Source organism: Kitasatospora sp. NPDC088391 (genome assembly GCF_044753345.1).
Classification (GTDB): Bacteria; Actinomycetota; Actinomycetes; order Streptomycetales; family Streptomycetaceae; genus Kitasatospora.
Genome location: NZ_JBIVNB010000012.1, coordinates 220,723 through 272,784, shown reverse-complemented (window position 1 = coordinate 272,784; position 52,062 = coordinate 220,723). Strand labels below are relative to the sequence as shown.

The following is a 52,062-nucleotide window of genomic DNA, read 5'->3' as shown; positions in this document are numbered from 1 at the left end:
ACCAGCAAGACCATCGTCGCCGTCAACAAGGACCCCGAAGCCCCCATCTTCGACCTCGTCGACTACGGCATCGTCGGCGACCTCTTCCAGGTCCTCCCCCAACTCACCGAGCAGGTCAAGACCGGCTGACACCCCGTCACCGCAGCCGAAGGGCGCGACCGGCTCCGGTCGCGCCCTTCGCGCGTGCTCCCGAACGGCTTGCTCCGGGCCGGGCAGGGCCTGGCAGGGCCGGTCACCAGTCGCGCGGGGCGATCAGGTCCTCCGAGTCGGCGTCGGGGAAGCCGTAGGCGCGGGCGATCTCCCGGAAGTCCGCGCCGATCTGTTCGCGGGCCACGGTCTCGATCTCGCTGTCGGCGTCCTGGAGTTCGGCGTCGAGGTCGTTGAAGCGCTCGGTGGCGGCGTGCGTCAGCACGTACAACTCGTCGAGCGTGCGCGGCCGTTCGGCCTCGATCCGCTCGCAGAGGGCGCGCAGGATGCCGCAGCCCTTCTCCACCAGGTGGGCGGGGTAGTACCCGTCGCCCGCCATCGCCCGCAGGAAGGCGTACTGCGCCATCCGCTCATCGGTGACCGCCACCGGGCCGCTCCGTCCGTTCGGGGATGTGTCCGGACCGATCATCCCCCGGGGCACCGACAGCGGCCGCCCGGTCAGACGACCGGGCCACCCAGCAGGTCCTCGACGTCCCGGCGCGGGGTGGCCGCTCCGGGCGGGCCGTAGCCGACCCGCAGCACCACCTGGATCGATCCGGTGCCGGGGCCGCCGTCGGGATCGCGCAACGCGCCGCGGGTGTCGGGCAGTTCGACGGCCTGGTGCAGGACCGACACCCGCAGGCCGCGGGCGGTCGCCAGCAGCCAGACCCGTTCCATCGCCTGCCCGGCCCGCAGCCAGTCGGCGGGGGTGTCGCCCGCGGTGGCGACCGTCGCCACCTGCGGCAGCGCCTCGAAGCGCTCGGGGTGGTCGGGGCCGTGCCCGGCGAAGTCCCGGACGGGAACCCGGGATTCGGGGTCCTGCGGGCCGAGCGCCCGCTCCGGGATGCCGTCGGCGGCGGGCTCCTCGCGCAGCCAACTCCCGGTCTCCGCGCGGCGGGCCGCGTCCCCGGCGATCCGCGCCTCCGCCTCCGCGGTCAGCGCCAGCACCCGGCGGGCCCCGGCCTCCTCCAGGAACTCCAGCACCGCGCCCTCCGCGGCGGCCGCGGCGATCAGCTCGCCGACCACCGCCTCCGGCACGTCCCGGTTCCCGAACGGCTCCCTACTGGAGTGCCGCCGCCCGATCGCGTCCGCCAACTCGGCCGGCGGGTACGGCACTCCGCGCGGACCGAAGCGCAGCACCGCGACGGGCCGCTCCTCCGCGCCCGCCCCGTCCGTCCCGTCTGCCCGGTCCGCCAGGTCCGCCCGGTCCGGCAGCAGTTCCGTCCCGACGGGCAGGCCGTTGCGGGCCGCGGCGGCCCGCAGGTTGAACAGCGCCGCGCCCACCGACACCAGCAGCGCGCGCCCGTCCGGGTCGGCCAGCGGCACCGCCCGCGTCCGGTCGGCGAACACCAGCACGCCGGAGCCGTCCTCGGCCGAACGGAACCGCCAGGGCTGGCTGTTGTGCAGCGAGGGCGCCGCGCCCGCCGCCGCGACCAGCTCCCGCAGCTCGCCCGCGTCCAGTACCTTCCCCGCCCCTGCTGTCGCCCCGGTCATCGCGGATCACTCCTCGGGCCCGTCCTGCCTGGTCTTCCTGCTCCGAGCCTCCGCCCGGGCCCGCGCCGCCGGTAGGGCCCAAAGGCCCGCCCCCGGACGACCACCGGCCCCTGTCCGCGCCCACTCCCACCGGCGGCACCCGCCCGCCCGGCAAACCCGTTGACAGCGGGCTGCTACGGGTACGTAACGTGACCCGCATGAGCACCCGCATAGCCCTGCTGACCGGCCGCACCATGCCCCTCGACGTGCCGGAGGACGAACTCCTGCTCCGGGCCCTGACCGACCGCGGCCTGAGCGCCGACCTCGTACCCTGGGACGAGCCCGCCGACTGGTCCGGGTACGGCCTGGCCCTGGTCCGCACCACCTGGGACTACTCGCAGCGCCACGAGGAGTTCCTGGCCACGCTGCGGGAGATCGGCGGGCGGACGAAGCTCCGCAACCCGGTCGGCCTGGTCGCCTGGAACAGCCACAAGGGCTACCTGCTGGAACTCGCCGCCGCCGGCGTGCCCGTGCTGCCCACCCGCCTGGTCCCGGCTGGCGCCGACCGGGATCAACAGGCCGACGCGCTGGCCGCGTTCGGCACCGGCGCCGCCCTGGTGGTCAAGCCCGCCGTCTCGGTCGGCGCCCGCGACACCATCCGCACCACGGCCGACGCCCCGGCCGCGGCCGCCCACCTGGCGGAGCTGACCGGGTCGGGGCGCGACGCCCTGGTCCAGCCGCTCGCCGAGTCGGTCCTCACCCGTGGCGAGACCTCGCTGGTCTTCCTCGGCGGCGAGTTCAGCCACGCCGTCCGCAAGGCCGCCGCGCCCGGCGACTACCGCATCCACCAGTACCTCGGCGGCACCGTCCACCCGCACGACCCGTCCGGGGCCGAACTCGCCGCCGCCGAGGCCGCGTTGGCGGCCGCGCCGCACGCCGGTCAGATCGAGTACGCCCGGGTCGACCTGGTCCTCGACGCGGCGGGCGAGCCGTGCCTGATGGAGCTCGAACTGATCGAACCCGAGCTGTTCCTGTTCCAGCAGGACGCCGCGCCCGCCGGCCGCTACGCCGCCCGGATCGAGGCCCTGCTGACCGACTGACCGACCGGCCCCACGACGCTCCCGGCCCTACGACGCTCCCGGCCCGGCGGCGCGGCTCAGGGACCGGCGGTCCGGCGGACGAACACCTCCAGCCGGGCCGCCTCCAGCGCCGTCGCCACCGCGCCCAACAGCACCGCGTCCTCGCCCAGTTCGCTCGCCACCAGCCGGGGCCGCAGCACGCAGACCCGCCGCAGCGCGTCCTCCAGCGGCGGCAGCAGCAGGTCCGCGCTGCGGCCCAGGCCGCCGCCCAGCACCACCAGCTCCGGATCGGCGACCGCCGCCACCACCGCCACGGCGAAGGCGAGTTGCTCCGCCTCGCGGGCGACCGCCGCCAGCGCCGCGGGCTCCCCGGCCCGGGCCGCCGCGAACACCTGCGCGGCCGTCGACGCCCCCGCCAGCCCGCGCCGCCGCGCGTCCCGGACCACCGCCCCGGCGGCCACCAGCCCCTCCAGCTCCGCGCCCTGACCTTCCGTCACTCCTTCTCCTAGCCAGGGGAGTTGCAGCATGCCGATCTCCCCGGCCGCACCGCGCGCCCCCGTCCACAGCTCGCCGCCCCGGACCAGACCGACACCGAGGCCGGTACCGACCAGCAGGTACGCGAAGACCGAACTCCCCCGCCCCGCACCGTAGGTGTACTCGCCCAGGGCCGCCAGGTTCGCGTCGTTGCCGACCTCCACCGGCACGCCCAGGCCGTCCCCGATCCGGTCGAACAGACCGGGCCGGGCCCAGCCCGGCAGGTGCGCGGCGTGCCGCACCACCCGGCTGCGCGCGTCCCACACCCCCGGGCTGCCGATCACCGCCCGGACCACCGCCCCGTCCGCCAACCCGGCGTCCGCGACCGCCTCGCGCGCGGTGGCGACCAGCGCGTCGGCGACCGCCGCACCCGTCCGGCCCCGGTTCGGCACGTCCCGGCGTGCCACCACCCGGCCCGCCAGGTCCGCGACCGCGACCCGCAGCCGGGCCCGGCCCACGTCCACCCCGAGCACGTGCCCGGCCGCCGCGTCCGCCCGGTACAGCACCGCCGTCCGGCCCCGCTCGGGCGCGAACGTGCCCGCCTCCCGGACCAGTCCGGCCGCCGCCAGCGAACCCAGCGCCGCCGACACCGTCGGCTTCGACAGGCCGGTGTCCCGGGCCAGTTGGGCCCGCGAGGACGGGCCGCCGGTGCGCAGCAGCTCCAGCAGCAGCCACTCGTTGTTGCTGCGCAGCCGCTGCCGGCTCCACCGGGCGGGCTCCGGCGGCACCCCGCCGATCCGCCGGGGCTCCGGTTCCTGCGGGTGGTCCACGGCCTCATCCTCCGCTCCGGCGACCCCGCCCGCCCCTCCGGCGGCGCCGCCACTGAACGTCCACGACCGGGCCGCGCACCAGGCACGCGCCCCGCACCGCCCGGCATCGGCCCGCACCCGGCACCCGCGGCACGGCGATGGTATCCGCCGACCGGGCCCGCCTGACGTACCGTACGGACCATGGAATTCCGCCACCTGGGCCGCAGCGGCCTGATCGTCAGCGAGATCGCCTACGGCAACTGGCTCACCCACGGCTCGCAGGTCGAGGAGGACACCGCGGCCGCGTGCATCCGCGCCGCCCTCGACGCGGGCATCACCACCTTCGACACCGCCGACGTGTACGCCGAGACCCGCGCCGAATCGGTGCTCGGCCGCGCCCTCAAGGGCGAGCGCCGCGAGGGCCTGGAGATCCTCACCAAGGTGTTCTGGCCCACCGGCCCCGGCCGCAACGACCGCGGCCTGGGCCGCAAGCACGTCATGGAGTCCATCGACGGCTCGCTGCGCCGCCTGCAGACCGACTACGTCGACGTCTACCAGGCGCACCGCTACGACCCCTCCACCCCGCTGGAGGAGACCATGGAGGCGTTCGCCGACGTGGTCCGCTCCGGCAAGGCGCTCTACATCGGCGTCTCCGAGTGGACGGCCGGGCAGATCCGGGCCGGGCACGCGCTGGCCCGCGAACTGCGGGTGCCGTTCGTCTCCAGCCAGCCCCAGTACAGCGCGCTGTGGCGCGTCATCGAGGGCGAAGTCGTGCCCACCTGCGAGGAGTTGGGCATCGGCCAGGTGGTCTGGTCGCCGATCGCACAGGGTGTGCTCACCGGCAAGTACCGGCCGGGCGCCGAACCGCCGGCCGGCTCCCGGGCCACCGATGACAAGGGCGGCGCCAACTTCGTCGCCCGCTGGCTGCGTCCCGAAGTCCTGGAGCGCGTCCAGCTGTTGGGCCCGCTCGCCGAGGAGGCCGGGCTCTCGCTCGCCCAGCTCGCCGTCGCCTGGGTGCTGCAGAACCCGAACGTGTCGGCCGCGATCATCGGCGCCTCCCGGCCCGAACAGGTCACCGAGAACGTCAAGGCCGCCGGGGTGAAGCTGGAGCCCGCACTGCTCGCCCGGATGGACGAGATCCTCTCCCCCGTCGCCGAGTTCGACCCGGCGAAGACCGCCGAGAACGCCCCGAAGGCCCGCCCCTGACGGACCCCGCCCCGGGGCTCTGACCCCTCTGCCCCGCTCCTGCTCCTGCTCCTGCTCCTGCTCCTGCTCCTGCTCCTGCTCCTGCTCCGCTGCCTGTCCGGTCGGCGTTCACCGCGGCCGGGCAGGCGGCGGGTCGGGGCGGAAGGCGACGACGGCGATGTCGTCGCGGACGTCGGCGACCCGGCCGACCAGGTGGTCGCAGAGGTCGGCGAGCGGGCGGTGGCGGGCTTCGGCGGCGGCCGCGCAGAGTCGGGCGATGCCGTCGCCGAGGTCCTCGCCGGGGACTTCGACCAGGCCGTCGGTGTAGAGCAGCAGGGTCTCGCCGGGGGCGACGGGGTGGCGGTGCGTCACCCGGGGGCGGCGCGGGTCGACGCACAGCGGGACATCGGCGTCCTCGGCGGCCAGCAGCCGGGGCGGCCCGTCGACGGGGACCAGGACGGGCGGCGGGTGGCCGGCGTTGGCCCACTGGAGTTCCCAGCCGCCGTCCGCGCCGCGCCGCACCAGCCGGGCGTGCACCGCGGTGGCGAAACTGCCGACGCCCAACCCCTCGGCGGCGGTGTCGAGTTCGCGCAGGGTGTCGGCGGGCGTGTGGGCGTGGGTGCGGGTGTAGGCGATGGAGCGCAGCATCGCGCGCAGCTGGCCCATGGTGGTGGCGGCGGCCAGGTCGTGGCCGGCCACGTCGCCGATGGTCATCGCGAGCGAGCCGTCGGGCAGCGCGAAGGCGTCGTACCAGTCGCCGCCGACCTCGGCGTTGCGGCTGCCGGGCTGGTAGCGGGCGGCGAACGCGGCGCCGCCGATCTCGGGCGGGGTGGTGAGCATGGCGCGCTGCAGGACGACGACGGCGTGCCGGGCGCGCTGCAGGGCGAGGGCCTGGCGCAGCGGGGCCTGGGCGCGTTGCAGGACTTCGTGCTGGAGGTCGATGTCGGCGGGTCCGGGCGGCGGGGCGTCCTCGCAGCACGCGGTGGCGGCGAGGGCGACGACGGCGCCGTCGACGACGATCGGCAGCAGGGTGAGGGCGGTGGCGCGGGTGGCGCGCAGCCACCGGGCGGAGATGTCGGGGACGGTGCCGTCGGGCAGTTTTCCGGCGGTGAACCGGAACTGTGCGGGGCGGCGGTCGGAAACCGCTTTCCGGGCGTGCTCGCCGAGGGTGAAGGTCTGCCGTCCGAGTGGGGGCAGCGGGGGCAGTCCGGGGCGGGCGACGGCGGCGATCCGGGTGGCGACGACCCGGCCGGCGGCGGCGTCGGGTTCGGGCAGCAGGTAGACGGCGCAGACGTCGGTGAGGTCGGGGACGAGGGTGGCGGCGAGGGCGGCGAAGGCGTCCTCGGCGCGGTCGGCCTCGGTGACGGCGCCGGCCCGGGCGAGCAGGCGTTCGCGCAGGCGGTTGCGCCACTGGTCCTCGATGTCGGCGGTGGTGCCGATCCATTCGGTGCCTTCGCCGTCGCGGACCACGGGGACGGCGCGGGAGCGGACGTGCCGGTAGCCGCCGTCGGCGGAGCGGACCCGGAAGGTGTGCTCGAAGACGGCGGGCAGTTCCAGGGCGGCGACCCAGCGGGCGGCGACGCCCGCGCGGTCCCGGGGGTGGACGGCGTCCAGCCAGTCGGCGTCGACGGTGGCGGGGAAGGGGCGGCCGGTGAGGTCCTGCCAGCCGGGCACGAGTTCGCTGGTGCTGCCGTCGGCGCCGACGACCCAGACCATCCGGGCGGCGGCGGCCGTCAGGGCCTCGTAGCGCTGCAGGGCGTGCAGGCGCTCGGCGGAGAGGCGTTCCGCCTCCAGGGCGGAGTGCAGTTCGGCGGTGGTGTCGATGGCGGCGGCGAGGACGCCGGGGCCGTGCCGGGTCGCGGCGGGCGAGCAGGAGTACACGAAGTGCCGGTGGGTGGCGCGGCCGGCCCGGCAGCCGAGGGTGCGGTGCGCGGTGACCTGCCGGGCGGTGCCGTCGGCCAGGACGGCGTCCAGGGTGGCGAGGAGGCGGTCCGCGCCGGGTTCGGTGAACACCTGGTGCGCGGGCCGGTCGAGCGGGCGGTCGCCGAACAGGTCGCGGAAGGCGTCGTTGTAGTAGACCAGCCGGTGGTCGGGGCCGGCGGTGAGGGCGATCGCGACGATGGCGCGGTCGAACACCTCGGGTGTCAGGTGCGGTGGCAACACCCGGTGGTCCTCCTCCCGCCCGCCCGGGGGCGGGGCGTCGGTGTCGCTCCGATGCCTGCGGCCCGGGCCGGTGCGGGGGTTCCGCACGGGTCCGGGCCGTCGGGGCCGGTGTCGGTGCCTCTGCGGTCAGGCGAGCAGCTTCTGCTTGGCCTGCCGGAACTCCTCCTCGGAGATCGCGCCGCTGTTCTTGAGGTCGGCGAGTCGGGCGAGTTCGTCGACGTGCCGGGGGCCGGCGTTCCGGTCCTCGGTGCCGGCGGCTTTTCGGATGTAGTCCTGGAAATCGCTTTCCGCCTGCACGGCGAGTGCCCGGTCGCGCTGGCCCATCTCCTTGCCGCGGGCGATCAGGTAGACCAGGACGCCGAGGTACGGGAGGAGGATCACGAAGATCGTCCAGCCGGCCTTGCCCCATCCGCCCATGTCGTGGCTGCGGAAGATGTCGGTCAGCACCTTGAAGAGCAGGAAGAACCAGAGGATCCAGAGGAACAGCCAGAGCATCGTCCAGAACAGGTTGAGCAGCGGATAGTCGTCCATCGCCCGGCTCCCTTCCACAGGTCGTTGCACAGGTCATACGAGTGGTATCACCGCCGTTCGGGCGTCGCACTTCGGCGGGCGGCCCGGTCCGGGTCGGGCGACGATGGGACGGACGAGGTGGCCTGGTGCGGCCAGGTGTCAGGTTCGGCGGCCCGGGAGGCACGGATGGACGGCGCGCGAACGGTCCGGGCGTCCGGGGCGGGCGAGGTGACGCCGGACCGGCTGACGGCGCTGCTGGCCGAACTGACCCGGATGCTGCTGGCCGCGAGCGGCGAGGGCGCGTCGGAGTTGGAGCACGCGGTGGCGGGGGTCGCGGCGGGCTTCGGCGCCCGCACCTCGATGGTGCTGGTGCCGGACGGCGCGACCCTGACGGTGCTGGTCGGCGGCGAGACCCGGACCGTCGCGGTAAGGGCTTTCCCGGACGTCGCGCGGCTCGACAAGGTGGCCGCGCTGAAGCCCTGGACCCGGGACGTCGGGCGGGGCCGGTACACCCTCGCCGAGGCCGAGCGGACCCTCGCCGCGATCGACGGCTCGCCCGCGCCGTACCCGTGGTGGCTGAAGGGCCTGGGCATCGTGCTGTTCTCGGTCGGGTTCGCGCCGCTGATGCAGCCCACCTGGTACGAGGTCGGCAGCACCGCCGCCCTGGCCCTGGTCACGGCCGCGCTGGCGCTCGCGGCGGGCCGGTGGCCCCGGCTGGCGAAGGTGCTGCCGCTGGTCGCCGCGACGGCCGTGTCGGTGCTGGTGCTGGAGGTGTTCGCCCGGACGCCCGCGCACGGCGGCGCGGTGCTGCTGATGCTGCCCGCACTGTTCTACTTCGTGCCCGGCGACCTGCTGTCCGCCGCCGCCACCGAACTCGCCGCCGGGTTCGTCACCACCGGCGCGATCCGCCTGGTGTACGCGGCGTTCCTGCTGCTCCAGCTGTACCTGGGCGTGATGCTGGGCGTCTACGCGACCGGCGGCGACACCTCGGCGCTGTTCGACCTCGCCGCGCACGCCGACCTGCCGCGCTGGGCGACGTTCCTGTCCTGGGTGGTGTTCACGGTCGGCACGGTGCTGGCGTTCGCGGTCCCGTGGCGGCTGCTGCTGCCGCTGCTGGCGACGGTCTACCTGACGGTGGGGGTGCAGTCCGCGGCGACGAAGCTGGTCGGCGAGGTCGGCGGCACCTTCGTCGCGGCGGCCTTCCTCGGGGCCCTCGCCACCGTGCTCGCCCGGCGGCCGGCCGCGCCGCCGCGGCTGCTGCTCGCCCTGCCCGGCTTCTTCACCCTCACCGTGGGCTCGCTCGGCATGCGCGGCCTGACCAGCCTGGCCGGCGGCCATCCCGTGCGGGGCTTCCACGACCTGCTGTCCATGGTCACCACGGTGGTCGCGATCGCCGTCGGCCTGCTGTTGGGCGCCGTCCTCGCCCAGCGCCCCCGCCCGCTGCCCTGACGGGCCGCCCGCCGCCGGGCCCGCCCGGGCACCCGTCCGGGTTCCGGGGGGGGCGGCCCGGCGTGGCCCGCTACCGCGCCGTGGCCCCGTAGCAGGGCAGGTCCAGGGCGGCCGGGTCCATCGCGGGCAGCCACTGGCCGTTCCTGGGGAGCACCGGCGTCAGCACGATCCCGGGCGGGTCGGCGCGCAGGGCGGCCCGGTAGCGCAGCGGCCGGTGCGGGGCCGGTCCCCCGTCCGGCGTGCCGTCCCGCCGCTGCCGGGCCTGCTCGTTCAACGCGAGGTAGGCGCGGCCCAGTCGGGGTTCCCAGGCGGCGAGGTCGTACGGGTCGGCGGGGACCAGGTAGCGGGCGCCGGCGTCGATCAGCAGGACGACCAGGCGGGCGATCGCCGCGGGACGGTCCAGGCCGGCCGGGACGCGGTCGAGGGCGTCGGCGAGGGCCCCGGTGACGCGGAGCAGGGCCTCGTTGAAGTCGAGGCTGTGCTCGCCCTCGGCCTGGATCAGCACGGCCCGGGACTCGCCGGTGACGGCGAGGAAGCAGGGGTGCCGGCTGCCTTCGGCCGGGCGGTCCGTGTGGTCGTCCCAGACCACGGGGGTGTCGCCGAGCCGGGCCCGGGCGGGCCAGTCGATCCGGCCGTCGGGGCCCACCGCGGCGGTGCCGAGCGGGTGTTCGGCGACGGTGAGGATCTCGATCCGGGCCGCGACCACGGTGTCCGGCCGCGGGTGGAGGACCAGCCTCCCGGCCGCGCCGTCCCAGTGCAGGCCGCCGGTGGAAACCTCGGCCGGGGTGGTGGTGGCGAGCGGCAGCGGCCCGACGGGGTGGGCGGCGTCCATCCGCCCGAGCGCCACCGGCACCAGGGCGGCGGCCCGCAGGACGGCCTGCCGGTCGGGGAACGGCCGGTGCTGGACGGGGTCGGCGACCGCCGCCCTCGGCGGGGCGGCCTGCTCCGGCAGGACCACCTGACCCGGCCGGACGGCCGCGTCCGGCAGGGCAGTTGTGGCCCAGGGGACGGCGACGGTCCCGTCCGGACCCGGGGTGATGGTGGGCCCGCCCGGTCCCGGGGCGGTGCCGATCCGTCCGATCACGCCGATGTGCTCGCTCATGCGCTGTGCCCTTCCCGCGCCCCGCACGGCGCGTTCCCCCGCGCGGCACGGACCGGGTCCGGTCGGTGCCGCGCTCTGTCCCGGCGCTCGCCTCGGGCGGCCGGGGGACAGCGTACGGGGCGTCGGCCGCTCCCGGCGAGGGGTGCGCAAGGGGCGGCCAACGGCACCCGGTTCAGCGGTCGTTGGGCGAGATCCGCCAGGCCAGCAGGACGACCAGGAAGGACGCGGCGCTGAATCCGGTGCACCACCAGGCGGTGGCGACGTGGCCGCGCATCCAGGCGTCGGTGGCGACCGTCAGGGCCCACAGCTGGCCGATCACGATGGTGATGACCAGGGCGAGCCGGGCGGACAGGATCGCGGAGCGCTCCGGCTGCTGGTCGGTGCCCGCGCCGGGGCCGGGGCCGGTCGCGGTGACGCGGGGGTCGGCGTAGCCGGAGGTCGACCGGATCTGCGGATACCGTTCGTGGACGGGCCGGTTGAGCCGGGGCTCGTCGCTGCCCGGGTGGTAGTCCTCGGGGTAGTGGCCCTCGGGAACGCTCATCGCCCACCTCCGCAGCTTTCTTGACGGCACGTCAATTCACTTTCGGGGATGGTCATTTGCCGCTCTTCCGGCTCGCGCAGCCCGCCCGGTCGGCGAGTTGCGGGTCGCGTTGGCGCAGACCCCGGCACAGGCCCTCCTGCTCGTCCTCGCCGGAGCGGGCGGTGCCGACCGCCCAGACCGCGCCCTGGGCATCCTCGACCATCACCACCTTGGGCAGCGGGCGGGGCGGCGGGCCGCCGGTGACCTCGCCGGTCCGGGAGTCGAACTTCCCTTCGTGGCAGGGGCAGTAGAGGTCGCCGTCGGTGCCCTCGTCGCGCCGCCAGAGCACCCCGCAGGCGAGGTGGGTGCAGACCGTGGAGTAGCCGACCAGGGTGCCGTCGGGCAGCCGGATCGCCATCGCCCGGTCGTCCTCGCCGGGGTAGTCGAAGCTGATCGCCTGGCCGGGCTCCAGCCGGTCGGCGACCTTCACCGCGCCCGCCTCGCCGTCGCCGTGGCGGTGCAGCACCCCGGCGGAGACGACGGTGGAGCCGACCACCAGGCCGCCGGAGACGGTGGCGACGATCCGCAGGTAGTCGCGGCGGGTGGTCAGCGGGTCGGCGCTGATCCGTTCGCGCAGCGCGGCCCGTTCGGCCCGGCGGCCGTCCTCGGCGCCGTCCGGCTCGGGCGGGTTGACGGGGCCGCTCACGCCGGTACTCCGTTCCCGGGCGTGGGCCGCCCGTTGACCTCGATCAGGTTCAGCATCCCGCCGGGGACGGGGGTGCGGCGCTCGGCCGGCACCACCATGGCGACGCCGGTGGAGACCGTGGTGTCGCCGAACGCGAACAGCGTGGAGACGTCCACGCCGGGGCGCTCGGCCTGCAACTCCTCGACGGTGCCGTAGAACAGCGCGCCGGTCGGGCAGACCGTGGCGCACATCGGCGCCAGCCCGTAGGAGGTGCGGTCGTAGCAGAGGTTGCACTTCATCTGGAGCTTGGCCTCCAGATCGATCTTGGGGACGCCGAACGGGCAGGCGCTGACACAGTTCGCGCAGCCGATGCAGCGGGTCGGGTCGGCCTCCTGGACGACGCCGTCCGCAGTGATCAGGATCGCCTCGGCCGGGCAGACCTCGGCGCACGGCGCGACCGGGTCCTGGCAGTGCATGCAGACGGTCGGCAGCGAGGCCACCGAGCGGCCCTCGTCCGGGTAGTCGAGGTGGATCATCGACTTGCCGCGGTGCGAGTCGCATTCGCGGCACGCCGACACGCAGGCCTGGCAGCCGATGCAGCGGCCGGGGTCGATGAAGATGGTGCGTCCCAGCATCGGCGGTCAGCCCCTCTCGGCGGTGCCGCGGCCCTGCGGCGAGGTCGGCGGCAGCGGGTCGGTGCGCGAGACCTGGGCCTCCGGGTAGGCCTCCCGGCCCGGCGGCACCGGTGGCGCGGGCACCGGGTCGATCGTCTCGGCGCGCTCGATCCGGACCGCGCACACCTTGTACTCGGGGATCTTCGAGCGCGGGTCCAGGGCGTCGATCGTCAACTCGTTGGCCGCGACGGGGTACGGCCAGTGGTAGGGCACGAAGACGTGGTCGGGGCGGATCGCCTCGGTCACCAGCGCGGGCAGCACCGAGGTGCCGCGCCGGGTCGTCACCCGCACCGGGTCGCCGTTGGCGAAGCCGTGCGACGGGTGGACCTCGACCCAGGGGCGCGGCGTCTGCTCGACCAGGCCGCCCAGCCGCCGGGTCTGGTTGCCGGACAGGAAGTGCGCGACGGTGCGCCCGGTGGTCAGCGTCATCGGGAAGTCGTCGCTGTACGGGTCGGCCGGCGGGTGCCACTCCACCACCTGCAGGTGGACCTTCCCGTCCGGGTGGTACGTCCGGCCGCCCTCGAACAGCCTCGGCGTTCCCGGGTGTTCGAGGCTCGGGCAGGGCCAGGCGATGCCGCCGGTCCGCTCCAGCCGCTCGTAGGTGATGCCGTAGTAGTCGATGACGGTGCCGGCCGAGGCGCGGCGCAGCTCGTCGAAGACCTCGCGGGAGCCCTCGAAGGCGAACTTGCTGCCCTGGCCGAGGCGTCGGGCGAGTTCGCACAGCACCCAGGTGTCGGTGCGCACGCCCTCGGGCGGCTCCTGCGCCTTGTTGTGCTTGACCACGCGGGCCTCGGCGTTGGCCATCACGCCCTCGTCCTCGGCCCAGGTCGTGACGGGGAAGACCACGTGCGCGTTGGCGGCAGTCTCGGAGAGGAAGAAGTCGAACTGGGCGTGGAACTCCAACTGGTCGTAACCGTCCTTCACCACCGCGTAGTTGGGCAGCGAGACGAAGGGGTTGTTGCAGACGCCGATCAGGCCGCGGATCTCGCCGCGCTGCATCTGCCAGACCATTTCCATCATCGACGTTCCGGCCTGCGGGAGTTCGGACTCCTCGATGCCCCAGATCGCGGCGACCTGGCGGCGGTGCGCCGGGTCGTTGATGGAGCGGCCGCCGGGCAGCAGGTCGGACTTCTGGCCGTGCTCGCGGCCGCCCTGGCCGTTGCCCTGGCCGGTGATGGTGCCGTAACCGGCGCCCGGGCGGCCGAGGTTGCCGGTGGCGGTGCACAGGTTGATGACGGTCAGGCAGTTCTCGACGCCCTGGGTGTGGTGCTCGATGCCGCGCGCGTGCCAGGCCATCGCCCGCCGCGCCCGGCCGAACACCCTGGCCACCTGGACGACTTGCTCCTCCGGGATGCCGCAGATCTCGGCGGCGCGGCTGGGCGGGTACGCCTTGACGGTGGCCCTGACCTCGTCCCAGCCGGTGGTGTGCGCGGCGAGGAACGCCTCGTCGGTGAGGCCCTCCTCGACGATGACGTGCAGCACCGCGTTGAAGAACGCCGCGTCCGTACCGGACTTGAGGGCGACGTGGATGTCGGCGGTCCGGGCGACGGCGGTCTCCCGCGGGTCGACGACGATCAGGGTGGCGCCGCGGTCGCGGGCGCCCCACACGTACTGGGTCATCACCGGGAAGCACTCGCCGACGTTGGAGCCGGCGATCAGCAGGCAGTCGGTCTGCAGGATGTCGGAGAACGGGTTGGCGGCCCGGTCGATGCCGAAGGCCAGCTTGTTGGCGCCCGCCGCGCTGACCATGCAGAGCCGGCCGTTGTAGTCGACGTGCCGGGTCTTCAGCGCGACCCGGGCGAACTTGCCGACCAGGTACGTCTTCTCGGAGAACAGGCTGGCGCCGCCGAGCATCCCGAAGGCGTCCCGGCCGCTCTCCTGCTGGATGCGCCGGACCTCGGCGACCGTGTGGTCCAGCGCCTCCTCCCAGCTCACCTCGCGGAACGGCTCGTCGCGGCTGCGGCGCAGCAGCGGCGCGGTCAGCCGGTCCGGGTGGTTGACCTGCTGGTAGGCGTTGATGCCCTTGGGGCACAGGCGCATCCGGTTGATGTCGTGGTTGCGCGGCTCGACCCCGAACACCTTGCCGTGGCCGTCCACCCGCAGGTACATGCCGCACTGCACGCCGCAGAAGCAGCAGTGGGTGGGGACCAGGGTCTGCTCGGTCTGGTCGGCCCGCCAGGCGGCGGCGGGCAGACCGCCCGCGTCGCGGAAGCCGCGGGTGCCGAGCGGGGCGACGCTCGGGTCCAACGGGACGTGTTCGGCGGTCACTTGAAGCCTCGCTTGACGTCGGAGAGGTAGGCGGTGCCGCGCAGCACCCGCTTGCAGCGCGGGCAGTACTCGGCCCACCCGTCGAAGGCGAGGTCGAGGTCGCGCATGGTGGCGCGCAGGTTCTGCACGGCGGCGACGGTGTCGATCGGCTGCCCGCAGCGCCGGCACGCCTGGAGTTCCTGCTCGTCCGTTCCCCGGCGCCTGGCCGTGTACTTGAACAGCTGCATGCCGACGGCGGCGGGGCGCTGCACGATGTGGAAGAACTTCCCGAACGGCAGGTAGACCAGGGTCAGCACCACCGACACCATGTGCAGGATCGCCAGGAACTCGTAGCCGCCGCCGTGCAGGAACATCTCGGAGAAGGTCAGCAGCAGGCCGGTCACCGAGATGGTGAGCAGTGCGAGCAGTGGCACGAAGTCGTAGCCGAAGCGCTGGCCGGTGGTCGCGGCGCGGTCCCGCATCCGGCGCCACAGGAAGTAGCCGGCGCCGCCGATCACCATCACGGCCGCCAGGTCGAGGCCGTGGTAGAGCGCCCAGCCGAGCAGGCTGCCGGAGTCGAAGCCGAACAGCTTGAAGCCCCACAGCCGCATCTCGTAGCCCGGGCCGTTCGCGCTGGAGGAGGTGAAGGTGAACCAGCCCCAGGTCAGCGGGAAGGTGATCGCGGCCGCCAGCAGGCAGCCCCAGAAGATCAGTTGGTGGGCGGCCCAGCGGGCGTGCGAGCGGGCGCCGAGGAACTTCTGGAAACCCAGGTAGGTGGCGATCATCTTCGGCAGCGCGGCGGGCGAGCGCTTCAGGTTCTCCCAGGACAGCGCCGCCTTCCAGCCCTCCGTGAACAGTCGGCGGGCGGCGGGCGCGGACACCCACACCATGTACCGGTAGACCACGCCGAAGGTCAGGAAGACCGTCGCCACCGCGTACGGCACCAGCGCCGAGTCGAAGTCCCGCAGGCCCCGGCTGCCGAGCACGATCGCCACCACCAGCAGCACGCTCGCCCCGGCGGCCACCCCCGAGGCGCGCAGCGCGGTCGAGGTGCCGCCCGGCAGGGCGGACGGTTCCGCCGGGTCCGGTCCGGCTGGTCCGTCCCCGGGGGGCGGCGGTGTCCCGGCCACGCGCACTCTCCTAGCTAGCGTCCGACGAGCTGATCGGACTGACGCCCCGTCAGCGACGTCCCTCCGCCCCGGACCTTAGGTGATCACCCTCCGTGTCCGCTCGACCACTGGTCCGACTGCGGCGCGCCACTGGGCCGTCCGGGCGAGCCGACGGCGCGCCGCCCGGCGCGGGGGGGGCGGGTGACCCGGCGACCGGGTGACCGGGTGGCCGGGTGGGCGACTGCGGGGGCGCGGGGCAGCTGCGCGAGGGCCTGGACGGGGACTGTGGGGGCGGAGACGGGGGCTGCGGGGGCTGCCCGCTCGGCACTGGCCCGACGAGGTGCCAGCAGTTAGGGTAGGGCTTCATGATGAAGGACGTACATAATTCCGGCACGGCCGAGGACCCGAACGGCCACCTCTACGACCCCGCGCTGCGCACCTCGCTGCACGCGTTCGCCCGGGGCGGCGACATCCTCCCGCTGGAGGCCGCCGCCGCCGTCCGCTCCGCCGCCCAGGCCCTCGACCGGCTCCGCTCCCACGGCGCGGGCGGCCGCGGCCTCAGCGCCGGCGCCCTCGACATCCTCACCCGCCTCGCCACCGCCGAGGACCGCGACCGCGGCCTCAGCGTCGGCGAACTCGCCCGGGCCGCCGGCGTCAGCTCCCGCAACGTCACCGGCCTGGTCGACACCCTCGAACGCGACCACCTGGTCCGCCGCGCCCAGGACCCGGACGACCGGCGCTCGGTCCGCGTCCTGCTCACCGTCGAGGGCGAAGCCTGGCTCGACGCCTTCCGGCAGCCCACCCAACGCGCCATGTCCGCCGTCTTCCGCGGCTTCACGCCCGAGGAACTCGCCGCTTTCCGCCATCTCTGCCTGCGCCTGGTCGCCAACCAGCACCTGATCGAACAGCACTTGAACGCCGGACGCTGAGCACCTGCCCGTCGCCCCCCGCCACCACATCCCGCCCGCCACCACACCCCGCCGCCCCGGCCCACGGAGGCCCGCCATGACCGGCACCGACCGACCGAACACCGCTCCCGACCGACCCGTCCGCCCCGCAGCCGACCACCCCGTCCGCGTCTACCACGAGGCCCGCTTCCGCGGCGACGTCGACACCGCCGCCGCTCAGACCGGCCCCGGGTTCGCCTTCCGCAGTCCCTTCGTCCGCTCCGACAGCCCGACCGGCCACCTCGACGGGCTCGACGGCCTGTTGCGCATCGTCACCTCGGTCGACCTGATCAGCGAGTTCTACGCTGAGGACCGGGCCACCCTGGTGTACGACGTCCACACCGCCTCGCCCGTCGGCACCCAGCACACCGCCGAACACTTCCGGCTCCGGGACGGACGGATCACCGGCATCGACCTGATCTTCGACGCCACCCCCTGGCACGCCCTGATGGCCGCCGCCGGACCGGCCGCCACCCGCCGCCCCGCCGAACCGGAGCCGCGCCCGGCGTAGCCGCCCGCCCCCGGCACCGCCTCACTCGGCACCACCAGCATCACCGCCGCCATCACTGTCGGCAGGCAGCAGCCGCGCCGTCGCGCAGTTGATCCACATGCCGCACGGCACCCGGCCGTCCGCCCCCGCCAACCGGCCGCACTCCCACTCGAACTCGGCCCGCAACGCGGACAGTTGGCCGCCGTCCAGGGCCACCAGGTCGTAGAAGCCCGCGGTGACGACCCGCCGGACCCGGTCCGGGCCACCGGCCCCGAGGTCGACCGCCACCGGTCCAGGACAGCGGGCCGAACCCGGCCGGCCCCAGCAGCCCTTCCAGGCCCTCCCGGCGGCGGGTCCGCCGGTCTCCGATCCGCGGCATCCGGCGCCCGGCCGGGGCCACGTCGGGGTACGGGCCGGCCAACTCCAGGAACAGCTCCACCGCGCCGCCGCCCACCGCGACCGCGAACGTGCCACCCGGCCGCAGCACCCGCGCCGCCTCCCGCACCACCTGCTCCACGTCCGCCATCAGCCTCAACGCCAGGTACGACACCACCGCGTCGAACGCGCCGTCCGCGAAAGGCCGTTGCTGTGCCCGCCCGACCCGCAGACCCGAGCCCGCGAGCGCCGGGCGGTGGCGGGCCGACCCGATCTCCGCCGCCGACAAATCGATCCCCGCCAGCATCTGCGCACCCCGGCCGCCCAGTTCCTCCAGCAGCGGCCCGTCCGCACACCCCAGGTCCAGCACGCCGCGCGCACCGGCCACCCGCACCGCCAGCACCTGGCGACCGGTCGAACCGCCCGGCGCCCGCACCCGCGGCCCTCTCCTCACTCATCCAGCCGACGTTCCAACTCCCCACCCGGGAAAGCCCGTCGGACCGACCGCGCCCGCGCACGGCGGACCGAAAACCGGGTGCGGGGACGGCGCCGGTCGGCCACCCTGGCGGCATGAGACGGAAGACCCCGCAGGAGAAGAAGCGGCTCAGCTACCTCAAGGACCGCCGCAACGCGTACGGCGAGAACGACAAGAGCTCCCGCCGGAACATCGCCCGCTCCCGCCGGGCCGACCACCACACGGTGCGCAACCGCGCACGTCTCGCCCTGGTCCGGGTACGCGCCTCCGAGGGCCAACTCGACGACTCCGAGGTCCTGTTCACCCGCCGCTCGACCGGCCGGTGGCGCAAAGCGCCCGACACCCCGCTCGCCGAAGTGGTCGCCGCCCGGCTGGAACGGCGCGTCGCCCTCGGCATCGACGCCCCGGAACGCAACGCCGCCCGCCTCGCCCGCGTCCGCCGCCACCTGGCCCGGCACCCCGACCGATAACCGCACCACCCGGCAACCGGGCCGCAATCCCCCGAATAGCCCGCCCCGAAGGGAGTTGGGGAACGTCGACCGGCAGTAGGGCCCGACCGACCGTCAGTCCACCCTCGGGGCGGCCGTGCTGTCGCGCAGCACCACCTCCGCGAAAGCCTCGCTGACGTCCCGCCGGGCGCCCGGCTCGCGGAGCGCCAGGCGCACCGCGGACTCCCCCATCGCGACCAGCGGCAGCCGGACGGTGCTGAGCGCCGGAGCCAGGTCCGTCGCCAACGGGATGTCGTCGAAGCCCGCCACCGAGATCTCGCCCGGCACCGCGATCCCGCGCGCCCGCAGTTCGGCCAGCGCACCGGCCGCGCAGATGTCGGACAGCGCGATCACCGCCGTGGGCAAGGGAGTTCCACTCTCCCGGGCGACGTCCAGGATGCGCGCCATCGCGGCCTGACCGCCCTCCCGGGTGAACTCGGCCCGCTGGAGCATCCCTTCCGCCAGCTCCAGACCGGTCTGGCGCAGCCCCGTCAGGACGCCGTCGAGCCGGTCCACGGCCACCTGCATCCGCTCCGGGCCGGTGATCACCGCGAACCTGCGGTGGCCGAGCTGCTGCAGGGCATAGGTGAGGGAGGTCGCGCCGCTCTCGTTGTGGACGTCCACGGTGTCGTACTCGACGCCGTGCTCGGTGATCGCCACCACCCGGCCGCCCTGCTCCTGATAGACCGCCAGCGCCTCGTCCAGCTGCCGCCGCGCGGCGAAATCGGTGTACGCCGAGCCGGCCAGCACGATCGCCCGGGCCCGGTGCGCGTGCAGCGTCCGGATCGCCTCCAACTCCCGCCGGGGATCGCCGTCCGTGCTGACCACCAGCGACAGCAGGCCCGCCCGCGCGGCAGCGTCGCCCACCCCCCGGGCGATCCCGCCGAAGTACGGGTCCGCGACGTCGTGCAGCAGCACTCCGATCGTCGAACCCGTGGAGCGGGCCAGCGCCTGGGCCGGGGCGTTGGGCAGGTAGCCCAGCGCCTCCGCGCTGGCCCGGACCTTCGCGGACAGCTCCTCCGTCACCGACCGGGCCGAGCCGTTCAGCGCCCGCGAGGCAGTGGCCAGCGAGACCCCGGCGTGCCGGGCTACGTCCCCGAGAGTGACAGCCACCGATGCTCCTCGTTCCCTCGCGCTGCGCCCCGACGATCGAGGCCCCTTGATCGAGGCATCAGATTACCGCCCGGCCGGACTGCCTTGACCGCAGCGATCCGGCGGCCTAGCCTCGGCGATGGAAAGCGCTTTCCGAGGGCTCTTCGCGGCCACCTTGGAAAGCGCTTTCCATCAAGTCTCGCAACACCTCCGCCGGGTCGGTCGACCGCCCGGGCGAGCCGATCGGAAAGCGATTTCCGACCGGCTCGTCCGGGCTTCTTCGGGCCAGTGCGGAAAGCGCTTTCCAAACCTGCCCGTCCGGCGTCGATCGTCCGAGGCCGACCTGTCAGGTGCGGGGGCGAGCGGCCAGCGGGCCGCGCCCCGGCACCGTCCACGAAAGGACCTCCCTCATGTCCCGCAGGGTCATCGGCATCGTCATGAACGGCGTCACCGGCCGGATGGGCTACCGCCAGCACCTGGTGCGCTCGATCCTGGCCATCCGCGAGCAGGGCGGGCTGCCGCTCGGCGACGGCGAGGTGCTGTGGCCGGAGCCGATCCTGGTCGGCCGCAGCGCCGCCAAGTTGGCGGAGCTGGCGGCCCGGCACGGCCTGGAGCACTGGACCACCTCGCTGGACGAGGCGCTGGCCCACCCGCTGGCGGAGATCTACTTCGACGCCCAGGTCACCCCCGCCCGGGAGGGGGCGATCAAGGCCGCGATCGCCGCCGGGAAGCACGTCTACACCGAGAAGCCGACCGCCGAGTCCCTGGACGCCGCACTGGAGTTGGCGCGGCTCGCCCGGGATGCCGGGGTCCGCAACGGAGCGGTCCAGGACAAGCTGTTCCTGCCCGGCCTGCTGAAGCTCAAGCGGCTGGTGGACGGCGGGTTCTTCGGCCGCATCCTCTCCGTGCGCGGCGAGTTCGGCTACTGGGTGTTCGAGGGCGACTGGCAGGAGGCGCAGCGCCCGTCGTGGAACTACCGGGCCGAGGACGGCGGCGGCATGATCCTGGACATGTTCCCGCACTGGCGCTACGTGCTGGACGGGATCGTCGCCCCGGTCCGTTCGGTGTACGCGCACGCGGCGACGCACGTCCCGGAGCGGGTCGACGAGCGGGGCCGTCCGTACCGGGCGACGGCCGACGACGCCGCGTACGGGGTGTTCGAGCTGGAGGGCGGGATCGTCGCGCAGGTCAACTCCTCCTGGGCGGTGCGGGTGGACCGGGACGAGCTGGTGGAGTTCCAGGTGGACGGCACCGAGGGCAGCGCGGTGGCCGGGCTGCGCAACTGCCGGGTGCAGCACCGTGCGACGACCCCGAAGCCGGTCTGGAACCCGGACCTGCCGGCGACCGAGCCGTTCCGTTCGCAGTGGCAGCAGGTGCCGGACAACGGCGAGTTCGACAACGGGTTCAAGGTGCAGTGGGAGCTGTTCCTGCGGCACGTGGTGACGGACTCGCCGTACCAGTGGGACCTGCTGGAGGGCGCCAAGGGCGTGCAGTTGGCCGAGCTGGGCCTGCGCTCGGCCCGTGAGGGCCGCCGCCTGGACGTCCCCGAACTCACCCTCTGAGCCGTCCCTTCCCCCTTCTCGACCTCTACTCCCTCCCGACCCCTGCTCCCCTCCCCCGACCGCGATCCGTGCGATCGGCCGACCTCCGAGGTCTGACACCATGACGCATCTCGACCTTCCCGGCATCGGCCGGTACCGGCTGCGCGACCCGCAGCAGTTCCCCGTCCCGCCGGGGCCGTCCTCCTCCCGGGTGGCGTTCGCGGCCGCCCACGTGGTGGCCGATCCGCTGGGCGGCAACGCCCCGGGGGCGCCGGCGGCCGTGGACTGGGAGGCGACGATGGCGTTCCGCCACCGCCTGTGGTCGCTGGGCCTCGGGGTCGCCGACGCGATGGACACCGCGCAGCGCGGCATGGGCCTGGACTGGGCGGCGACCCGGGAGCTGATCGCCCGGGCGGGGGCGGAGGCGCGGGCTGTCGGCGGGCGGCTGGCCTGTGGCGCGGGAACCGACCAACTCGTCTCTGCGGAGGTGTCGTTGGCGGAGGTGGTGGCCGCGTACGAGGAGCAGTTGGCGGTGGTGGAGGCGGCCGGGGCGCAGCCGATCCTGATGGCGAGCCGGGCGCTGGCCGCGACGGCGCGCGGCCCGGAGGACTACCTCTCGGTGTACGGGCGGCTGGTCGAGCAGTCCGAACGGCCGGTGATCCTGCACTGGTTGGGCGAGATGTTCGATCCGGCGCTGGCGGGCTACTGGGGTTCGGCGGACCTCGACGCGGCCGCGGCGACGGTATTGGAGTTGATCCGGAGCCGTCCGGGGCGGATCGACGGCATCAAGGTGTCGCTGCTGGACGCGGGTCGGGAGGTCGCGCTGCGGCGTGAACTCCCGGACGGGGTGCGGCTGTACACGGGTGACGACTTCAACTATCCGGAGCTGATCCGGGGCGACGCGGCCGGGCACAGCGATGCCCTGCTGGGGGTGTTCGATCCGATCGCGCCGGTCGCGGCGGCGGCCCTGCAGGCGCTGGACGCCGGTGACACGGACCGCTACGAGGCGCTGTTCGGCCCGACGGTGCCGCTGGCGCGGCACCTGTTCGCGGCGCCCACGTTCCACTACAAGACGGGCATCGTGTTCCTGGCCTGGCTGTGCGGACACCAGGACCACTTCACGATGGTGGCGGGCGCGCAGAGCGGCCGATCGGTGAGCCACCTGGTGGAGCTGTTCCGACTGGCGGACGCCGCAGGGGTGTTGGCCGATCCGGAGTTGGCCGCCGGTCGGATGCGGGAGTTCCTGGCGCTGGCGGGAGTGCGGGCATGAGCGGGAGTACGGGTATGAGCGGGAGTGCGGGCATGGGAGCCGGGCGGGTCGCCGAGGGGTGCGAGCGGCTGTCGCTGAACCAGATCACCACCAAGGGGTGGAGCCTGGAGGAGGCGGTGCGCGGGTGCGTGGACGCCGGCATTCCGGCGATCGGGCTGTGGCGGGACAAGGTCGCGGAGGTGGGCCCGGCGCGGGCGGCCCGGCTGTGCCGGGACGCGGGGCTGGTGGTGAGCAGCCTGTGCCGGGGCGGTTTCCTGACGGCCGGGGACGAGTCGGCGCGGCGGGCGGCTTTCGCGGACAACCTGGCGGCGATCGAGGAGGCGGCCGAGCTCGGCACCGACACGCTGGTGCTGGTGGTCGGCGGGCTTCCGGCCAGCAGCCGGGACCTGGCCGGCGCGCGCCGTCAGGTCGCCGACATGATCGGTGAACTCGCCCCGCACGCGGGTGACTTCGGCGTCCGGTTGGCGATCGAGCCGTTGCACCCGATGTTCTGTGCCGACCGTGCGGTGGTGTCCACGCTGGGCCAGGCGCTCGATCTGGCCGAGCCGCACCCGGCCGACCGGGTCGGTGTCGTGGTGGACAGCTACCACGTCTGGTGGGACCCGGAGTTGGAGTCCCAGTTGGCCCGGGCGGGGGCGGGTGGGCGGATCGCCGCGTACCAGGTCTGCGACTGGACGCTCCCGCTCCCGGCGGACGCGCTGCTGGGCCGGGGGCACGTCGGTGACGGCTGCATCGACTTCGGCTGGCTGACCGACCGGGTCGCGGCGGCGGGCTACCGGGGCTGGGTGGAGGTGGAGCTGTTCAACGAGGAGGTCTGGAACACGCCGGGCGACCGGACCCTGGCCGTCCTGAAGGAACGCCACCGGGCGCACATCGTGCGGTCCTGACCGTAGGACGCCCGGACCGGGCGCACGACGGGCTCGGAGCGTCCGACGGGTTCGGGCACGGGGCGGCTTCGGGCGGACGACGGGTTCGGGCGCGGGGCGGCCGGGCGGGGCAGTCGGGCGGAGCGGCGGCGGGGCCGGATGATGGTCGGGTGCCGGGAGCGGATGAGTATCGAGTGAGTGGAGGTGGGCGGGTGCGGGTCGTGGTGGCGCCGGATTCGTTCAAGGGGACGATCGAGGCGGCGGACGCGGCGGCGGCGCTGGCTGCCGGGTGGCGGTCGGTGCGGGCGGCGGACGAGGTGTGCTGCCTGCCGATGGCGGACGGCGGCGAGGGCACCCTGGCGGCGGTCGTCTCGGCGAGTCCGGGGGCCGAGCTGGTCGAGGTGCCGGACGTGACCGGTCCGGACGGCCGTCCGGTGCCGGGGCGGTTCGCCCTGCTGCCAGACGGGACGGCGGTGGTGGAGCTGGCGGTGGCCAGTGGACTCCCGCTGCTGGGAGGCGAGTTGTGTCCGCTGACGGCCACCACCCGGGGCACCGGCGAGACTGTCGCCGCTGCACTGGCCGCCCGGCCGGTCCGGCTGCTGATCGGGTTGGGCGGCTCGGCGTCGACCGACGGCGGCTTCGGCCTGCTGTCCGCGCTGGGTGCCCGGCTGCTGGACGAGGACGGGAACCGGCTCTCCGACGTACCGTCAGATCTTGACCTCTCGCTGGGTGTTGCCGCTTCGGTCGACCTCTCCGCTCTTCCCCCGGCTCCGCCCGGCGGGGTGTTCCTGCTGACCGATGTGACCAATCCGCTGCTCGGGGAGCGCGGCGCGGCGGCGGTCTACGGGCCGCAGAAGGGTGCGGGAGCGCGCGAACTCCCACTGCTGGAAGAAAGGTTGACGCGGCTTGCGGCGCTGCTCGGCGGCGATCCGGCCGTGCCGGGCTCGGGGGCGGCCGGCGGCACCGGGTACGGGCTGATCGCGGCGTGGGGCGCGGTGGTCGAGCCCGGCGCGGTGGCGGTGGCCGAACTGCTGGGCCTGCTCGGCGCGTTGGCTCCGGCGGATCTGCTGATCACGGGCGAGGGACGGTTCGACGCCACCAGCCTGCAGGGCAAGGCGGTCGGCGAGGTGGTGCGGATCGCGGCGGCGGTCGGGGTGCGGTCGGCGGTGGTGGCGGGCGAGTCCGCCGTTTCCGGACCGGAGGTGCTGACGCTGTCGGCGCTGGCGGGTTCTTCCGCCGCCGCCCGGGCCGAGCCGGGCCGCTGGCTGTTCCGGGCGGGCGCCGAACTGGCGGAGCGGCAAAAGGTCGACGGCCCGACCGGCTGACTTCCCGATCGACCGGCCGGCTCCCGACCCCGGCCACCGGTCCCATCGGTCCCGTCGGACCCGCCGGTGCCGCCGGTGCCGCGCGGGCTCAGCCGACGGTCGCGGGGGCGGGTCGCCGGCGGTCCGGGTCGGTGTCCGGGCCCGGGTCGGCATTCACGCCCACCATCACGTCCCGGCCGCTGTGCTCCGCGGACTCCGCGGCGCTCTCGAACTCCCCCGGCCCGTCGGCTCCTTCGGGCTGCCGCCGGATCGGCATGGCGACCAGCAGGGCGACGGTGACCAGCACGTAGACGCTGCCGCCGAGCAGGGTGCCGAGGTCGCGGCCGTCCGACCGCCACAGCCACACCATGCCGCTGCTGATCACGAGTTGGAGCAGCCAGCCGAGGGTGAGCAGGGCACGGCGGCGGCCGGTGCGGGGGCGGCGCAGGGTCGCGTCGGCGAGGACGACGAGGGCGGGGAGCATCCAGACCAGGTGGTGGACCCAGGTGATGGGGCTGACCAGGCAGCAGGCGATGCCGGTGAGGCTGTACGCGGCGAGGGTGTCGCGGGCCTTGGTGGCGCGGCGCAGGCGGTGGGCCCAGATCGCCAGGACGACGAGGGAGGACGCCACCCACAGGGAGCGGCCGGGGAGTTCGGGTCCGAGGCGGGCGATCAGGCCCTGCAGGGACTGGTTGGACATGTTGGCGAAGCCGCCGACCCGGTTGGTGTCCCAGAGGGTGACGGTCCAGAACTGCCGGGAGACTTCGGGGGCGATCAGGAAGCCGAGGCCGGTGGCGCCGAGCGCGGTGACGGTGGCGGTGAGGGCGGCGCGCCACTGGCGGGTGATCAGCAGGTGGACGATGAACAGGGCCGGGGTGAGTTTGATCGCGGCGGCCAGTCCGGTGCCGGTTCCGATGAGGAACTTCCAGCGGCCGTGGGCGAGGCGGCTGTCCGCGAGGCGGCGGTCGGCGAAGACCAGGGCGACCAGCAGCAGGTTGACCTGGCCGAAGCTGAAGGTGTCGCGGACGGGGTTGGTGAGCGCGCACAGGCAGGCGGCGAGTCCGAACGCGTACCAGCGGCACCAGCCGTGGCGGCGGGCGATCGGGTCGACCAGCCAGTACAGCAGCAGGGCGGTGGCGACGGCGGAGAGGGCGACGCCGACGGCGATCGCCGGGTGCCAGCCGAACAGGCGCATCGGCAGCATGCAGACCGCGGCGAACGGCGGGTAGGTGAACCCGTAGACGGTGCCGGGCCGGACGTAGTCGTAGAGCTGCCCGGTGTCGGTCCAGTGCCGCACGGTGCCGTAGTAGACGCCGATGTCGAACCAGCCCCGGTGGCCGGGGATGACGGCGAGGACGACGGTGGTGACGAGCACCGCGAGGGCGAGGACCGTGGTCCTGGCGATGGTGCTTCCCCGCTTCAGCAAGCCGGCTGCCTTTCCTGGAAAGTCATCTGACGTTCGGTCAGAAGAATGGTGGCGGCTCCGGCGGCCAGGCCGCCCGCGGCGAGCACCAGCTCGGCGGAGTCGGGTCCGAATCCGTCCGGCATCACGGTGAACGCCAGGACGGCGCAGGCGAGTTCGACGATTCCGCGGGTGCGGGCGGTCCGGGCGGCGAGGGCGGCCGGGACGAGGCACCACAGGGCGTACCAGGGTCGGAAGGCCGGGCCGAGGGCGACCAGGGCGCCGAATCCGAGCGCGAGGGCGGCCACGGTCTCGTGCCGGCCGTCGGCGACCCGCCGGGCAAGCAGCAGGATCGTCGCGGCGGCCAGTGCCAGGCCGAGCAGGCGGACGGCGGTGACCGGGACTTCGGGGGTGCTGTCGGCGAGGTGCGCGATCATCCGGCCGGTGGTGCTGGTGAGCGACCAACTGGTGGCGGTGGCCGGGGTGGTGAGCGCGCCGATCCACCCGTAGCCGGTGCCGGCGGCGGCGGTGACGGCGGCCGTGGTGACGGCGGCGGCGGCCGCCACCTGGGCGGCGGTGCGCAGTCGGCGCGGCCCGAGCGCTCCGAACGGCCGGGGCGCCCCGGTCGGCCCCCCGGGCGGCTCCCCGGGCGGCCGCGACTGCGGCAGATCGTGGTCGGCCAGCCACCAGACGGCGGGCAGGGCCAGCAGGGCGGGTGCCTTGACCAGGGCGGCGGCGGTGACCAGGACGGCGGCGAGCAGCGGGCGGCGGCGGGTGGCGGCGAGCAGGCCGCCGAGCATCAGGGCGAGCGGCAGGGCGTCGTTGTGGGCGCCGGCCACCAGGTGCAGCAGGAGCAGCGGGTTGAGGGCGCCGATGCGCAGTGCGGCGGCCGGGTCGGTGCCGAGGGCGCGGGCCAGCCGGACCAGCAGGGCGGCCAGCGCGGCGACCGCGAGGGCGGCGGTCAGGCGCAGCAACAGTGTTCCGGCGTAGGGGTGTTCGGCCAGCGGGGCGGTGGCGCGGGCGAGCAGCATGAAGCCGGGGCCGTAGGGCGCGGGGGTGTCCTGCCAGACGTGCGGCACCTGCTGGGCGACGGGGCCGCCGAGGGCGGCGGGGCCGACGGTGTAGACGTCGAAGCCGTGCCGGAGCAGGGCGCCCTGGGCGAGGTAGCTGTAGACGTCGCGGCTGAACAGTGGCGGCAGGAGCAGCAGTGGGGCCGCCCACCAGGCCAGGGTGGCGGCCAACCAGCGCGGTCGGGGCGGTGGTTGGCCGTCGGCGGGGCGGCCGAGGAGCAACCAGGCGGCGGTCAGGACGGTCAGGCCGGCGAAGACCAGGGCGGTGCCGGCGCCGCCGGAGGCGCGCAGGGCGGGGCCGGTGCTGGCGGCGGGCAGCGCACCGGCGGTGAGTCCGCCGGCGGCGAGCGCGAGCGAGCCCAGGAGTCCGAGCCACCGGTACCGGCTCGGGTAGGCGTTCGCGCCCGTGTTCGGCATGTCGGGAACGCTGGCAGAGCGCGGTGGCCCGTGGGCGAAGAACCCGCGTCCGACGGGTGGCCGGGGGGCGTCCGGATCGGGCCGCGACCCGGCTGAGCTCGGCGGCCACCGTGCTTGCGGCGCGCGGGGGTTCAGGGGGTGTCCGGAGGGCCGAACCGGCCATTCAGCATGTGCACATCTGATCTCCCTCGGGCGTCCACCTGGGGGCCAGTCGCACAGGGGAGACATACGGGTGCCGCCCGTGGCCGGGCCGCCCGACCGGCGGACCGACCCGAGTGTTCGTGTCGTTGCGTGTCGTCCCGTGCCGTCTGTCGCCACCGTATCGCGCCCCGAGATCCCGGAGAGTCCGCCATGACCACCGCCCCCGCCCGCCCCGCCAAGTCGTCCTCCGCGTCCTCCGTGTCGTCCGTGCCGTCGTCCGCGTCGCCCTCCGCTTCGTCTTCGGCCCGGGGCCGCTCCGGCGCGCCCGCGGTCGACCAACAGCCTTCGTACCAGCTCTCGTTCGCCCGCTCGGCGGAGGACGTGCGGGCCGCGCAGCGGCTGCGCCACCAGGTGTTCGCGGACGAGATGGGCGCGGTGCTGGATTCGCCGGTGCCCGGCCTGGACGTCGACCCGTTCGACGAGTTCTGCGACCACCTGCTGGTGCGCGAGCAGCCGGGCGGCGAGGTGGTCGGCACCTACCGGCTGCTCCGCCCCGAACAGGCGCGCCGCGCGGGCCGGTTGTACTCGGACACCGAGTTCGACCTGGCCCGGCTGGGCGGGCTGCGGGACGGCATGGTCGAGGTCGGCCGGTCCTGCGTCTCCGAGGCGCACCGCGGCAACGGCGCGGTCATCAACCTGATGTGGGGCGGCATCGCCCGCTACATGACGGCGACCGGCAACGCCTGGCTGGCGGGCTGCTGCTCGGTGCCGCTGGCGGACGGCGGGGCGACGGCCGCCGGGGTGTGGGACGCGGTGTCGGCGAAGCACCTCGCGCCGCAGGAGTACCGGGTCGCGCCGCTGCGCCCGTGGTCGTCGGAGGGCGTGGCCCGGCAGGGCCGCACGCCCGTCCCGGCGCTGCTGCGCGGCTATCTGCGGCTGGGCGCGTGGGTGTGCGGCGAGCCCGCGTACGACCCGGACTTCAACGTCGCGGACCTGTACGTGCTGCTGTCGCTGGAGCGCACCGACCCGCGCTACCTGCGGCACTTCCTGGCCGCCGCGGCCGACCTGCCGGTCTCCGCGATCATCGGCGGCCCGGCCTCCGTCGGCTCCGCCGCCGAGGGCGGGATGCCGGTCGGGCGCCAGGTCGGAACGGCGACGGCGGCATGAGTGCCTGGTTGCCGGCCGCGCCGTGCACGCCCGGTGACTGCGTGACGGTCGCCGGGCCGCGGGTGGGGCTGCCGCAGCGGGTGCTGCGGCTGGCCGGGTGCCTGCTGGTGCTGGCCGCCGGGATCGCGGCGGTGCCGCTGGTCCGCGTACTGGCCTGGCTGCCGGGCGAGCGCCTGGTCCGCGGGTGGGCGCGGCTGCTGCTGGCCACGCTCGGCGTCCGGGTGCGGGCGCTCGCCGCGCCGCCCGGGCCGGAGGCGGGCCCGCAGTCCCGTACCGGGTCCGGGCGGAGCGCTCGGGGTGCCCGGGCCGCCCGGGACATCCGGGGTGTCCGGGCTGCCCGGGGTGCTCAGGGCGACCGGGGCACCGGCTCGCTGGTGGTGGCCAACCACATCTCCTGGCTGGACATCCTGCTGGTCGCCGCCGTCCGGCCGGGGCGGATGCTCGCCAAGACCGAGGTGGGGCGCTGGCCGGTGCTCGGCCCGGTGACGTCCTGGGGCGGCACCATCTTCATCGACCGGGACCGCCTGCGGGCCCTGCCCGACACCGTCGAGGAGATCGCCGCGGCGCTGCGCCGGGGCGAACGCGTGGTGGTCTTCCCCGAGGGCAGCACCTGGTGCGGCCGCGGCGGCGGGCGGTTCCGGCCCGCCCTGTTCGAGGCGGCGGTCCGCGCGGACGTCCCCGTCCAGCCGCTGACGCTCCGTTACCGCACCGCGGACGGGCCGAGCACGGCACCGGCGTTCGTCGGCGAGGACGGCCTGCTGGCCTCGCTGTGGCGGGTGGTGTCGGTGCGCGGGCTGACCGCCGAGGTCGAGCTGCTGCCGCAGTTGCCGCCCGCGCTCTTCCCGGGACGCCGCCGACTCGCGGCGGCCGCCCAGCGGGTGGTGGACCGGCAGCGCTACACCGACGGTGTGCCGGACTTCCCCGACTGCACCGCCTGCTCGACGGGCGCGCACCCCGCCGAGCGTCCGACCCGCACGCCCGACGATCCCCGACGATCCCCCCTCGACGCCACGGCCCGGACGCCCGCCGCCGTGTCCGCCCCGCCCTCCGCGGTAGCAGCAGCGGACAGCACCGCGACGGCGGACGCTTCCCGGCAGCCGGTCGGAACGGGGGTCGGCGGTCGGCCGTTGCGGTGACGCCCCGCCCGGGGCGCCCGCCCGGGGCTCCGGGGTCGGAGCCGGGGCCGTCCGTGCACGTTCGACGCGGCGGCCGGTCGGCCGCCGGGCCCGTTCGCCGGACCGCGTTCCGCCCCGCTCCTGGTCGGGGCGGTCCGACGGGTCCGCTCCCGTATGATCGGGCGGGTTCGGAGAAGGCAAGGAGGTGCTCGATGCAGGTGGACGAGGAAGCCGTGGGCGCGGTGCTGAACCGGCTGCGCCGGGCGCAGGGCCAGCTGACGGGCGTGATCGCGATGATCGAGGCCGGCCGGGACTGCAAGGACGTGGTGACGCAGCTCGCCGCCGTCTCCCGCGCGCTCGACCGGGCCGGGTTCAAGATCCTGGCCAGCGGGATGCGCCAGTGCCTCGCCTCCGGGGACGAGGGCGCCCCGCCGATGACCGAGGCGGAACTCGAGAAGATGTTCCTCACCCTGGCCTGAGCAGTACGCCCTGCCCGTCCCGGAGCCAGCCCCGGAGCCCGTCCCGGACCGAAGCGGCAACGTGCACGTGACCCTCCGGGCCCGGGGAGCGAACGGGAAAGCGCTTACCCGTTCACCCGTCACCGTCACCGTCCCCCGTTCCGAGCCGCGCGAGAGCGGTGCCCGCCCCACCCCGGCCGACGCGGGGCGGGAGCGCCGGCGCGACCCGTCCCGGCTCACGCGAGGGTGAGGAAGAGCTTCTCCAGTTCGGCCTCGGTCATCGGGGCGGCGCCCTCCTCGGCCCCCGCCATGCACTGCCGCATGCCACTGGCGACGATCTTGAAGCCGGCCCGGTCGAGTGCGCGCGAGACGGCGGCGAGCTGCGTCACCACGTCCTTGCAGTCCCGGCCGGCCTCGATCATCGCGATCACCCCGGCCAGTTGGCCCTGGGCCCGGCGCAGCCGGTTCAGCACCGCACCGACGGCTTCCTCGTCCACCTGCATGGGGTCCTCCTCGTCCTCGGCGGGCGGCCGTCCGGATCGGCCCGCCCGACGTTCGTCGTCCGTCTTCACGTGTGGCTTCGTCTTCGCGTGCGTTCCCCCCGGCCGACCGGCGTACCGGCGGGACGGGACGGGGGCCGGGCAGGGCTTCCACTCATACCCCCGCCGGTATCAACCGGGGGTGTCGGGGGCGCATTCCCGGAAGCCCCGGCCCCCTCGTCGACGCTCGTCCTCCGCGTGTCAGTGCGCGGCCTCCCAGGCGCCGTAGCCACCGAGCAGGTCGGAGGTCCGGGGGTGGCCGTGGTGGCGCAGCAGGCTGGCGGCGATGGAGGAGCGGTGGCCGCCCGCGCAGTGCACGACGACGGGGCGGTCCTGGGGTATCTCGGCCAGCCGGTGCGGGAGTTCGGCGAGCGGCAGGTGCACCGAGCCGGGTACGGCCCCGGCCGCGCGCTCGGCGCCGTCCCGCACGTCGACCACCAACGGCGGTTCGGCGCCCGCGAGTTCGACCCGCAGGTCGGCGACGGTGCGGCGGGGTGCCTGGCGCATCTGCTCGGGCACGGAGCGGAACGTCCCTTCGGGGTCGGCGAGATGGCCGACGACCCGGTCGAAGCCGATCCGGGCGAGGCGGGTGACGGTCTCCCGCTCCCGGCCCTCGGGGGCGACCACCAGCAGCGGCCGGGCCGGGTCGAGGACGGTGCCGGCCTGTTCGGCGAAGCGGCCGTCCGCAGGGACGTTGACCGCGCCGGCCAGGTGCCCGGCGGCGAACTCCAGCGGGTCGCGGGCGTCGACCACGACGGCGCCGTCGGCGCGGTGCCCGAGGAAGGCCGCGCCGTCGAGCGGGGCGGCGAGCGCGGCGGCGTCGAACAGGTCGTGCTCGCGCCGGTTGAGGTCGGCGTCGTAGCCGAAGTAGCCGGGGGCGGTGGGCTGTCCGGCGGTGACGATGGCCACGAACTCGTCCTCCGACATCGGCGCGCAGGCGTAGTTGGTGGCGCGCTGCTCCCCGATGGTGGACTGCCGTTCGGTGGACAGGTTCTTGCCGCAGGCCGAGCCGGCGCCGTGCGCGGGGAACACCCTGACCCGGTCGTCCAGGGCCATCAGCTTGCGCTGGACGCTGTCATGGAGCATCCGGCCGAGCCCGTCCGCGGTGACGCCGACGGAGGCGAGCAGGTCGGGGCGGCCGACGTCGCCGATGAACAGGGCGTCACCGGTGAGGACCCCGTACGGGACCGCGTCCTGCGCGCGTTCGCGGACCAGGACGCTGATCGACTCGGGGGTGTGGCCGGGCGTCTCCATGATCTCCAACTCCACCTCGCCGAGGCTGATCCGCTCGCCGTCGACCAGTTTGCGGATCGGGTACTCGGTCTCGGCGCGCCACCCGTAGCCGATCCAGGCGCCGGTGCGGGCGGCCAGTTCGAGGTGGCCGGAGAGGAAGTCGGCGTGGAAGTGGGTGTTGATGACGCCTTCCACGGTGAACCCGCGGGCCTCGGCCTCGGCGAGGTACTCGTCCACGTCCCGGCGCGGATCGACCACCACGGCGCGGCCGGTGCGCTCGTCCGCGATCAGGTACGAGGCCTGGGAGAGGCAGTCGAGGTAGTACTGGGCGAAGAACACGAGGTCCTCTTCTCTGTGTCGGTTTCGGTGCCGCCATCGGTGCCGCCATCGGTGCCGCCATCGGTGTCAGCGCCAGTGCCGGTTACCGGTTCCGGTGTCGTCCGCGGCGCCCTGACGGGCCCGGCCCGGCCGAGCCGGTCGAACGTGCCCGAGCCGGTCGACCCATGGCCTTCAGATGCCCTAGGGGGTATCTGGCCAGGCAGTTCTCTGCGCCTTGCCGGTCGAACAATACCGGTGGGGGTATATGCTCGGACTCAACGATATACCCCCGCCGGTATCTTCCCGGGCTGACGGACCGCTCCGGGAGCCGGCGGAATCCCCCAAGCACCACCCCACCCTCACCACTGCCAGGAGGACACCGTGGCCCGGATTCCCCGACCGCCCGCGCCCGCGCGGCGCGACTCCGTACGGAACTCCCCCGCCAAGATCGACCCGACCGAGGCGCACCGCCTGGCCTCCGCCGGCGCGGCCCTGCTGCTCGACGTCCGGGAGGCCGGGGAGCACGCCGAGGTGCACGCCCCGGGAGCCCTGCTCGTCCCGCTCACCGCACTCGCCGGACTCACCGGGCCGACCGGTCCCAGTGGCTCCGCTCCCGGCCCCGGGGCCGGGAGCAGCCCGGTCGAGGCGGTCCGGACGGCCGCCGACGGGCGGCCCGTGCTCGTGGTGTGCCGCTCGGGCAACCGTTCGGCGATCGCCGCCGGGCTGCTGGACGCCCTCGGAGTACCGGCCATGAACGTGACCGGCGGAATGCGGGCCTGGTCGCTCGCCGGGCTGCCGATGCACTCGGGCGCGTGTCGCTGCGGCGGCGCGATATGACGGCCGTCCTGCTCGCACTCGTCGCCGGCGCGGTGGTCGGACTGGCCCTGGGCGGACTCGGTGGCGGCGGCAGCATGCTGGCCGTCCCCGCCCTGATCTACCTGCTCGGCCTGACACCCGGCACCGCGACCACCGCCAGCCTGCTCATCGTCGCCGCGACCTCGCTCACCGGCCTGGTGGCGCACGCCCGGGCAGGACGGGTCCGCTGGCGCACCGGCCTCCTGTTCGCCGCCGCCGGACTCCCCCTCGCCGCCCTCGGCGGCTCACTCTCCCGCCACCTGCCCGGCCCCGCGCTGACAGCCGCTTTCGCCCTCCTCGCCGCACTGGCCGCCTGGCGCATGCTGAGCACCGGCCGCCGCAGCCGCGCTGCCACCCCCGGACCGACGCGGGACCGCGCGCCACAGGCCGCCGAACCGCCGGCAAGCGCTTTCCCGCCGATTGCCGACGGGGCGACGACCGGCCCTGCCGGGTCGGCGGAAAACGCTTTCCGCCCAGTCGTCGACCGGGCACCGAACGCCTCGACCGAGCGGGCGGCAAGCGCTTTCCCATCGATTGCCACCCGAGCGGCACCGCTTCCGGCTGAGCAATCGGAAACCGCTTTCCCGTCGCCCGTCGACCAGATCGCGAACCGCACGGCCAGCCGGACGGCAAGCGCTTTCCCCTCGCCCTCCGGCCAAGCAGCGAACTCCTCGACCCAGCGAACGGCAAGCGCTTTCCCGCCAGCCCCCGGCCAAGCAGTGACCGTTCCCGCCGAGCAACCGGGAAGCGCTTTCCCCCTGACCGCCGGTGCCTCCCCGTCCCAGCCCACTGCCACCGTGCTGGAGCGCCCCAGCACCCTCGCGCCGGAGCCCCGCAGCGCGACGGACGCCCCTCCGACCGCCCGCCCCGAGCCCGCTCCCGCGCCCATGCCGGTGTCCACGTCGGTGTCCACGTCGGTGTCCGCCCGTCGTTCGGCGCTTGCGGGGGCGGGTCTGGGGGCGGCGACGGGGGTGCTGGGGGTCGGCGGCGGGTTTCTGGCGGTGCCCGCGTTGGTGTCATTCCTGGCGTTCTCGATGGCCGAGGCGATCGGCACCAGTCTGCTGGTGATCACGCTGAATTCCTTGGCCGCGTTGCTGCCCCGGCTCGACGGGGCTGCCGGAATCCCGTGGTCCGTGGTCGGGCCGTTCACGGCCGCCGCGATTCTCGGTGCCTGGGACGGCAAGCGGCTCGCCGCGAAGCTCTCGGGCCGCGCCCTGCAGCGGATCTTCGCCGGTGCGCTGCTCGCCGTCGCCACGCTGATGCTGCTGGACGCCGTGCTCTGACGCCCCGTCGTCCATCGCGCCGCTCGCCGAACCCCGCCCCGTCCTGTCCCGCCCCCTTCCTGTTCCGTCCGCCCGGCCGCGACCGTGTGCCGGGCATCTTCCCCAGCTCGAAAGGCTCCCCCTCATGACCACTCCCCTGACTGTCGACCAGCTCCGTCCCCGGCTCGGGCGGTTGACCGTGATCGATGTCCGGTCGCCCGGCGAGTTCGGCGGCGGCCACATTCCCGGTGCCCGCAATGTGCCGCTGGACCGGCTCGCGCAGGCGCTGCCAGCGCTGCGCGCTGCCGCCGGGCGCGGCGAACTGGCCGTCGTCTGCGCTTCCGGCGCCCGGGCGCTGAACGCCTGCGAGCAGTTGGCGGCGGCCGGGGTGCCCGCACTGCTGGTCGACGGCGGTACCGCCGCCTGGGCGGACGACGGCGGCGAGCTGGACCGGGTGCCGGGCCGGCGGGTCCGCTGGGCGATGGACCGTCAGGTCCGGTTGGCGGCCGGTTCGCTGGTGCTGGCGGGCGTGCTGATCGACGTGCTGGTGCCCGGCGTGCGCTGGGTGTCGGCCGCGGTGGGCGGCGGTCTGCTGTTCTCGGCCCTCACCAACACCTGTGCGATGGGTTCGATGCTCGGCCGGCTCCCGTACAACCGCCCCCGCGACTCGGCGGGTGCTTTCGAGGCGACGCTCGCCGCGCTGCACGACGGTCGGTGATCCGGAGTCCGGCAGTGGGGCGGGCGGTCGGCCGCGTGCGCGGTCGCGGGGCCGGGTGACCGGTCCGTCCCACCAGCGGCGGCGGCCCCCGGTGCCACCCGTTCCTGACCCCGGGTGACAGCGGGGGCCTGCGCGCCGCGACCGTCCCACCGCCCTCAGTACCGGCACCGGCACCGACCCGGCCCGCCTCACGGGGCCGCCGGCCACCGCCGGGAGCGATCGGCAGTTGTCAGCGGCCTCCGCCGCCCGCCTGGGCGCCGGACGTGGCGGTGGGCGTGCAGGATGCGGCGGGGGCGGGGGTGTCGTGGTGGCCTGCCAGCCAGAAGCCGATCAGCAGGCCGCCGACACCGAGTGCCTTGTGGCGGTTGCGTTTCCACCAGGACGGCGAACCGGCCGCCATGAAACGCAGTTGGGTGAAGTCCGGGTGCTCGCTGGGCGGGGCGTCTTTGAACACTCCCATCGCGGATGACCCTCCTCTCGCGTCGGGGAGTTCATGACCATACGCCGGGGCCGTCCGGGCCGCAGGTGATTAATCCCGTTTCCCGGGTCCACGCGCGCCCCCGTGCGCCCCCTTACGCGCCCCGCTTCGGCGGTCGGACCCGCCCGGACCGGATGTTCACCAGTGCGCGGGCCGGGTCAGTGCCGCGCCGATCCGGGTGCCGGAATCGCCCTTGGCGGCGTTGAGTTGAGCCTGGGTCAGGAAGAGCGCGCCCGTCAGGTCGGCGCCGCGCAGGTCGGCGTCCCGCAGGTCGGCGCCGATCAGGTCGGCCCGGCGCAGGTCGGCACCGGACAGGTCGGCGGCGATCAGGTACGCACCGCGCAGGTTGGCCCCGCGCAGGTCGGCGCCCTTGAGCCGGGCCCCGATGAGGTCCGCGCCGCGGTGGTTGCGCTTCTTCCCGGGGAGCGCGCTCCGGGCCAGTTCGCTTGCCCGGAGCAGCAGTTCGCTGGCCCCGGCCCGGATCGCGGGGACGTCGGCGGCGATCAGCGTTTCGGCGTCCTGGTCGGTCAGCTGCTCGATGGAGTCCAGGGTGCGGCGCAGTTCGGCGTGCACCGGCCGGGCTTCGGGGAGTTCCAGGGCCTCGACCAAGTAGCTCATCAGTTCGCGGAGTTGGCGCATCACCGGAAAGGCTTCGAACATCTGCCGGGCGGTGTCGGGGGATTCGCGCCAGCTGTGGCCGCCGAAGGTGTGCTGGGAGATCTTCTGGCCCGCGCCGAAGCAGTCGAACACGGTGCAGCCCTGGTAGCCGCGGTCGCGCAGGACGGGGTGGATGCCGCACCGGTAGTCGGCCTGGAGGTTGCGGCAGGGGGTGCCGGCGTTCTTGTTGACGGCGAAGTCGGCGGACTTGGCGAAGGGCAGGGCGACGCAGCACAGGCCGAAGCAGGCGGAGCAGTCGGCGAGCAGATCGAGGCGACGGCCGGTCGGGGCGGGGTGCTGCTGGTCGGTCACGGTGCGGGGTCTCCTGCTGGCGGGGTGGGGCGGCGGGCAGAACCGGCCTCGGCACGGACATCGGAGCCGAGGCCGGGGCCGATCCCGGGACCGGTCCCGACACCGGTTCCGGTGCTCGCGCGAGCGCGGGCCCGGAGGACCGTGCACGAAGGTCGGCGCCGACCGCGCGTGCGGTTCTCCCGCCATTGTCCCTGCCCGCCGGGCTGCTCCCGCCCGCGGGTCCGGGGAGGGCCGCCACCGCCCCGTCCGCGCCGACGTCCGCGCACGGCTCTCCGGGCCGCTCCGCGCGCCGCCGACGTCCGGCCTCCCGGGGGCTGCACAGTGGTGGCGGGAGTGTCCGCGGCGACGCGGTGACGGCCGGCCGAACGGCGTGAGGAGCAGCGAGGAGCAGCATGGGCATCACGGGCGACTGGTACAGCGAACTGGGTTCGCACATGCGGTTGACGGCGGGTCCGGATGGTTCGCTGACGGGGGCGTACGTCTCGGCGACGGGGCGGGCGAGCGGCCCGTATCCGCTGGTGGGGCGGTTGGCGCCGCCGCGCGAGGCGGGTCACGGAACGGCGGTGGGCTGGACGGTGGCCTGGTCGAACGACAGCAGTGCCGCCGGTTCGGTGACGTCCTGGAGCGGTCAGTACCAGGAGGGGGAGGTGGAGCGGATCTCGGCGGCGTGGCTGCTGACGCGCTCCGCGGAGGCCCCGGACGCGTGGGAGTCGACGGTGGTCGGGCACGACCTGTTCGTCCGGCAGGAGCCCGATCCGGCGCGGCTGGAGGAGGTGCGCCGGTTCGCGCGCCCGCTGCCGCACCCGCAGTCCTGAACACGGCGGGCCCGCAGGAGCACGGCCGTCTGCCGACCGGAACAAAAGTTGACGATGCGTCAGTACCGTTCCGGTGCAGGTGGGTTCACTTTCCTGTTGCGGTTCCGGGGGCGGCCGGCCACTCGCGGCGGTAGCCGTCGGACAGCGGGCCTCCGACCAGGTCGAGGACTTCGCGGGCGGCGGCGAGCAGCGGGGCGGGGTCGCCGGTCCCGGCGAGGAGGTGCTGGCCCTCCAGCAGACGGGCGGCCCGTTCGGGGTCGGCGGCGAGCAGGCGGCGCGGAAACCACTTGCCGGTGCCAATCCAGGCGCGGTGGTGGTCGCCGAGCAGTTCGGCGGCGGTGCGGAGCGTCTCGGCGGCGATGGCCTGGGCCTCCCAGCGGTCGGGGGCGTCGCCGAGGTCGTCCAGCAGGTCGGTCAGGGCGTACCGCAGGTCCTCGCGGCGCGCGGCGGGGAGCGGCTGGGGTCCGGTGAGCAGTTCGGCCCGGGCCTCCTCGACCAGCCGGGCGGCGTGGCCGTCGCGGTCCAGCAGGACCAGTCCGGTCGCGTAGAGCTGCTGGACGACGGCGCGGCGCGAGGCGGCGTCGAAGGCCCGCACCTCGGCCAGGCTGTCCAGGGTGTGGGCGAAGACCTCGACCGGGCGGTCCTCGTGGCGCAGCGTCTCGCGGTAGGGCGTCCGGCCGTCGGGGAGCAGGACGGCGAGGTCGAGGTCGCTGGTCGGCCGGGCGCGTTCGGTGGCGGCGGAGCCGGCGAGCAGCACGGCCGACGCGTCGGGGAATCGTTCCGCCACCAGTCGGCGGGCCTGGGCGATCAGTGCGTCACGCATCCGGTCACCCTCTCACACGGTTCGCACCCGGCCCGATGTGCCGCTGCCGACCCGAGCGGCTCCACCGGCCAGAACGCGCCACGACGCGCCAGGACCCTTCAGGGGCCGTCGGGGCCGTCGGGGCCGGTGGGCGGCGGCGGGGTACGGCGTTCGGGTCGGCGGGTCCTGCGGAGGGGGGCGCGGGTGCCCCGGGCGCGGCGGGCGCGGTCGGCCGCGAACGCGGCTCCGGCGGCGAGGCCGACCAGGAGGGCGGTGGCGAGCCGTCCGCCGGCCAGGTCGAGGCCGAGGAAGAGCACCAGCAGGAACGCGGCGGCGGGCAGCAGCACGGCGATCAGGGTCTGGCCGAGGACGGCGACGGTCGCGGTGCGGACGTACGCCTCGCGCGGTCGGTCGCCCGCCCCGGTGGGCCAGTAGTGGGCGGTGGCGCGGCGGGCGAGGGCACCGGTGGCCTTGACGTTGGCGCGGCCCATCACGGGGATCCACACCACGGGGAGGGCCAGTCCGACGGCGACCAGCAGGACGATGCCGGTCCAGCCGAGCAGGCGGCGCAGTCGGCCGCGCTGTTCCTCCTCGATGGCGACCAGGCCGAGCAGGTAGGCCATTCGTCGGATCATGTCGAACCGGGTGGCCAGGGACCGGCGGCGGCCGGTGTCCGCCGTCCCGTCGCCGTCGGTGGCGGCGGAGGGCTCGGCCGGCGGTTCGACGGTCGGCGAGGGGGGCGGTGCGGGGGCCGCGGCCAGAGCTGCCTTCGCGTCGTCGGCGGTGTCGTAGACGCCTTGCAGGACGAGGAGTTCGGCGGCCCGGTCGGTGCGGTCGCCGTCGGCTCCGGCGAGTTCGGCGAGTTCCAGGACCATCCGGGCCTGGGCGAGCATGCCCGCGCAGAACGCGACCGGGACGAGCAGGATCAGCGGGCCGCCGACCACGCAGCCCTCGGTCATGGTGAGCCGGATGCCGTGGGTGATCACCGCGTCGCGGCGTTCGTCGAGGGTGCCGGAGAGCCGGGCGACAGCCTTGGTGGCGGGGCCGGACTCCTGACGGACCGCCAGTTCGGCCAGGTGTTCGGGGAGCCGTGCGGGGTCGTCGCGGACGGCGTGCCAGAGTGCCGCCGCTGCCGCGCCGCGGCTGTCGGCGGTGCGTTCCGCCTCCCCGCCCGAGTCCTCCATCGCTCCAGAATATCCGCACCTTCCGGACATTTCCGGCACAACGCCTCCGACTCACGAACTCCCCGAACGCCCCCGCCCCGCCCTACCTCGCCCTGCCCCCGACCGAGGACCGGCCGGGGACGGGGCGGGGAGGCGGGGCGGGGTGCCGCCTGCGCAGCGCCCGACGACGCGTGACAGCGGTGCGCGACGGCAGCGGTGCGCTACGGCGCGGGGCTGCCGGTGGCGGTGATCTCCGCAGCGCTGGTCCACGGCCCGCGGTTGCCGGCCTCGCTGGTGGCGCGCAGGCGCAGGTAGCGTCCGGCCTTCGCGGTGAACGTCACCGTTTTCGCGGTGGCGGTGTCGGCGAAGGTGCCGGTGGCGACGGGGCTGCCCCAGGCGGTGGTGCTGTCGGAGACGTAGACCTCGTAGCCGCCGATCCGGCCGTTGACGCCGCCGTCCTGCCGGGGCAGGTAGCCGAGGCTGTCGACGGAGTAGCGGGCGCCGAGGTCGATCTGGATCTCGTGCGGGAGCGGGGCGGGAGTGCCGGACCACTGGGTGTGCCAGATGGTGGCGGCGCTGCCGTCGATGGCGTTGGCGGCGGCGCCGTTCTCGTTGGCGGTCTCCTGGCTGTCGGCGGAGACGACCTTCCAGCCGGCCTGCGGGATGGGGCCGCCGGCCGTGACGGGGGTGCCGGTGGGCAGGGTCAGGCCGGTGGCGGTGACGCTGAAGGCGGTGTTGACGGCGTGGTTCCCGGCCTTGATCCAGAGCATTCCGGAGCGGTCGGCTGCGTCGAAGTACCAGCCGGTGGTGGCGGTTTGGTACGCGGCCTTGCTGCCGAGCTGCGGCAGTGCCGTGCCCCCGGCGGTGACGGTGCTCGGCGCGGCGGCGGCGTGCACGGTGAACTCGTAGTCACGGGCGGCGAGTTGCCCGGTGTAGCTGCCGTTGGCGGCGCCGACGGCGAGCGTGACGTCGCCCGAACCGGCGTTCGGCGCGGTGACGTTGACGGTCTGCCGGGAGGAGGCGCCGCTGCGGTAGGCGCGGGTGGTGCCGTCGTCCTCGTACAGGGTGAAGGAGGAGCTGCCGCGCGGGTAGACGTCGTAGGTGAGGGTGGAGACGGGCTTCTCGCCGGTGTAGTTCATCTGCGGCCACATCGGCACCGCCGCACCGGACTTGACGAACAGCGGGAGGGTGTCGAGCGGGGCGCTGTAGCCGTTGAGCCAGCCGGGGCCGGTGTACGCCTTGCCGGTCCAGTAGTCGGTCCAGGTGCCGGCGGGCAGGTAGATGCCGTCGCGGACGCTGGTGTCGCTGACCACGGGGGCGACCAGGAAGGAGTCGCCGGCCATGAACTGACTGCTCGTCAGGTTTCCGCGCGCCACGGGGTCGTCGGGGTACTCCAGGACCATGGCGCGGGTGGAGGGGACGCCGGTGTCGGTGGCGACCCGGCTCATCGTGTACAGGTACGGCATCAGCCGCATCTTGAGCTGCAGGTACTTGCGGTTGATCGACAGGTACGGGTCGGCGTACCGCCAGGGCTGCTTGTCGTTGTAGCCGGCGGACGGGTTGGTCGCGCCCCAGCCGGACATCGTCATGAAGGCGGGGGTGAACGCCTTCCACTGGAGGTCGCGGACGTACGTCTTGGGGCTGCCGTCGTAGATGCCGTCGACGTCGCCGGAGGCGTAGTTGAGGCCGGACAGGCCCGCGCCCGCGATGGACGGGACGTGCCAGCGCATGGCGTCCCAGGTGCCGTGGGTGTCGCCGGTCCACACGACGGCGTTGCGCTGGGTGCCGGCCCAGCCGTCGACGGTCCAGACGAAGCGGCGGGCGTCGGAGTTGTTCTCGATACCGGCCACGGCCTGGTTGACGCCGGTGAAGGCGGTCTTGTAGCCGCCGCCGATCCATGCGACGTCGGTCTTGACGGCGCGCGAACCGGCCGTCCCGACCTCCCAGTTGATGTTGTTGAGGCCGGTGGAGGTCCACAGGCCGGTGTGGATTCCCTTGGCGTTCAGGCCGCTGACGGCGGTCGGCAGGTCGGTGTAGCCGCAGCCGTAGCCGTCGTTGGGCAGGAACCAGCCGGAGGGCATGTCGGCGGCGCGGGCGTCGGTGGCGTAGCCGACCACGTCGGGGGTGGTCTGGTGGCGCAGCCGGTTGTGGTCGCCGGTGTAGGTGGAGTTGGAGGCGTTGAAGCAGTCGGCGTTGCCGAGTTCGAGGCCCCAGATCGGGGCGAGGAAGGGCTTGCCGGAGACGTCGGTGTAGGCGTTCAGGACGTCCTTGAGCGAGTTGCCGGCGAAGTACCAGGCGTCGAACCGGCTCTCGTTGTGGGTGAGTTGGGTGGGCGAGTTGAAGGCGTAGCTGCCGGGGGCCCAGGTGTTGCGCATGACGCCGTAGCCGTTGGTGGACATGTAGAACGGCGCGGGGCTGGCGTTGCTGTTCTCGGTCCAGGAGTTGGAGACGGCGACGGGGACGGTCTTGTCGCGCAGTGCCCAGTCGCCGAGGTGCAGGCCGGTGCCGTAGAACTGCTCGTCGGCGCCCCGGGCGAGGTACTGGGTGGTCTGGCTGCTGGTCCAACTGGTGGGCTGGGACTCGGCCCAGAGCAGGGTGGTGTTGTCGGCGCGGTAGAGCGCGAAGGTCAGCGGAGTCTTGTTGATCCGCAGGGCGATCGCGCCGGTGGTGATCCGCCAGTAGGCGCCGGCGTCGGTGAGGGTGGCGGCGACGGTGCCGAAGTCGGTGGTGGCGGCGAGGTCGGTGCCGGCGGGGTCGTTGGTGAACGCGCCGTTGGGGCTGAGCCAGATCCGGAAGATGTCGGCGCGGGCGAGTTGGACCCGGGCCGCGGCGCCGCCGGAGGTGGTGACGGTGAAGGTGTTGCCGGAGCGGGTGACGCCGGTGACGTTGCCGGCGGTGCTGGCGTGCGCGGCGGTGGCCGGGCCGAGGCCCGCCAGCAGGGCGGCGAGCGTCAGCAGGACGACGGTCAGCACGCCGGGGCGGCGGCGGTCGCCGCCGGGGCGGGGTGGTGGCGGGTCGTGCGGGGCGTGGGGGGTGTGCGGGGCGGAGCGCATGGGCGGGGTTCCTCCTCGGCGGGATCGGGCGGGGGTCGGGGCGTCGAAGGTGCCGGTCGGGCCGTCAATTCCCGCGCGAACGGCCGGGGTTGGGTGGGTGGCGGCGCACGGCCGGTTGACCGGTACACATCGCAGCAGCAACCCGACATGACGTCAAGCGCTCGATCAGACATAGTTTCGAGCACTTTTGCGCAAACTGCGCACCGGCGTTGCGCGAAGCGCCCGCCCGACCCGCCGCCCCGTTCACACACCTGTGCGGAATTGGCGGCAGACGTTCGTCTCCGCGAAAGATCCCTTTGGCTGGCCGCACGCCCGGATTGGCAACAACGTTGGCATGCGAGTCGCCATCGTCACCGAGTCCTTCCCGCCCGAGGTCAACGGCGTGGCCCACAGCGTGCTGCGGGCCGCCGAACACCTCGTCCGGCGGGGTCACCAGCCGCTGGTGATCACCCCCGCTCCGGCCCGGGGCGCGCACTGCCCGCCGCAGTCCTTCGGCCCGGACCGGGAACCGCTGCCGGTGGTGCGCGTCCCCTCGATCCCGCTGCCCCGCTACCCGCAGGTCCGGATCGCGCTGCCCAGCCGCAAGCTGGCCGCCGCGCTGACCGCCCACCGGCCGGACGTGGTGCACCTGGCCAGCCCGTTCATCCTCGGCGCGCGGGCCGCCCGGCTCACCGAGCGCCTCGACCTGCCCACCGTCGCCGTCTACCAGACCGACCTCGCCGGGTACGCGCAGGCGTACCGGATGGGGCGCGGCGTCGGCTCGGCCATCGCCTGGGCCCGGATCCGCTCCGTGCACCGCGCCGCCGCCCGCACCCTCGCCCCGTCCACCCCGGCCGCCCAGGACCTGACCGCGCACGGGGTCCGCCAGGTGCGGATCTGGGCACGCGGCGTCGACTCGGTCCGCTTCCACCCCGACCACCGCGACGAGGCCCTGCACCGCACGCTCGCCCCCGGCGGCGAGGTGCTGGTCGGCTACGTCGGACGGCTCGCCCCCGAGAAGCGCGTCGACCTGCTCGCCGAGGCGTCCCGGCTGCCGGGCGTGCGGGTGGTGGTGATCGGCGACGGTCCGAGCGCCCCCGCCCTGAAGGCCGCGATGCCCGGCGCGGTGTTCCTCGGCCGCCGCACCGGCGCCGAACTCGCCCGCTGCTTCGCCACCTTGGACCTGTTCGTGCACACCGGCCCGCTGGAGACGTTCTGCCAGACCATCCAGGAGGCGATGGCCAGCGGCGTCCCGGTGGTCGCTCCCGCCGTCGGCGGCCCGCTCGACCTGGTCGGCCACCGCCGCACCGGCCTGCTGGTCGCCCCCCGCGACCCGCAGGCCGTCGCCCGCGCCGTCGCCTCCCTCGCCGCCGCGCCCGAGCTGCGCACCCAGTACGGCGCCGCCGGACGGGCCGAGGTCACCGACCGGACCTGGGAGGCGGTCGGCGACCAGCTCGTCCAGCACTACGAGGACGTCATCGCCGAGCACCGCCGCCGCCCCACCGGCCCGGCCGCCGACCTCGGCAACCTCACCGATCTCACCGCCTTCCCCGACTTCCCTGCTCTCCCCGAGCTCGCCGGTCTCCCCGACCTCGCCGACCTCACCGCGCCGGCCGACGGCGTTCCGGCGGAGGCGCCGGTGGCGCCGGTGGCGCCGGGCGTCCCGACGCCCCGTCAGCCCTCGGGCGCGGTCGCGGTCGCGGGCTCGGGCTCGGGCGCGGCGGCCGCGCAGCCTGCGGCGAAGGGCACGGAGCAGCCCGCCCCGGCGGACCTGGTCGAGGAGCAGCCGGCATGAGCGAGGGGCTGCGCATCGTCCGGGTGGCGAACTTCGTCACCCCGGTCTCCGGCGGTCTGCGCACCGCGCTGCGGCACCTCGGCGCGGGCTACCTGGCGGCGGGGCACCGGCCCGTCCTGGTGGTGCCCGGACCGGCCCGCGGTGACGAGTGGACGGAGCAGGGGCGGGTGGTGACGCTGCCGGGCCCGCTGGTGCCGGGGACGGGCGGCTACCGGGTGCTCCGGGACCGCCGCGCGGTCGAGGCCGTGCTGGCCGAACTCGCGCCCGACCGGCTGGAGGTGTCGGACCGCACCACGCTGCGCTGGACCGGCGAGTGGGCGCGGGCGCACGGGGTGCGGTCGATGATGGTGTCGCACGAGAGCGCCACCGGCGTGATCGGCGCGTGGGGGGTGCCGCCGGCCGTCGCGCGGCGCCTCGCCGACCGGCTCAACTCCCGTACCGCGCGGGCCTACGACACGGTGCTGTGCACCACCGCGTGGGCCGCCGAGGAGTTCCACCGGATCGGGGCGGCCAACCTGGCCCAGGCCCCGCTGGGCGTGGACCTCGACGCCATGCACCCCTCCCGGTACGACCCGGCGCTGCGCGAGCGGCTGGCCGACCCGCACCAGGTGCTGCTGGTGATGTGTTCGCGGCTGTCGGCGGAGAAGCGGCCCGAACGCGCCCTGGACGCGCTGGCGGAGCTGCGTCGGCGGCACCGTGTCCCGGCGGTGCTGGCGGTGGCGGGCACCGGCCCGCTGCGGGGTCGGCTGGAGCGGCGTGCCGCCGAACTCCGGCTGCCGGTAAGGTTCCTGGGGCACCTGGCCGAACGCGCCCAGGTGGCGGCCCTGTTGGCCACCGCGGACGCGGTGGTCGCGCCCGGCCCGGTGGAGACCTTCGGGCTGGCCGCGCTGGAGACCCTGGCCTGCGGGACGCCCGTGGCGGTCAGCCGCTCGTCCGCGCTGCCCCAGGTGGTCGGTCGGGCCGGTCGGGCCGCGGCCGACTCCGGTCCCGGATTCGCCGAGGCGGTACGGGAGTTGCTGGAGCGGCCGGAGGCGGAGCGGCGCGCCGCGGCCCGCGCCCGCGCAGAGGAGTTCGGCTGGGACGCCGCCGCGACCGCCTTCCTGACCGCGCACCACGCACCCTCCGTCCCCGCCCCCGCGTCCACGTCCGCCCCCACCGCCGCCCCCATGACCGGCTGACCGCGCCCGCCCTCTTCCCCCTCCCCTCCTCCGTTTCCCGGGCTCCGGGCCCGGTGCGTGCACCGGCACGCCCCGGGGCCGCGCAGCGCCCGTGCAGGGCCCATCCCGTTCCCGCTTCGCCCCACCGGAGGGACGTCATGACAGTTCGGTTCGCGGCGCTCGGCGACTCCCTCACCGAGGGGATCGGCGACCCGGTTCCCGGCGGGTGGCGGGGGTGGGCGGCGCTGCTGGCGCCCGGCCTCTCGCCGGGCGCCGTGGAGTTCCGCAACCTCGCCGACAGCGGCTCGCTCAGCCGCGACCTGCTGGTCTCCCAACTCCCCGTCGCACTGGCGTTCCGGCCCCGGTACGCGGCCGTGGTGGTGGGCGGCAACGACACGCTGCGCGCCTCGTTCGACCTTGAACTGACGGCCCGTCACTTCGCGGCCGCGCTCTCCTCGTTGACATCGGCGGGTGCGGTGCCGCTGACCGCCTGCCTGCCCGACCCCGGTCGGCTGCTCGGGCTGCCGGCCCCGTTGGCGCGTCCGCTGGCGCGCCGGATGCGCGGCGTGAACGCGGTGGTGCACGGGCTGTCCGAGCACTACGGCGCGGTCCACCAGCACCTGGCGGACCTGCCGTGGACGCGGGACCGCACGCTGTTGAGCGTCGACCGGCTGCACCCCAGCGCCGCCGGGCACCAGGTGATCGCCCGCGGGTTCCACGCCCTGCTGGCCGAGGCCGGCCATCCGGTGGGGGCACCGCCGGAGGAGTTGGCCGTCGGCGCGCCGGGGCCGGGGGCCGACCTGTGGTGGATGCTGACCCGGGGCACCCGTTGGGTCGCCGCCCGGTCCACCGACCTGCTACCCGGGCTGGTGGCCCTCGCCGCCCTGGAGGCCCGCCACCTGCTGCGCCGCTCCACCCGGCAGCTCGACCGGGCCGAGGCCCGCGCCACCGCGGAACTCGTCGCCCGCCTCACCGCCGAAGCCCCCACGGGCACCGCCCCGACTCCGGCCCCGACCGCGCCACCGCCCACCGCCCCGGCCGTGAGCGGTGCCGCCGGGCAGGCGCCCGACACCGGGTCACGGACGGCCGCGGGCGGCGGACAGTAGCGGGACGTCCGCCCCGAGGACGCCCCGACGCCCCGACGCCCGGCGTGCGGGAGCACCGCGGCCGCGGCACGGGAAGCGGCGTCGGCCCGCCCTCCGACCGCCGGTCCGTCAACTCACTTGAAACTGCTCATGGTTGCGGGAAGATTCGCGCCAGGTGGTAGTGCAGGACGGCGACGGCCTCCTCGGCCGGGCGCTGGCCCAGCAGGACACTGAGGCCCAGGCCGGCGGAGACCGCGAGCAGCAGGACCGCCTCCTGTCGGGCGTCCAGGCCGGGGGCGGTGCGGCCGGCCTGCTCGGCGGCCCGGAGCTGGGCGGCCAGGAAGGTCTCCATCTCGTCGGGCGCGGCCCGGAACGCCTGCCCGGCGAGGACGGGGTCGGTGACGGACAGCACCGCGTACTCGGTGTAGACGAGGTGGAAGGTCCGGCTCTCCTCGTCGGTGGGGACGGCCTCCAGCAGGATCGCCTCGACGATGCCGCGCGGGTCCGCCGAGGCTCCGGCGGCCCGGACCCGGTCGCGGATGCGCTCGCCCATCCGCTCGCCCAGCCGGGTGAGGGTGGCGAGCAGCAACTGCTCCTTGGTGTCGAAGTAGTACTGCACGAGCCGCACCGAGACGCCGGCCTCGACCGCCACGGAGCGCATGGTGACGGCGTGCAGTCCGGTGGCCGAGGCCGCCCGCAGCAGCGCGTCGACGATGTGCGCGCGCCGCTCCTCGTGGTCCACCAGTTTCGGCATCGGCCTCGGCCTCCCGTTCCCGTCCGCCCGGACTCCCCGAACATTTTTATGGTACAAACATACCATCAAGTGCTGCTGATTCGTCCCCGGGGGATGCCATGACCAGGACCGAGATCGGACATTTCGTCAGCGAGGACGCCCGGACGGAGTTCCTCGCCGCGTACGACCGGGCGATGGAGCTGTGGCCCGGCCCGCGCCGCGCGCTCGACGTCGAGACCTCGTACGGGACCGTCCACGTGCACCACTACGGGCCCCGGACGGGCGAGCCGATCGTGCTGCTGCACGGCCACGCCGGGCACGCGTCCAACTGGTACCCGCAGATCGCCGCGCTCGGCGCGCAGCACCCCGTGTACGCGGTCGACACCCTCGACGACCCGGGCCGGAGCGTGCAGCGCGCCGTCGCCGCCGGTTCGCGGGAGAACGCGCAGTGGCTGGGCGAGGTACTGGCCGGGCTCGGCCTGGAGCGGGTGCACCTGGTGGGGGTGTCGTACGGCGGCTGGCTCGCGCTCAACCAGGCGGTCCACGGGCCGGAGCGGCTGGCGTCGGTGGCGTCGCTGGACCCCGGCGGGATCGAGAAGGTCCCGGCCCGGTTCTACTTCCACATGGTCGCCGGGCTGTTCGGCCTGCTCGCCCCGCGTCGGCTGCGCCCCGCGCTCGGCCGGCTGCTCGCCAACCCGGCGCTCGCCGCCCCGCCGGAGATGATCGCCCCGCTGATGCTGGCGATGCGGACGTACCGGCCCAACTCCCGTCCGCCGGCCCGCCCGTTCACCGACGAGGAGCTGCGCGCGGTCCGCGTCCCGGCCCTCGTCCTGGTGGGGGCGCGCAGCGCGCTGCTGCGGCCGCGCCGGGTGCTGGACCGGGTCACCGCCCGACTCCCGGACGTCCGGGCGGAGATCGTGCCGGGCGCCGGGCACGGGCTCACCCTGGAGCGGCCCGAACTGGTCAACTCCCGGCTGCTGGAGTTCGTCGCGTCCTGCCGCCGGACGGGACCGGCCGCGACCGGCTGACTGCCACACCGGACCGGTCCGGCGTGGGACTGGCATGGGACTGGCATGGGACTGGCATGGGACCGGCGTGGGACCGAACCCGGAAGCGGACCCCGCATCGGCCCCGGTGCCGGACGGTCCGTGCGGGACGCCGGGTGCTACCAGACGTCGCCCTCCCGCCATTCGAGCACGGTCAGGTCGGCCGACAGGTCCAACTCCCCTTCGCCGCCGAACAGGTAGATGCCGCCGTCCTCCTCGGCGGTGCGCACCCGCCCCTGCGGGCCGAGCGCCCAGGTCGGGCCGGGCCACGGCCGCCAGTCGCGGGCCAGGTAGAGCGGGACGCCCTCCTCGCTGGCGCCGAGCGCGCCGAGGTCGTGGGCGGCGCGCACGATCCGCTCCACCTCGGCCATCAGCAGGCCGCCGACGCCCCGGCGCCGGCGGTCGGCCCGGACCACCACGCCCTCCACGTAGCCGGCCCGCAGAATCCGCCCGCCGTTGGACAGCCGCCGCTGGACCACGGCGGCGTGGCCGATCAACTCCGCCCCGTCCCGGGCCAGGACGTGCAGGCCGCCGAGGCAGTGCGCCCAGTCCTCCTCGGTCATCTCCGCGCCGAACACCTCGAACAGCAGGTCGCGCGCCGCCCGCCGGGTCGCCGGGTCCAGTTCCGCCGTGTGCACCGTCCGCACCGTCACCATGGCGGCATCCTCGCACGCGCCGACCCGCCGACCCGCTGAACCGTCGACACCCGCCGCCCCGCTGAACCGTCGACACCCGCCGACCCGCCGCCCCGCCGCCCCGCTGAACCGTCGACACCCGTCGACCCGCCGCCTTCTGACGGATCGTTGTGCCGTTCGGGGCGCGCGGCGTCGTAGCATCGGGCCCGGAGATCGTCCACGATCCGCTGGGAGGCACTGAGCATGGATGTCGGTTTCGTCGGCCTCGGGGCGATGGGGCGGGCGATGGCCCGCCGCCTGCTCGCCGAGGGGCACGCGGTGCGGGTGTGGAACCGTTCGCCGCAGCCGGTCGCCGAGCTGGTCCGGGACGGCGCTTCGGCGGGCGGGTCGCTCGCCGAGGTGTTCGAGCAGCCGGTGGTGGTGTCCATGCTCGCGGACGACCACGTGGTCGAAGCGCTGCTGCTGGACGAGGAGTTGCTGTCCTCGGCGCGGGCCGGGGTGCACGTCAACATGGCCACGGTCTCCCCCGCGCTGGCCCGCCGGGCGGCCGAACTGCACGCCCGGCACGGCCTGGGGTACGTCGCCGCACCGGTGCTGGGGCGGACGGACGTCGCGGCGGCCGGGAACCTGAACATCCTGGCCGCCGGACCGGCTGCCGAACTCGACCGGCTGGCACCGCTGTTCGAGGCGATGGGGCGCCGGACCTGGCCGCTCGGCGAGGACCCGGCGGCCGCGAACGTCGCCAAGGTCTCCGCCAACTTCCTGCTGGTGTCGGCGATCGAAGCCTTCTCCGAGGCCGCCGTGCTGGCCGAGGCGAACGGGCTGGACCCGGCCGCACTGCTCGGCGTCCTCACCGAATCGCTCTTCCCCGGGCCGGTGTACGCGGGCTACGGCGCGATGATCACCCGGCAGTCCTTCGAACCGGCCGGGTTCCGCCTCGCCCTGGGCCTGAAGGACGTCGACCTCGCCCTGGCGACCGGCACCGCCTCCCGGGTGCCGCTGCCGCTCGCCTCGCTGCTGCGCGACACCCTGCTCCAGGCGATCGCCCACGGCCACGGCGAGCAGGACCTGGCCGCGATCTCCACCACCTCCCGCACCCGGGCGAACATCTGACGCACCGCCCGCCGCAACCCACACCTCCGACCGCCCGCTCCGGTAGCCCCCACCGGAGCGGGCGGCTACCGGAGCGGGCGGCTACCGGAGCGGGCGCAGGTAGCGGGCCCGGACCAGGGCCTTGCGGTACGGCCCGCCCCCGTCGCTGTCGTACTGCGGCTCGTCGAACGCCACCCAGTAGGCCAACTCCCCTTCTTCCGCACGGGAGTCGGTCACCGGCTCCGGAGCCCCCATGGCGTCGACGACGCCCCGGAACTCCGCCCGCCAGGGACCGCCCCACTCGCGGTCGCGGACGACCGTCACCCGGGTTCCGGCGGCGAGCGCACCCTCCGGCCAGACCCGGGCCAGGGGGCGGCCGCGGATCGCCTCGATCGCCGCCCGGTCGGCGTCCGACCCCGGCTCCGCCCCGACTCCCCGACCCGACCCGGTTCCACGACTCTCACCCGTCATCCGGCCAGCGTGCACGAACCGACCCGCCGCGGCCAGTGAATTCGGGCCGCCCTCGGCACTCTCCACCCACACCCCCTTTTCGTCGTATTGACGACAAGCAGCGCCATCCATTATCGTCATTACGACGAAAAGAGAGGACACCGCGACTCCCATGGCCGACATCACGCGCCGCCTCGGCTTCCGGCACCTGCGCTCCGCGCCCACCAGCCACATCCGCCACCTGCGCGGCGGGCAGGTCGCCCACGAAGGCACCGGTCTCGCCTTCTGGTTCCGCCCGCTCACCGCCGCGATATCCGAAGTACCGGCGGAGGACCGTGAGTTGGCGATGATGTTCCACGCCAGGACGGCCGACTTCCAGGACCTCGCGGTGCAGGCCACCGTCACCTACCGGATCAGCGACCCGGCCGTCGCGGCGACCCGCCTCGACTTCGGCATCGACCCGGACACCGGCGTCTGGCGCTCCGAGCCGCTCGCCCAGCTCGGCACCCTGCTGACCGAGACCGCCCAGCAGCACGCCCTCCAGCTGATCGCCCGCAGCCCGCTCGCCGACACCCTGGTCGACGGCGTGACCACCGTCCGGGAACGGATCGCGGAGGGCCTGTCCGCCGAACCCCGGCTGGCCGAGATCGGGCTGACGGTGCTCGCGGTCCGCGTCACCGCCGTCCGCCCGGAGGCCGAGATGGAGCGGGCGCTGCGCACCCCGGCCCGGGAGCTGGTCCAGCAGGAGGCCGACCGGGCGACCTACGAGCGGCGCGCCGTCGCCGTCGAGCGGGAGCGGGCGATCGCCGAGAACGAACTCGCCAGTCAGATCGAACTCGCCAGACGCGAGGAGGAGTTGGTGGCGCAGAAGGGCACCAACGCGCGGCGCGACGCGGAGCAGAAGGCCGCCGCCGACGCCGTGCGCACCGACTCCGAGGCGGCCCGCCGCACCCGGCTGGCCGTGGCGGAGGCCGAGGCGGCCGGCACCATGGCGGTGCAACAGGCCGAGGCGGCAAGGGCGTTGGGCGAGGCGAAGGCGGCCGCGGAGGCGGCCTGGCTGACCGCGCACCAGCAGGTCGGCCCGGAGATCCTGCAGGCCCTGGCGCTGATCCGGCTGGCCGAGCACCTGCCGCGGATCGACAGCATCACGCTCACCCCGGACGTGCTGACCGGCCTGCTCACCCGACTGTCGACCCCGGCGGCGGGCGCGGGCACGGCGGGCGCGGGCGGTGCCGAGGTGCCGGGTCGATGAGTCTCGCCCCGCGCGTGGTGCTGGTCCACCGGCGCACCGAGTACGAGGAGTTGATCGCCCACCACGGGACGCGGGGCCAGGCCGAGTTCTTCCTCGCCCGGCGCGGCCGTTCGCTGGCCGAGGCCGAGCAGCGGCACCACCTGGCCCGGGGCGCGCTGGCCGAGGTGTCGGCGGCGGTGCCGCTGGACTGGCGGCAGACCCGGGTGGAGCGCTCCGACCTGGACCGCTTCCTGTTCGGCCCGGAGGACCTGGTCGTGGTGGTCGGCCAGGACGGGTTGGTCGCCAACACCGCGAAGTACCTGGCGGGGCAGCCGGTGATCGGGGTGGACGCCGAGCCGGGCCGCAACGCG

Annotated in this window: 47 protein-coding genes and 5 pseudogenes (1 of these 52 only partly in view); 26 read left to right on the top strand and 26 right to left on the bottom strand. The window is 74.9% G+C overall.

The genetic code is table 11. The features are described from left to right. A pseudogene (locus ACIQBJ_RS30430) lies at positions 1 to 129 on the top strand (electron transfer flavoprotein subunit alpha/FixB family protein); the annotation flags it as partial. 103 nt (positions 130 to 232) lie between these two features. Here ACIQBJ_RS30430 and ACIQBJ_RS30425 read toward each other — a convergent pair. Both ACIQBJ_RS30425 and ACIQBJ_RS30420 read right to left on the bottom strand, forming a co-directional pair. Beyond that, positions 233 to 574 carry a DUF5713 family protein gene (locus tag ACIQBJ_RS30425; RefSeq protein WP_400716924.1) on the bottom strand — a complete coding sequence of 114 codons (342 nt, stop codon included), beginning with the start codon at positions 572 to 574 and terminating at the stop codon, positions 233 to 235. Positions 575 to 645: 71 nt separating this feature from the next. After that, complete coding sequence (locus ACIQBJ_RS30420) at positions 646 to 1,680, bottom strand: Acg family FMN-binding oxidoreductase (protein ID WP_400716922.1); 1,035 nt, start codon at positions 1,678 to 1,680, stop codon at positions 646 to 648. Between the two features lie 197 nt (positions 1,681 to 1,877). Here ACIQBJ_RS30420 and ACIQBJ_RS30415 point away from each other — a divergent pair, with 197 nt between their 5' ends. After that, on the top strand, positions 1,878 to 2,759 hold the full coding sequence (locus ACIQBJ_RS30415; RefSeq protein WP_400716919.1) for a RimK family alpha-L-glutamate ligase: 882 nt from the start codon (positions 1,878 to 1,880) through the stop codon (positions 2,757 to 2,759). Positions 2,760 to 2,815: 56 nt separating this feature from the next. Here ACIQBJ_RS30415 and ACIQBJ_RS30410 read toward each other — a convergent pair whose 3' ends face one another. Then, positions 2,816 to 4,042: an ROK family protein gene (locus tag ACIQBJ_RS30410; RefSeq protein WP_400716917.1), complete on the bottom strand. Its 1,227-nt coding sequence runs from the start codon at positions 4,040 to 4,042 to the stop codon at positions 2,816 to 2,818. A 180-nt stretch (positions 4,043 to 4,222) separates the two neighbouring features. Between ACIQBJ_RS30410 and ACIQBJ_RS30405 the strand changes: the two genes are divergently transcribed. After that, the gene (locus tag ACIQBJ_RS30405; protein WP_400716914.1) at positions 4,223 to 5,227 is read left to right on the top strand and encodes an aldo/keto reductase family protein; all 1,005 of its coding nucleotides are present in this window, start codon (positions 4,223 to 4,225) and stop codon (positions 5,225 to 5,227) included. Positions 5,228 to 5,335: 108 nt separating this feature from the next. Here ACIQBJ_RS30405 and ACIQBJ_RS30400 read toward each other — a convergent pair whose 3' ends face one another. Both ACIQBJ_RS30400 and ACIQBJ_RS30395 read right to left on the bottom strand, forming a co-directional pair. Continuing rightward, positions 5,336 to 7,369: a SpoIIE family protein phosphatase gene (locus tag ACIQBJ_RS30400; RefSeq protein ID WP_400716912.1), complete on the bottom strand. Its 2,034-nt coding sequence runs from the start codon at positions 7,367 to 7,369 to the stop codon at positions 5,336 to 5,338. Between the two features lie 126 nt (positions 7,370 to 7,495). Next, complete coding sequence (locus ACIQBJ_RS30395; protein WP_400716910.1) at positions 7,496 to 7,900, bottom strand: SHOCT domain-containing protein; 405 nt, start codon at positions 7,898 to 7,900, stop codon at positions 7,496 to 7,498. Between the two features lie 165 nt (positions 7,901 to 8,065). Here ACIQBJ_RS30395 and ACIQBJ_RS30390 point away from each other — a divergent pair, with 165 nt between their 5' ends. After that, entirely contained in the window at positions 8,066 to 9,328 is a 1,263-nt protein-coding gene (locus tag ACIQBJ_RS30390) for a threonine/serine exporter ThrE family protein (RefSeq protein ID WP_400716907.1), read from the top strand. A gap of 70 nt (positions 9,329 to 9,398) precedes the next feature. On the opposite strand, the gene ACIQBJ_RS30385 is transcribed toward ACIQBJ_RS30390, so the two are convergent. The 6 genes from ACIQBJ_RS30385 to ACIQBJ_RS30360 form a co-directional block, all read right to left on the bottom strand. After that, positions 9,399 to 10,430: a hypothetical protein gene (locus ACIQBJ_RS30385; protein WP_400716904.1), complete on the bottom strand. Its 1,032-nt coding sequence runs from the start codon at positions 10,428 to 10,430 to the stop codon at positions 9,399 to 9,401. Positions 10,431 to 10,602: 172 nt separating this feature from the next. After that, positions 10,603 to 10,971: a hypothetical protein gene (locus ACIQBJ_RS30380; protein ID WP_400716902.1), complete on the bottom strand. Its 369-nt coding sequence runs from the start codon at positions 10,969 to 10,971 to the stop codon at positions 10,603 to 10,605. Between the two features lie 52 nt (positions 10,972 to 11,023). Then, positions 11,024 to 11,656 (bottom strand): ubiquinol-cytochrome c reductase iron-sulfur subunit, encoded by a 633-nt coding sequence (locus ACIQBJ_RS30375; RefSeq protein ID WP_400716899.1) that lies wholly within the window; start codon positions 11,654 to 11,656, stop codon positions 11,024 to 11,026. Further along, positions 11,653 to 12,270: a 4Fe-4S dicluster domain-containing protein gene (locus ACIQBJ_RS30370; protein ID WP_400716896.1), complete on the bottom strand. Its 618-nt coding sequence runs from the start codon at positions 12,268 to 12,270 to the stop codon at positions 11,653 to 11,655. The genes ACIQBJ_RS30375 and ACIQBJ_RS30370 overlap by 4 nt, the downstream gene beginning before the upstream one ends. A 6-nt stretch (positions 12,271 to 12,276) precedes the next feature. Next, complete coding sequence (locus tag ACIQBJ_RS30365) at positions 12,277 to 14,577, bottom strand: molybdopterin oxidoreductase family protein (protein WP_400716893.1); 2,301 nt, start codon at positions 14,575 to 14,577, stop codon at positions 12,277 to 12,279. Beyond that, positions 14,574 to 15,686, bottom strand: coding sequence for an MFS transporter (locus ACIQBJ_RS30360; RefSeq protein WP_400716891.1), 1,113 nt, complete (start codon positions 15,684 to 15,686; stop codon positions 14,574 to 14,576). Before ACIQBJ_RS30360 ends, ACIQBJ_RS30365 begins: the two co-directional genes overlap by 4 nt. 344 nt (positions 15,687 to 16,030) lie before the next feature. Between ACIQBJ_RS30360 and ACIQBJ_RS30355 the strand changes: the two genes are divergently transcribed. Beyond that, complete coding sequence (locus ACIQBJ_RS30355; RefSeq protein ID WP_400716888.1) at positions 16,031 to 16,594, top strand: MarR family winged helix-turn-helix transcriptional regulator; 564 nt, start codon at positions 16,031 to 16,033, stop codon at positions 16,592 to 16,594. 76 nt (positions 16,595 to 16,670) lie between these two features. Then, positions 16,671 to 17,123: a hypothetical protein gene (locus tag ACIQBJ_RS30350; RefSeq protein ID WP_400716886.1), complete on the top strand. Its 453-nt coding sequence runs from the start codon at positions 16,671 to 16,673 to the stop codon at positions 17,121 to 17,123. Positions 17,124 to 17,144: 21 nt separating this feature from the next. On the opposite strand, the gene ACIQBJ_RS30345 is transcribed toward ACIQBJ_RS30350, so the two are convergent. Then, complete coding sequence (locus ACIQBJ_RS30345; RefSeq protein ID WP_400716945.1) at positions 17,145 to 17,390, bottom strand: hypothetical protein; 246 nt, start codon at positions 17,388 to 17,390, stop codon at positions 17,145 to 17,147. A 223-nt stretch (positions 17,391 to 17,613) separates the two neighbouring features. After that, a pseudogene (locus tag ACIQBJ_RS30340) lies at positions 17,614 to 17,847 on the bottom strand (class I SAM-dependent methyltransferase); the annotation flags it as partial. Positions 17,848 to 18,047: 200 nt separating this feature from the next. On the opposite strand from ACIQBJ_RS30340, the gene ACIQBJ_RS30335 reads away from it, so the two are divergent. Beyond that, positions 18,048 to 18,422 (top strand): hypothetical protein, encoded by a 375-nt coding sequence (locus tag ACIQBJ_RS30335; protein ID WP_400716884.1) that lies wholly within the window; start codon positions 18,048 to 18,050, stop codon positions 18,420 to 18,422. Positions 18,423 to 18,515: 93 nt separating this feature from the next. Here the strand turns inward: ACIQBJ_RS30335 and ACIQBJ_RS30330 are convergent, their stop codons facing one another. Then, positions 18,516 to 19,553 carry a LacI family DNA-binding transcriptional regulator gene (locus ACIQBJ_RS30330; protein WP_400716882.1) on the bottom strand — a complete coding sequence of 346 codons (1,038 nt, stop codon included), beginning with the start codon at positions 19,551 to 19,553 and terminating at the stop codon, positions 18,516 to 18,518. Between the two features lie 389 nt (positions 19,554 to 19,942). Between ACIQBJ_RS30330 and ACIQBJ_RS30325 the strand changes: the two genes are divergently transcribed. From ACIQBJ_RS30325 to ACIQBJ_RS30310, 4 genes are all read left to right on the top strand, one after another. Then, a complete protein-coding gene (locus ACIQBJ_RS30325) occupies positions 19,943 to 21,094 on the top strand; it encodes a Gfo/Idh/MocA family protein (RefSeq protein ID WP_400716880.1) in 1,152 nt (383 codons plus the stop codon). Positions 21,095 to 21,194: 100 nt separating this feature from the next. Continuing rightward, entirely contained in the window at positions 21,195 to 22,343 is a 1,149-nt protein-coding gene (locus ACIQBJ_RS30320) for a dihydrodipicolinate synthase family protein (RefSeq protein ID WP_400716878.1), read from the top strand. 14 nt (positions 22,344 to 22,357) lie between these two features. Further along, positions 22,358 to 23,230, top strand: a complete 873-nt coding sequence (locus ACIQBJ_RS30315; protein ID WP_400716875.1) for a sugar phosphate isomerase/epimerase family protein — start codon at positions 22,358 to 22,360, stop codon at positions 23,228 to 23,230. A 173-nt stretch (positions 23,231 to 23,403) separates the two neighbouring features. Continuing rightward, the gene (locus ACIQBJ_RS30310) at positions 23,404 to 24,534 is read left to right on the top strand and encodes a glycerate kinase (protein ID WP_400716873.1); all 1,131 of its coding nucleotides are present in this window, start codon (positions 23,404 to 23,406) and stop codon (positions 24,532 to 24,534) included. 88 nt (positions 24,535 to 24,622) lie between these two features. On the opposite strand, the gene ACIQBJ_RS30305 is transcribed toward ACIQBJ_RS30310, so the two are convergent. Continuing rightward, a complete protein-coding gene (locus ACIQBJ_RS30305) occupies positions 24,623 to 25,939 on the bottom strand; it encodes a glycosyltransferase family 87 protein (protein WP_400716868.1) in 1,317 nt (438 codons plus the stop codon). Next, complete coding sequence (gene mptB / locus ACIQBJ_RS30300) at positions 25,933 to 27,402, bottom strand: polyprenol phosphomannose-dependent alpha 1,6 mannosyltransferase MptB (protein ID WP_400716866.1); 1,470 nt, start codon at positions 27,400 to 27,402, stop codon at positions 25,933 to 25,935. The genes ACIQBJ_RS30305 and mptB overlap by 7 nt, the downstream gene beginning before the upstream one ends. A 351-nt stretch (positions 27,403 to 27,753) precedes the next feature. Here mptB and ACIQBJ_RS30295 point away from each other — a divergent pair, with 351 nt between their 5' ends. From ACIQBJ_RS30295 to ACIQBJ_RS30285, 3 genes are all read left to right on the top strand, one after another. After that, positions 27,754 to 28,710 carry a GNAT family N-acetyltransferase gene (locus tag ACIQBJ_RS30295; RefSeq protein ID WP_400716864.1) on the top strand — a complete coding sequence of 319 codons (957 nt, stop codon included), beginning with the start codon at positions 27,754 to 27,756 and terminating at the stop codon, positions 28,708 to 28,710. Then, positions 28,707 to 29,846, top strand: a complete 1,140-nt coding sequence (locus ACIQBJ_RS30290; protein ID WP_400716862.1) for a lysophospholipid acyltransferase family protein — start codon at positions 28,707 to 28,709, stop codon at positions 29,844 to 29,846. Before ACIQBJ_RS30295 ends, ACIQBJ_RS30290 begins: the two co-directional genes overlap by 4 nt. 191 nt (positions 29,847 to 30,037) lie before the next feature. Beyond that, a complete protein-coding gene (locus ACIQBJ_RS30285) occupies positions 30,038 to 30,304 on the top strand; it encodes a metal-sensitive transcriptional regulator (protein ID WP_400716860.1) in 267 nt (88 codons plus the stop codon). A 215-nt stretch (positions 30,305 to 30,519) separates the two neighbouring features. Here the strand turns inward: ACIQBJ_RS30285 and ACIQBJ_RS30280 are convergent, their stop codons facing one another. Both ACIQBJ_RS30280 and ACIQBJ_RS30275 read right to left on the bottom strand, forming a co-directional pair. Next, on the bottom strand, positions 30,520 to 30,786 hold the full coding sequence (locus ACIQBJ_RS30280) for a metal-sensitive transcriptional regulator (protein WP_093864646.1): 267 nt from the start codon (positions 30,784 to 30,786) through the stop codon (positions 30,520 to 30,522). A 237-nt stretch (positions 30,787 to 31,023) separates the two neighbouring features. After that, complete coding sequence (locus ACIQBJ_RS30275; protein WP_400716856.1) at positions 31,024 to 32,394, bottom strand: rhodanese-like domain-containing protein; 1,371 nt, start codon at positions 32,392 to 32,394, stop codon at positions 31,024 to 31,026. Between the two features lie 360 nt (positions 32,395 to 32,754). On the opposite strand from ACIQBJ_RS30275, the gene ACIQBJ_RS30270 reads away from it, so the two are divergent. The 4 genes and pseudogenes from ACIQBJ_RS30270 to ACIQBJ_RS30255 all read left to right on the top strand — a co-directional run bounded on the left by ACIQBJ_RS30270 (position 32,755) and on the right by ACIQBJ_RS30255 (position 35,208). Beyond that, entirely contained in the window at positions 32,755 to 33,210 is a 456-nt protein-coding gene (locus ACIQBJ_RS30270) for a rhodanese-like domain-containing protein (protein ID WP_400716853.1), read from the top strand. Further along, positions 33,207 to 33,567 (top strand): annotated as a pseudogene (locus ACIQBJ_RS30265) (TSUP family transporter); the annotation flags it as partial. The gene ACIQBJ_RS30270 and the pseudogene ACIQBJ_RS30265, both read left to right, overlap by 4 nt. 578 nt (positions 33,568 to 34,145) lie before the next feature. Beyond that, positions 34,146 to 34,511, top strand: a pseudogene (locus tag ACIQBJ_RS30260) (TSUP family transporter); the annotation flags it as partial. A 124-nt stretch (positions 34,512 to 34,635) separates the two neighbouring features. Then, entirely contained in the window at positions 34,636 to 35,208 is a 573-nt protein-coding gene (locus ACIQBJ_RS30255) for a rhodanese-like domain-containing protein (RefSeq protein ID WP_400716851.1), read from the top strand. A 229-nt stretch (positions 35,209 to 35,437) separates the two neighbouring features. Here the strand turns inward: ACIQBJ_RS30255 and ACIQBJ_RS30250 are convergent, their stop codons facing one another. After that, positions 35,438 to 35,668, bottom strand: a complete 231-nt coding sequence (locus ACIQBJ_RS30250) for a hypothetical protein (RefSeq protein WP_400716848.1) — start codon at positions 35,666 to 35,668, stop codon at positions 35,438 to 35,440. A gap of 156 nt (positions 35,669 to 35,824) precedes the next feature. Then, positions 35,825 to 36,655, bottom strand: a complete 831-nt coding sequence (locus ACIQBJ_RS30245) for a pentapeptide repeat-containing protein (protein WP_400716846.1) — start codon at positions 36,653 to 36,655, stop codon at positions 35,825 to 35,827. A 392-nt stretch (positions 36,656 to 37,047) separates the two neighbouring features. Between ACIQBJ_RS30245 and ACIQBJ_RS30240 the strand changes: the two genes are divergently transcribed. Beyond that, positions 37,048 to 37,470, top strand: coding sequence for an avidin/streptavidin family protein (locus tag ACIQBJ_RS30240; protein ID WP_400716844.1), 423 nt, complete (start codon positions 37,048 to 37,050; stop codon positions 37,468 to 37,470). A gap of 85 nt (positions 37,471 to 37,555) precedes the next feature. On the opposite strand, the gene ACIQBJ_RS30235 is transcribed toward ACIQBJ_RS30240, so the two are convergent. From ACIQBJ_RS30235 to ACIQBJ_RS30225, 3 genes are all read right to left on the bottom strand, one after another. Next, positions 37,556 to 38,293, bottom strand: a complete 738-nt coding sequence (locus tag ACIQBJ_RS30235) for a nucleotidyltransferase domain-containing protein (RefSeq protein ID WP_400716841.1) — start codon at positions 38,291 to 38,293, stop codon at positions 37,556 to 37,558. 98 nt (positions 38,294 to 38,391) lie between these two features. Next, positions 38,392 to 39,456, bottom strand: coding sequence for a hypothetical protein (locus ACIQBJ_RS30230; protein WP_400716838.1), 1,065 nt, complete (start codon positions 39,454 to 39,456; stop codon positions 38,392 to 38,394). A gap of 200 nt (positions 39,457 to 39,656) precedes the next feature. Then, positions 39,657 to 42,488, bottom strand: coding sequence for a TIM-barrel domain-containing protein (locus ACIQBJ_RS30225; RefSeq protein ID WP_400716836.1), 2,832 nt, complete (start codon positions 42,486 to 42,488; stop codon positions 39,657 to 39,659). A 334-nt stretch (positions 42,489 to 42,822) separates the two neighbouring features. Here ACIQBJ_RS30225 and ACIQBJ_RS30220 point away from each other — a divergent pair. The 3 genes and pseudogenes from ACIQBJ_RS30220 to ACIQBJ_RS30210 all read left to right on the top strand — a co-directional run. Beyond that, positions 42,823 to 43,959, top strand: a pseudogene (locus tag ACIQBJ_RS30220) (glycosyltransferase family 4 protein); the annotation flags it as partial. A gap of 299 nt (positions 43,960 to 44,258) precedes the next feature. Continuing rightward, on the top strand, positions 44,259 to 45,440 hold the full coding sequence (locus ACIQBJ_RS30215; protein ID WP_400716834.1) for a glycosyltransferase: 1,182 nt from the start codon (positions 44,259 to 44,261) through the stop codon (positions 45,438 to 45,440). A 137-nt stretch (positions 45,441 to 45,577) separates the two neighbouring features. Then, complete coding sequence (locus ACIQBJ_RS30210) at positions 45,578 to 46,525, top strand: SGNH/GDSL hydrolase family protein (protein ID WP_400716831.1); 948 nt, start codon at positions 45,578 to 45,580, stop codon at positions 46,523 to 46,525. A gap of 127 nt (positions 46,526 to 46,652) precedes the next feature. Here the strand turns inward: ACIQBJ_RS30210 and ACIQBJ_RS30205 are convergent, their stop codons facing one another. Then, entirely contained in the window at positions 46,653 to 47,258 is a 606-nt protein-coding gene (locus ACIQBJ_RS30205; RefSeq protein ID WP_400716827.1) for a TetR/AcrR family transcriptional regulator, read from the bottom strand. 98 nt (positions 47,259 to 47,356) lie between these two features. On the opposite strand from ACIQBJ_RS30205, the gene ACIQBJ_RS30200 reads away from it, so the two are divergent. Further along, positions 47,357 to 48,265 (top strand): alpha/beta fold hydrolase, encoded by a 909-nt coding sequence (locus tag ACIQBJ_RS30200; RefSeq protein ID WP_400716824.1) that lies wholly within the window; start codon positions 47,357 to 47,359, stop codon positions 48,263 to 48,265. A 137-nt stretch (positions 48,266 to 48,402) separates the two neighbouring features. Here ACIQBJ_RS30200 and ACIQBJ_RS30195 read toward each other — a convergent pair whose 3' ends face one another. Then, entirely contained in the window at positions 48,403 to 48,939 is a 537-nt protein-coding gene (locus ACIQBJ_RS30195) for a GNAT family N-acetyltransferase (protein ID WP_400716822.1), read from the bottom strand. A gap of 222 nt (positions 48,940 to 49,161) precedes the next feature. On the opposite strand from ACIQBJ_RS30195, the gene ACIQBJ_RS30190 reads away from it, so the two are divergent. Next, positions 49,162 to 50,031 carry an NAD(P)-dependent oxidoreductase gene (locus tag ACIQBJ_RS30190; RefSeq protein WP_400716820.1) on the top strand — a complete coding sequence of 290 codons (870 nt, stop codon included), beginning with the start codon at positions 49,162 to 49,164 and terminating at the stop codon, positions 50,029 to 50,031. A gap of 81 nt (positions 50,032 to 50,112) precedes the next feature. Here ACIQBJ_RS30190 and ACIQBJ_RS30185 read toward each other — a convergent pair whose 3' ends face one another. Then, positions 50,113 to 50,481 (bottom strand): ferrous iron transport protein A, encoded by a 369-nt coding sequence (locus ACIQBJ_RS30185; RefSeq protein ID WP_400716817.1) that lies wholly within the window; start codon positions 50,479 to 50,481, stop codon positions 50,113 to 50,115. 151 nt (positions 50,482 to 50,632) lie between these two features. Here ACIQBJ_RS30185 and ACIQBJ_RS30180 point away from each other — a divergent pair, with 151 nt between their 5' ends. Then, positions 50,633 to 51,712, top strand: coding sequence for an SPFH domain-containing protein (locus ACIQBJ_RS30180; RefSeq protein ID WP_400716815.1), 1,080 nt, complete (start codon positions 50,633 to 50,635; stop codon positions 51,710 to 51,712). Beyond that, positions 51,709 to 52,062, top strand: partial view of a hypothetical protein gene (locus ACIQBJ_RS30175; protein ID WP_400716813.1) — the beginning only. Its footprint extends 546 nt past the window's final position; 354 of the gene's 900 nt are visible here — the first part of the coding sequence; the start codon lies at positions 51,709 to 51,711; its stop codon lies beyond the right edge, outside the window. Before ACIQBJ_RS30180 ends, ACIQBJ_RS30175 begins: the two co-directional genes overlap by 4 nt.

Bases quoted from the DNA above. Each gene is read 5' to 3' on its own strand.
- ACIQBJ_RS30420 (WP_400716922.1), bottom strand. From the start codon at position 1,680: ATGACCGGGGCGACAGCAGGGGCGGGGAAGGTACTGGACGCGGGCGAG.
- ACIQBJ_RS30415 (WP_400716919.1), top strand. From the start codon at position 1,878: ATGAGCACCCGCATAGCCCTGCTGACCGGCCGCACCATGCCCCTCGAC.
- ACIQBJ_RS30405 (WP_400716914.1), top strand. From the start codon at position 4,223: ATGGAATTCCGCCACCTGGGCCGCAGCGGCCTGATCGTCAGCGAGATC.
- ACIQBJ_RS30395 (WP_400716910.1), bottom strand. From the start codon at position 7,900: ATGGACGACTATCCGCTGCTCAACCTGTTCTGGACGATGCTCTGGCTG.
- ACIQBJ_RS30390 (WP_400716907.1), top strand. From the start codon at position 8,066: ATGGACGGCGCGCGAACGGTCCGGGCGTCCGGGGCGGGCGAGGTGACG.
- ACIQBJ_RS30385 (WP_400716904.1), bottom strand. From the start codon at position 10,430: ATGAGCGAGCACATCGGCGTGATCGGACGGATCGGCACCGCCCCGGGA.
- ACIQBJ_RS30380 (WP_400716902.1), bottom strand. From the start codon at position 10,971: ATGAGCGTTCCCGAGGGCCACTACCCCGAGGACTACCACCCGGGCAGC.
- ACIQBJ_RS30370 (WP_400716896.1), bottom strand. From the start codon at position 12,270: ATGCTGGGACGCACCATCTTCATCGACCCCGGCCGCTGCATCGGCTGC.
- ACIQBJ_RS30355 (WP_400716888.1), top strand. From the start codon at position 16,031: ATGATGAAGGACGTACATAATTCCGGCACGGCCGAGGACCCGAACGGC.
- ACIQBJ_RS30350 (WP_400716886.1), top strand. From the start codon at position 16,671: ATGACCGGCACCGACCGACCGAACACCGCTCCCGACCGACCCGTCCGC.
- ACIQBJ_RS30335 (WP_400716884.1), top strand. From the start codon at position 18,048: ATGAGACGGAAGACCCCGCAGGAGAAGAAGCGGCTCAGCTACCTCAAG.
- ACIQBJ_RS30325 (WP_400716880.1), top strand. From the start codon at position 19,943: ATGTCCCGCAGGGTCATCGGCATCGTCATGAACGGCGTCACCGGCCGG.
- ACIQBJ_RS30320 (WP_400716878.1), top strand. From the start codon at position 21,195: ATGACGCATCTCGACCTTCCCGGCATCGGCCGGTACCGGCTGCGCGAC.
- ACIQBJ_RS30315 (WP_400716875.1), top strand. From the start codon at position 22,358: ATGAGCGGGAGTGCGGGCATGGGAGCCGGGCGGGTCGCCGAGGGGTGC.
- mptB (WP_400716866.1), bottom strand. From the start codon at position 27,402: ATGCCGAACACGGGCGCGAACGCCTACCCGAGCCGGTACCGGTGGCTC.
- ACIQBJ_RS30295 (WP_400716864.1), top strand. From the start codon at position 27,754: ATGACCACCGCCCCCGCCCGCCCCGCCAAGTCGTCCTCCGCGTCCTCC.
- ACIQBJ_RS30290 (WP_400716862.1), top strand. From the start codon at position 28,707: ATGAGTGCCTGGTTGCCGGCCGCGCCGTGCACGCCCGGTGACTGCGTG.
- ACIQBJ_RS30285 (WP_400716860.1), top strand. From the start codon at position 30,038: ATGCAGGTGGACGAGGAAGCCGTGGGCGCGGTGCTGAACCGGCTGCGC.
- ACIQBJ_RS30280 (WP_093864646.1), bottom strand. From the start codon at position 30,786: ATGCAGGTGGACGAGGAAGCCGTCGGTGCGGTGCTGAACCGGCTGCGC.
- ACIQBJ_RS30255 (WP_400716851.1), top strand. From the start codon at position 34,636: ATGACCACTCCCCTGACTGTCGACCAGCTCCGTCCCCGGCTCGGGCGG.
- ACIQBJ_RS30250 (WP_400716848.1), bottom strand. From the start codon at position 35,668: ATGGGAGTGTTCAAAGACGCCCCGCCCAGCGAGCACCCGGACTTCACC.
- ACIQBJ_RS30240 (WP_400716844.1), top strand. From the start codon at position 37,048: ATGGGCATCACGGGCGACTGGTACAGCGAACTGGGTTCGCACATGCGG.
- ACIQBJ_RS30235 (WP_400716841.1), bottom strand. From the start codon at position 38,293: ATGCGTGACGCACTGATCGCCCAGGCCCGCCGACTGGTGGCGGAACGA.
- ACIQBJ_RS30230 (WP_400716838.1), bottom strand. From the start codon at position 39,456: ATGGAGGACTCGGGCGGGGAGGCGGAACGCACCGCCGACAGCCGCGGC.
- ACIQBJ_RS30225 (WP_400716836.1), bottom strand. From the start codon at position 42,488: ATGCGCTCCGCCCCGCACACCCCCCACGCCCCGCACGACCCGCCACCA.
- ACIQBJ_RS30215 (WP_400716834.1), top strand. From the start codon at position 44,259: ATGAGCGAGGGGCTGCGCATCGTCCGGGTGGCGAACTTCGTCACCCCG.
- ACIQBJ_RS30210 (WP_400716831.1), top strand. From the start codon at position 45,578: ATGACAGTTCGGTTCGCGGCGCTCGGCGACTCCCTCACCGAGGGGATC.
- ACIQBJ_RS30205 (WP_400716827.1), bottom strand. From the start codon at position 47,258: ATGCCGAAACTGGTGGACCACGAGGAGCGGCGCGCGCACATCGTCGAC.
- ACIQBJ_RS30200 (WP_400716824.1), top strand. From the start codon at position 47,357: ATGACCAGGACCGAGATCGGACATTTCGTCAGCGAGGACGCCCGGACG.
- ACIQBJ_RS30195 (WP_400716822.1), bottom strand. From the start codon at position 48,939: ATGGTGACGGTGCGGACGGTGCACACGGCGGAACTGGACCCGGCGACC.
- ACIQBJ_RS30190 (WP_400716820.1), top strand. From the start codon at position 49,162: ATGGATGTCGGTTTCGTCGGCCTCGGGGCGATGGGGCGGGCGATGGCC.
- ACIQBJ_RS30185 (WP_400716817.1), bottom strand. From the start codon at position 50,481: ATGACGGGTGAGAGTCGTGGAACCGGGTCGGGTCGGGGAGTCGGGGCG.
- ACIQBJ_RS30180 (WP_400716815.1), top strand. From the start codon at position 50,633: ATGGCCGACATCACGCGCCGCCTCGGCTTCCGGCACCTGCGCTCCGCG.